General features: G+C 48.3%; 45 protein-coding genes, 1 pseudogene and 1 riboswitch (1 of these 47 running past the window's edge). Of the genes and pseudogenes, 34 read left to right on the top strand and 12 right to left on the bottom strand.

Features of this window, described 5'->3' with window-relative positions; all coding sequences use genetic code 11:
- The 18 genes from BN1360_RS03105 to BN1360_RS03020 form a co-directional block, all read left to right on the top strand.
- Window positions 1-9: the 3' portion of a histidine kinase gene (locus BN1360_RS03105; RefSeq protein WP_068778445.1), read on the top strand. It extends 1,734 nt beyond the left edge of the window; only the last 9 of its 1,743 coding nucleotides appear in the window; its start codon lies off the left edge, out of view; the stop codon is at window positions 7-9.
- 4 nt (window positions 10-13) lie between these two features.
- Entirely contained in the window at window positions 14-1,360 is a 1,347-nt protein-coding gene (locus tag BN1360_RS03100; protein WP_068778444.1) for a response regulator transcription factor, read from the top strand.
- A gap of 135 nt (window positions 1,361-1,495) precedes the next feature.
- Window positions 1,496-3,232 carry an extracellular solute-binding protein gene (locus tag BN1360_RS03095; RefSeq protein WP_068778443.1) on the top strand — a complete coding sequence of 579 codons (1,737 nt, stop codon included), beginning with the start codon at window positions 1,496-1,498 and terminating at the stop codon, window positions 3,230-3,232.
- Window positions 3,233-3,315: 83 nt separating this feature from the next.
- Window positions 3,316-4,206 (top strand): ABC transporter permease, encoded by an 891-nt coding sequence (locus BN1360_RS03090; protein WP_068778492.1) that lies wholly within the window; start codon window positions 3,316-3,318, stop codon window positions 4,204-4,206.
- A gap of 16 nt (window positions 4,207-4,222) precedes the next feature.
- The gene (locus BN1360_RS03085; RefSeq protein WP_068778442.1) at window positions 4,223-5,110 is read left to right on the top strand and encodes a carbohydrate ABC transporter permease; all 888 of its coding nucleotides are present in this window, start codon (window positions 4,223-4,225) and stop codon (window positions 5,108-5,110) included.
- Window positions 5,111-5,140: 30 nt separating this feature from the next.
- Entirely contained in the window at window positions 5,141-6,415 is a 1,275-nt protein-coding gene (locus BN1360_RS03080) for a Gfo/Idh/MocA family protein (RefSeq protein WP_068778441.1), read from the top strand.
- 462 nt (window positions 6,416-6,877) lie between these two features.
- Window positions 6,878-8,626 carry a glycoside hydrolase family 35 protein gene (locus BN1360_RS03075; RefSeq protein WP_068778440.1) on the top strand — a complete coding sequence of 583 codons (1,749 nt, stop codon included), beginning with the start codon at window positions 6,878-6,880 and terminating at the stop codon, window positions 8,624-8,626.
- Between the two features lie 222 nt (window positions 8,627-8,848).
- Window positions 8,849-9,562, top strand: a complete 714-nt coding sequence (locus BN1360_RS03070; RefSeq protein ID WP_068778439.1) for a response regulator transcription factor — start codon at window positions 8,849-8,851, stop codon at window positions 9,560-9,562.
- A gap of 25 nt (window positions 9,563-9,587) precedes the next feature.
- A complete protein-coding gene (locus BN1360_RS03065) occupies window positions 9,588-11,021 on the top strand; it encodes a HAMP domain-containing sensor histidine kinase (protein WP_068778438.1) in 1,434 nt (477 codons plus the stop codon).
- A gap of 60 nt (window positions 11,022-11,081) precedes the next feature.
- A complete protein-coding gene (locus BN1360_RS03060) occupies window positions 11,082-11,873 on the top strand; it encodes an ABC transporter ATP-binding protein (protein ID WP_068778491.1) in 792 nt (263 codons plus the stop codon).
- A gap of 5 nt (window positions 11,874-11,878) precedes the next feature.
- Window positions 11,879-14,308, top strand: a complete 2,430-nt coding sequence (locus BN1360_RS03055) for an ABC transporter permease (protein ID WP_068778437.1) — start codon at window positions 11,879-11,881, stop codon at window positions 14,306-14,308.
- A 566-nt stretch (window positions 14,309-14,874) separates the two neighbouring features.
- Window positions 14,875-16,620: a fibronectin type III domain-containing protein gene (locus BN1360_RS03050; protein ID WP_068778436.1), complete on the top strand. Its 1,746-nt coding sequence runs from the start codon at window positions 14,875-14,877 to the stop codon at window positions 16,618-16,620.
- A 242-nt stretch (window positions 16,621-16,862) separates the two neighbouring features.
- Window positions 16,863-17,870: a LacI family DNA-binding transcriptional regulator gene (locus BN1360_RS03045; protein ID WP_068778435.1), complete on the top strand. Its 1,008-nt coding sequence runs from the start codon at window positions 16,863-16,865 to the stop codon at window positions 17,868-17,870.
- Between the two features lie 229 nt (window positions 17,871-18,099).
- Window positions 18,100-19,356, top strand: a complete 1,257-nt coding sequence (locus BN1360_RS03040; protein WP_068778434.1) for an ABC transporter substrate-binding protein — start codon at window positions 18,100-18,102, stop codon at window positions 19,354-19,356.
- 82 nt (window positions 19,357-19,438) lie between these two features.
- Window positions 19,439-20,305, top strand: coding sequence for a carbohydrate ABC transporter permease (locus BN1360_RS03035; protein WP_068778433.1), 867 nt, complete (start codon window positions 19,439-19,441; stop codon window positions 20,303-20,305).
- The gene (locus tag BN1360_RS03030; protein ID WP_068778432.1) at window positions 20,305-21,132 is read left to right on the top strand and encodes a carbohydrate ABC transporter permease; all 828 of its coding nucleotides are present in this window, start codon (window positions 20,305-20,307) and stop codon (window positions 21,130-21,132) included. Before BN1360_RS03035 ends, BN1360_RS03030 begins: the two co-directional genes overlap by 1 nt.
- 43 nt (window positions 21,133-21,175) lie before the next feature.
- Window positions 21,176-22,858, top strand: a complete 1,683-nt coding sequence (locus tag BN1360_RS03025) for a glycoside hydrolase family 13 protein (protein WP_068778431.1) — start codon at window positions 21,176-21,178, stop codon at window positions 22,856-22,858.
- Between the two features lie 417 nt (window positions 22,859-23,275).
- Window positions 23,276-25,060 carry an ABC transporter ATP-binding protein gene (locus tag BN1360_RS03020; protein WP_069188276.1) on the top strand — a complete coding sequence of 595 codons (1,785 nt, stop codon included), beginning with the start codon at window positions 23,276-23,278 and terminating at the stop codon, window positions 25,058-25,060.
- A gap of 94 nt (window positions 25,061-25,154) precedes the next feature.
- Here BN1360_RS03020 and BN1360_RS03015 read toward each other — a convergent pair whose 3' ends face one another.
- Both BN1360_RS03015 and BN1360_RS03010 read right to left on the bottom strand, forming a co-directional pair.
- Window positions 25,155-26,447 (bottom strand): DUF4179 domain-containing protein, encoded by a 1,293-nt coding sequence (locus tag BN1360_RS03015; RefSeq protein ID WP_068778430.1) that lies wholly within the window; start codon window positions 26,445-26,447, stop codon window positions 25,155-25,157.
- Window positions 26,440-27,012 (bottom strand): sigma-70 family RNA polymerase sigma factor, encoded by a 573-nt coding sequence (locus BN1360_RS03010; RefSeq protein WP_068778429.1) that lies wholly within the window; start codon window positions 27,010-27,012, stop codon window positions 26,440-26,442. The genes BN1360_RS03015 and BN1360_RS03010 overlap by 8 nt, the downstream gene beginning before the upstream one ends.
- 181 nt (window positions 27,013-27,193) lie before the next feature.
- On the opposite strand from BN1360_RS03010, the gene BN1360_RS03005 reads away from it, so the two are divergent.
- Window positions 27,194-27,502, top strand: a complete 309-nt coding sequence (locus BN1360_RS03005) for a DUF3889 domain-containing protein (RefSeq protein ID WP_068778490.1) — start codon at window positions 27,194-27,196, stop codon at window positions 27,500-27,502.
- A gap of 1,580 nt (window positions 27,503-29,082) precedes the next feature.
- Window positions 29,083-30,852: pseudogene (gene thrS, locus BN1360_RS03000) on the top strand (threonine--tRNA ligase); the annotation flags it as partial.
- 367 nt (window positions 30,853-31,219) lie between these two features.
- Here the strand turns inward: thrS and BN1360_RS02995 are convergent.
- On the bottom strand, window positions 31,220-32,698 hold the full coding sequence (locus BN1360_RS02995) for an MFS transporter (RefSeq protein WP_068778426.1): 1,479 nt from the start codon (window positions 32,696-32,698) through the stop codon (window positions 31,220-31,222).
- A 151-nt stretch (window positions 32,699-32,849) separates the two neighbouring features.
- Between BN1360_RS02995 and BN1360_RS02990 the strand changes: the two genes are divergently transcribed.
- The 3 genes from BN1360_RS02990 (at window position 32,850) to BN1360_RS02980 (ending at window position 35,201) form a co-directional block, all read left to right on the top strand.
- Window positions 32,850-33,275: a MarR family winged helix-turn-helix transcriptional regulator gene (locus BN1360_RS02990; RefSeq protein WP_068778425.1), complete on the top strand. Its 426-nt coding sequence runs from the start codon at window positions 32,850-32,852 to the stop codon at window positions 33,273-33,275.
- A 127-nt stretch (window positions 33,276-33,402) separates the two neighbouring features.
- A complete protein-coding gene (gene panE, locus BN1360_RS02985) occupies window positions 33,403-34,332 on the top strand; it encodes a 2-dehydropantoate 2-reductase (RefSeq protein ID WP_068778424.1) in 930 nt (309 codons plus the stop codon).
- 35 nt (window positions 34,333-34,367) lie between these two features.
- Complete coding sequence (locus tag BN1360_RS02980; protein ID WP_068778423.1) at window positions 34,368-35,201, top strand: class I SAM-dependent methyltransferase; 834 nt, start codon at window positions 34,368-34,370, stop codon at window positions 35,199-35,201.
- Between the two features lie 122 nt (window positions 35,202-35,323).
- Here BN1360_RS02980 and BN1360_RS02975 read toward each other — a convergent pair whose 3' ends face one another.
- Together BN1360_RS02975 and BN1360_RS02970 are read right to left on the bottom strand one after the other, a co-directional pair.
- Window positions 35,324-36,838 (bottom strand): aminotransferase class V-fold PLP-dependent enzyme, encoded by a 1,515-nt coding sequence (locus tag BN1360_RS02975; protein ID WP_229520777.1) that lies wholly within the window; start codon window positions 36,836-36,838, stop codon window positions 35,324-35,326.
- A gap of 374 nt (window positions 36,839-37,212) precedes the next feature.
- Complete coding sequence (locus BN1360_RS02970) at window positions 37,213-37,689, bottom strand: DsrE/DsrF/DrsH-like family protein (protein ID WP_068778422.1); 477 nt, start codon at window positions 37,687-37,689, stop codon at window positions 37,213-37,215.
- Between the two features lie 141 nt (window positions 37,690-37,830).
- On the opposite strand from BN1360_RS02970, the gene BN1360_RS02965 reads away from it, so the two are divergent.
- Complete coding sequence (locus tag BN1360_RS02965; protein ID WP_068778421.1) at window positions 37,831-38,382, top strand: hypothetical protein; 552 nt, start codon at window positions 37,831-37,833, stop codon at window positions 38,380-38,382.
- Window positions 38,383-38,462: 80 nt separating this feature from the next.
- Window positions 38,463-38,636, top strand: coding sequence for a hypothetical protein (locus tag BN1360_RS02960; RefSeq protein ID WP_179015744.1), 174 nt, complete (start codon window positions 38,463-38,465; stop codon window positions 38,634-38,636).
- 117 nt (window positions 38,637-38,753) lie between these two features.
- On the opposite strand, the gene BN1360_RS02955 is transcribed toward BN1360_RS02960, so the two are convergent.
- Window positions 38,754-39,752 carry a ketoacyl-ACP synthase III gene (locus tag BN1360_RS02955; RefSeq protein ID WP_068778420.1) on the bottom strand — a complete coding sequence of 333 codons (999 nt, stop codon included), beginning with the start codon at window positions 39,750-39,752 and terminating at the stop codon, window positions 38,754-38,756.
- Window positions 39,753-39,983: 231 nt separating this feature from the next.
- Here BN1360_RS02955 and BN1360_RS02950 point away from each other — a divergent pair, with 231 nt between their 5' ends.
- From BN1360_RS02950 to BN1360_RS02930, 5 genes are all read left to right on the top strand, one after another.
- Complete coding sequence (locus tag BN1360_RS02950) at window positions 39,984-40,292, top strand: rhodanese-like domain-containing protein (protein ID WP_082789914.1); 309 nt, start codon at window positions 39,984-39,986, stop codon at window positions 40,290-40,292.
- Between the two features lie 21 nt (window positions 40,293-40,313).
- Window positions 40,314-40,730, top strand: a complete 417-nt coding sequence (locus BN1360_RS02945; RefSeq protein WP_068778419.1) for a rhodanese-like domain-containing protein — start codon at window positions 40,314-40,316, stop codon at window positions 40,728-40,730.
- Window positions 40,731-40,818: 88 nt separating this feature from the next.
- The gene (locus BN1360_RS02940; RefSeq protein WP_068778418.1) at window positions 40,819-41,079 is read left to right on the top strand and encodes a metal-sensitive transcriptional regulator; all 261 of its coding nucleotides are present in this window, start codon (window positions 40,819-40,821) and stop codon (window positions 41,077-41,079) included.
- Between the two features lie 249 nt (window positions 41,080-41,328).
- Window positions 41,329-42,213, top strand: coding sequence for a putative RNA methyltransferase (locus tag BN1360_RS02935; RefSeq protein ID WP_068778417.1), 885 nt, complete (start codon window positions 41,329-41,331; stop codon window positions 42,211-42,213).
- A gap of 18 nt (window positions 42,214-42,231) precedes the next feature.
- The gene (locus tag BN1360_RS02930; protein ID WP_068778416.1) at window positions 42,232-44,469 is read left to right on the top strand and encodes an ATP-dependent helicase; all 2,238 of its coding nucleotides are present in this window, start codon (window positions 42,232-42,234) and stop codon (window positions 44,467-44,469) included.
- A 129-nt stretch (window positions 44,470-44,598) separates the two neighbouring features.
- On the opposite strand, the gene mgtA is transcribed toward BN1360_RS02930, so the two are convergent.
- Window positions 44,599-47,241 (bottom strand): magnesium-translocating P-type ATPase, encoded by a 2,643-nt coding sequence (gene mgtA, locus BN1360_RS02925; protein ID WP_068778487.1) that lies wholly within the window; start codon window positions 47,239-47,241, stop codon window positions 44,599-44,601.
- A gap of 346 nt (window positions 47,242-47,587) precedes the next feature.
- A riboswitch (M-box (ykoK) riboswitch) is annotated at window positions 47,588-47,755 on the bottom strand.
- A gap of 197 nt (window positions 47,756-47,952) precedes the next feature.
- Here mgtA and BN1360_RS02920 point away from each other — a divergent pair.
- Window positions 47,953-48,711 (top strand): SDR family oxidoreductase, encoded by a 759-nt coding sequence (locus BN1360_RS02920; RefSeq protein WP_068778415.1) that lies wholly within the window; start codon window positions 47,953-47,955, stop codon window positions 48,709-48,711.
- A 184-nt stretch (window positions 48,712-48,895) separates the two neighbouring features.
- On the opposite strand, the gene BN1360_RS02915 is transcribed toward BN1360_RS02920, so the two are convergent.
- Window positions 48,896-49,327 carry a DUF2500 domain-containing protein gene (locus BN1360_RS02915; RefSeq protein ID WP_068778414.1) on the bottom strand — a complete coding sequence of 144 codons (432 nt, stop codon included), beginning with the start codon at window positions 49,325-49,327 and terminating at the stop codon, window positions 48,896-48,898.
- Between the two features lie 806 nt (window positions 49,328-50,133).
- Here BN1360_RS02915 and hflX point away from each other — a divergent pair.
- Window positions 50,134-51,420, top strand: coding sequence for a GTPase HflX (hflX, locus tag BN1360_RS02910; RefSeq protein ID WP_068778486.1), 1,287 nt, complete (start codon window positions 50,134-50,136; stop codon window positions 51,418-51,420).
- A 70-nt stretch (window positions 51,421-51,490) separates the two neighbouring features.
- Here hflX and BN1360_RS02905 read toward each other — a convergent pair whose 3' ends face one another.
- Together BN1360_RS02905 and BN1360_RS02900 are read right to left on the bottom strand one after the other, a co-directional pair.
- On the bottom strand, window positions 51,491-53,023 hold the full coding sequence (locus BN1360_RS02905) for a sensor histidine kinase (RefSeq protein WP_068778413.1): 1,533 nt from the start codon (window positions 53,021-53,023) through the stop codon (window positions 51,491-51,493).
- On the bottom strand, window positions 53,020-53,706 hold the full coding sequence (locus BN1360_RS02900) for a response regulator transcription factor (RefSeq protein ID WP_068778412.1): 687 nt from the start codon (window positions 53,704-53,706) through the stop codon (window positions 53,020-53,022). Before BN1360_RS02900 ends, BN1360_RS02905 begins: the two co-directional genes overlap by 4 nt.
- A 269-nt stretch (window positions 53,707-53,975) precedes the next feature.
- On the opposite strand from BN1360_RS02900, the gene BN1360_RS02895 reads away from it, so the two are divergent.
- Window positions 53,976-54,908: a manganese-dependent inorganic pyrophosphatase gene (locus BN1360_RS02895; protein WP_068778411.1), complete on the top strand. Its 933-nt coding sequence runs from the start codon at window positions 53,976-53,978 to the stop codon at window positions 54,906-54,908.
- A gap of 107 nt (window positions 54,909-55,015) precedes the next feature.
- Here the strand turns inward: BN1360_RS02895 and BN1360_RS02890 are convergent, their stop codons facing one another.
- Window positions 55,016-56,287 carry an MFS transporter gene (locus BN1360_RS02890; RefSeq protein ID WP_068778410.1) on the bottom strand — a complete coding sequence of 424 codons (1,272 nt, stop codon included), beginning with the start codon at window positions 56,285-56,287 and terminating at the stop codon, window positions 55,016-55,018.
- A 223-nt stretch (window positions 56,288-56,510) separates the two neighbouring features.
- Entirely contained in the window at window positions 56,511-56,813 is a 303-nt protein-coding gene (locus tag BN1360_RS02885) for a hypothetical protein (RefSeq protein ID WP_068778409.1), read from the bottom strand.
- A gap of 216 nt (window positions 56,814-57,029) precedes the next feature.
- Here BN1360_RS02885 and BN1360_RS02880 point away from each other — a divergent pair.
- Window positions 57,030-57,671 (top strand): MBL fold metallo-hydrolase (locus tag BN1360_RS02880; RefSeq protein ID WP_068778408.1); only part of this gene is annotated, 642 nt, incomplete at its 3' end.

The raw sequence follows: 57,671 nt of genomic DNA, 5'->3' as shown, positions 1-57,671 counted from the left end.
GAGGATTGAGATCATGTATAGATTGCTGATTGTTGATGATGAGCCTGTCATTGTGAACGGGCTGGTTCTACTGTTCCAGGACAATACCGAATTTGAACTCGAGGTGTGCAAAGCCTATTCCGCCAAAGAGGCGCTTGAAATGGCCCAAAAAATGAAGCTGGATATTCTGGTTAGCGACATCCGGATGCCGCAGATGAGCGGACTACAGCTCGTCGATGAAATCAACTACTATTGGCCGCATTGCCGTTCGATCCTGCTGACGGGATATAGTGAATTCGATTATGTCCATGAAGCGCTGCGCAAGAAAGTGGACAATTACATTCTGAAGACAGAGGGGATCGAGCTGATCTTCGAGGCTGTACAGCGGTCTATTGCCAAGCTGGATGAGGAGAATCGGCGCAGAGTTCAAGAGGAGAAAGCGAGGATGCATCTAGAGATTGCCGTACCGCTGTTGAAGCAGGAGCTGCTGCGAAAAATAGCTGGTGGGGAAGATCTGCTTCGACTACTGGTCCAGCCTCGTTACGAAGAAGTACATTTCCAGATCGTTCCGGAGCGGCCTGCCTTTTTTCTGATCGGAAGAATGACTTTAAATGAAGTGGATAGATCCAGCGAGCTGCGACAAGCCGTGCAGAGATCCTTCCTGAACTATTTGCCGGCCTCGTTCCAATGTGAATGCTCCGCTATGCAGGACGATGTCCTCTACTGGATGCTGCAGCCTGGAACAGAGCTGTTAGGGCGGTTCCGTGGCGAGAACGCTAGCAGCGGGGCCTCTTGGAACAGCATCACGATGTATATGAAAGGCATATTGGAACTGGTGCAGAATGAATGTGAAGAGCTGTTAGGCGTTGCCGTCTCCTTCGGCATATCGGACAATCTGGCGGGAAGCTGGGATACAGCCGGGCAGCAGTATGAGAAATTGCATTCTCTGCTTAAGGCGCGCGCCGCATTAGGCCAGACGATGGTGATCGTAGATCTGGGCAAGGTCAATCCGCATGAGGAGAACCTGTTCGAATATGGCCGGATGGAGCAGGATGAGATGAAGCTGTTTGTCATCGACCAGATTCAGCGATATGTGAACGAGCATTTATCCGGTGATGTATCCCTGACCGCGATCGCGGAGGAGGTTCACTTTAATCCGTCTTATCTATCGCGCTTCTATAAGCAGGCAGCAGGCCATAACTTGCTGGAATACATTCAGACGAAACGGCTTGAGGGAGCCATTCGGCTGATGCAGGATACGAATCTGAAATTGAACGAGATCGCTACCCGGGTGGGGTTTGATTCACCTTCCTATTTTACGACATTTTTCAAGAAGAAGATGGGGGTCTCCCCTCAGGAATACCGCAATACACAAGCATAATTCGGCACTATGGGAACAGGTAAATAAAGTGAAAGCGAAGTAAAAAACTCAAAATTGATAGCGCTTTCGTTCGGTTCCATAATGAAGATGTAAGCAACAGTTATATTGCAGCATACAAAGGGGGAAGGCAATTCAATGAAAAGCTTCAAACCATGGAAAATGCTCGTTCTGGTTATGTCGATGCTCCTGGTATTTACAGCGTGTGGTGATCAAGGGAACAAGGATGGGGCTGCTCCTGATTCACAGGGAGCCGGGAATAAGACGAATGCCAATGCCAACAGCAACACACCTCCTGATCCACTGGGCAAGTATCCGGAGACGGTCACCGTTACGGAAGTGCTTGGCTATAATCCTCCGGAGGACCCGAGAACTCCGCAGGGAATTACGCCGGAACAGAACGCTTATCTCAAGGATATGAAAGAAATGCTGAACATTGAAGTGAAATACAAATGGACGGTTCCGTCCAGCCAATTTGAACAGAAGTTCTCGTTAGCCATGGCTTCGGGCGATCTGCCGGATATTATGGAACTGGATATGAAGAACTTTGAGAAGCTGAAGAAGCAGGATATGTTGGGCGATCTGACTGCAGCCTACAATGATTATGCATCGCCAACGCTCAAGAAGTATATGGAGTCGGATGGCGGCTTCGCAATGAGCACCTTCACTTCCGATGGCAAGCTGCTAGCTATCCCAGCCTTCGAGGACCCGTACTTATCGACCCAGATCCTGTGGGTTCGTAAGGATTGGCTTGATAATCTCAAGCTGCAGGTTCCTACTACGATGGAAGAACTGGAAAAGGTAGCGTTGGCCTTTGTGAAGGACGATCCGGATCAAAATGGCAAGAACGATACGTACGGCATTGCTATGCAGAAGAACATCTTCTTCTGGGGATTTGATCTTCGTGGCTTCTTCAACGGATTTAATGCATATCCGTCGGTCGGAGATAATCAGACGGCGTGGATTAAAGGCAGCGATGACAAGCTGATCCCGGGCTTAATTCAGCCTGAGGTGAAGACAGCGCTGGGCAAACTCCAGGAGTGGTATAAGAACGGTGTGCTCGATAAAGAATTTGCCTTGAAGGACGAGAACAAGGCGGTTGAAGATCTTACCGCAGGGAAGGTCGGAATTTCATATGGCGAATGGTGGTATCCGAACTGGCCGCTCAATTTGAGCGTCGATAAGGAACCGAAGGCAGAGTGGATTGCTTTGCAAATCCCAGGGCTCGATGGGCCGGGCAATTCCTTAGTGCCGAAGCTGAGAAGCAACCGGATGTATGTGGTGAACAAGAACATGAAAAATCCGGAAGCTGCTATCAAAATGATCAATTACTATATTGAAATGGGCAATAAGAAGTACATGGAGGATAACAAGGCCGAGAAGGGTTATGTCTATAACTGGTTTAACCCTCGGATCTATAATCCTGCGGATATCGAGACGATCTACACGGAAGTCAATAAAGCACTCGATGCAAACCAAGAGGAAATCACACTTGATGATGAAAACTATAAGAGCGTAACGGACGTATTCAACGCAACGAAGGATTACCTTGCAGGGAATACGGAGAAGGCGAGCAAAGGCGTCAACTGGGGACAATACTTCAGCCGTGCGGCTAAGGATGGCGGTTGGGGAACAACTCGCATGATCAAGGAGAAAGGAGCTTATGTGAGCAACGAATTCTATACTCTGCCGACAGCGACGCAGGTAGAGAAGGGCCCGCAGCTCGATAAGCTGATGCAGGAATCATTCACAAAGATCATCATGGGGGCTCCACTGGATGAATTCGACAAGTTCGTTGACAGCTGGAAGACCCTTGGTGGAGACAAGATCACCCAAGAGGTGAATGACTGGTACAGCAAGGAAGCTGTGAAATAAATCGTGAGATGCTGGAACGGGAGGATCCGACTGAAGCAATCGGCAATTCCTCCCGTTTTACATTCAACATGGAGGTCACGCTTGTGAAAACGCTGAAGAAGGAATATGCACTTCATTTAATGCTACTGCCCGGCGTCATCATTACGCTGATATATGCATACGGCCCCATGGCTGGTCTGGTGATGGCCTTCCAGCAGTTTGAGCCATTGTCCGGATTTTTCAAATCCGAATTCGTCGGCTGGGATAATTTCAAATATGTGTTTGAGCTCCCCGATTTCATGCAGGTACTCTGGAATACCATTCTTATTGCAATTTGTAAAATGGTCCTGTTCCTGCTTGTGCCGTTGGTTTTGGCGCTGCTGCTGAACGAGGTCACCAAGAGATGGTTCTCGCGCGTAATCCAATCCGCTATCTTCCTGCCATTCTTCTTATCCTGGACCGTTCTTGGCGGTGTTGTCATCGAATTGTTCTCGCTGAACGGACCAGTCAATGGATTGCTTGAGGCATTGGGAATGGAGCCGATCATGTTCATGCTGAATAACGGCTGGTTCCGCGGCATCGTGATTGGGTCTGACGTTTGGAAAGGAATGGGCTACAACATGATTGTCATGCTGGCCGCGATTACCGGAATTAACGCAACGCTTTATGAAGCGGCTGAAGTGGATGGGGCTGGAAGATGGAAGCAGATGCTGAATATCACACTTCCGGGTATGATGCCAATTTTGATTCTGCTTGGCGTATTAAGTCTGGGCGGTATTCTTAATGCCGGCTTCGAGCAGATCCTGATTATGTACAATCCTACCGTTTACGAGGGCGGCGATATTATCGATACGTTCGTATATCGGCTCGGTATGTTCAGCCAACAGTTTGGGCCGGCTGCAGCCGTCGGACTGTTCAAATCCGTAGTCTCACTAATCATGGTGTCGACCACCTATTACGCAGCCTATAAATATAACAATTATCGGATCTTTTAGCCAGGAGGTAGGAGAGATGCACAAATCGACCATCAGCAGAAAAATATTTGTGATCGGCAATACCTTGCTGCTCAGCATGATTACCTTGCTTGGTGTGATTCCTTTTATCCATTTGCTATCGATTTCCCTCAGTTCGAATACAGCGGCGATGGCCGGCGAAGTGAAGCTGTGGCCAGTCGGGTTTAATCTCGATGCTTATCGGTATCTCGGCCAGAAGGTCGAATTCTTCAGATCGCTGGGCGTCTCTGTGGAACGGGTTGCATTGGGGACAGCGATTAATATGCTGCTTGTATTTATTACTGCTTTTCCATTATCGAAATCAAATGACCAGTTTAAATATAGAACGATGTATGCCTGGTTTTTCGCCATTACAATGTTTTTCGGCGGGGGCCTGATTCCAACTTATATTATCGTCAAGAACACAGGGTTGATCGATTCGATCTGGGCATTGATTTTGCCCGGCGCCCTTAATGTCTGGAATATGGTGCTGATGCTGAATTTCTTCCGGGGAATACCGCGGGAGCTGGATGAGGCGGCTACGATTGACGGCGCCGGACAATGGAGAGTTTTATGGCGTATTTATTTGCCGGTCTCGCTGCCATCGATTGCAACTATCGGGCTGTTCACGATCGTAGGCCATTGGAATGCCTGGTTTGATGGGATATTGTATCTGAATTCACCAGCAAAATATCCGTTGCAGACCTATCTGTCGACCCTGATTATGGCGATCAATTCTCAGATGACCTCGATCTCCATTGAACAAATTAAGGTGATGGAGAATCTAAGCGAGAAAACGCTGCGGACGGCGCAAATATTTATGGGGGCGCTGCCGATTATGGTGGTATATCCATTTTTACAAAAATATTTTGTTAAAGGAATGACCGTAGGAAGTGTCAAAGAATAGTTACATGGCAGAAAGGGAGACGAGGGTCATATGAAGAAGGTTAAAGTTGCATTGGTCGGAGCCGGGTTGCGCGGAGTTAACTATTTGGAATATGCCGTTCAGCATCCGCATGAGCTTGAGGTCGTGGCTGTGGCGGAGCCCGTACGGGAACGCAGAGAGGCTTTTCAGGCGAGACACGGAATTCAAAATGAGCTGTGTTTCGAACACTGGGATGAGTTGTTCGCGAAGCCCAAGCTGGCCGATGCGGTACTGATCTGCACCCAGGATAAGCAGCATTTTGAACCGACGATGAAGGCGCTGGAATTGGGCTATCATGTTCTGCTGGAGAAGCCGATGTCGCCCGATCCTGAAGAATGTTTGCGAATGGGGGAAATGGCGGCCAAGTCGGGACTTGTCTTCTCCATCTGCCATGTGCTGAGATATGCGCCATTTTTCTCGACGCTGAAGCAGCTGCTGAATCGTGGAGAGATTGGGCAATTGATGGCGATTCAGCATAATGAGAATGTCGGCTATTGGCATCAGGCGCATAGCTTCGTACGCGGCAATTGGCGCTGCAAGGAAGAGTCCAGTCCGATGATCCTGGCCAAGTCCTGCCATGACCTTGATATCCTGCTCTGGTTGGCCGGAGCCGATTGCACCCAGGTTGCTTCCTTCGGCTCGCTTAGCCACTTCAAGGCGTCGGAGGCACCGGAAGGCGCCCCGCTTCGTTGTCTGGACGGCTGTCCGGTAGCGGATCAATGCTTGTATTATGCGCCAAACCTGTATTTAACGGATAATACCGACTGGCCAACCTCGGCCATCAGCAATGATATGAGCTATGAGGCTCGTTATCAGGCGCTTCAGGAAGGGCCGTATGGCCGCTGTGTATATCATTGCGACAATGATGTGGTCGATCATCAGGTCGTCAACCTGGAATTTGCCAACCATGTTACTGCTGCTTTCACCATGAGTGCATTTACACGGGATATTAGCCGCACGATCAAGCTGATGGGAACGACCGGAGAAATTCGCGGTGCCATGGAGAAAAATGAGATCGAAGTGATCCATTTTAGCGGCAAGGTGGAGCGGATCAGCTTCGAGGAGATGGGCGGCCACGTTGGACATGGCGGCGGCGATATGAAGCTGGTGAAGGATTTTCTGAACCTGGTCAGGGCTGACGGCAAAAGCCAGGGGTTGACCTCAGCGAATCATTCCGTTCAGAGCCACCTGATGGCCTTTGCGGCCGAAGAGTCCCGCGTCCAGGGCAGAACAATTCGTATGCAGGAATTCGCCGATAGCTTTAGCGTACAGGAGCCTATGAATTAGTGCTCGGATGAGTGAATGGGGTGCCACTGGCTATTGGATCTGCCGTTAGAGCGTATACGGGTGGTGGGGAATCTGCCGTAGGAGTGCATGCGAGTTACCGCTGCGCCGACAGGTTAGCCGGATGCGGCGCCTCTGCGTTGGCAGGTCTATTGGATGTGCATACGTTGACCCCAGAGATGGCGAATCGTTCAGATGGTTGCAAGCGAGGGTCCACAGTGCCGGCGGAGAAACTATCAGTTCTAACGGAAATCAGGTGCGTTATTATGGCTAAAAAGCGACTTTTAAAAATTTAACGGAAATGAGCGCCCCTATTATGATGAATTGCAGCGAAATGGTGCGGTAAGCCAGCTAATAGCGGAACAGATTTCCGTTACATTTTCAACAGGGTTGAAATTTTTAAAATAGCGGCTGTGGTTTCCGTTAGGAGTCTTATGGGCCGAAAATCTTTCTTTGGAGGGAATTATGTCTACTTTTCATTACTCGGGCTCTTCGTTCTATTTCAATAATGAGCCGATTCAGATGATCTCCGGGGCGATTCATCACTTCCGAGTCGTGCCGGAATATTGGGAGGATCGGCTGCTTAAGCTGAAGGCCTGCGGCTTTAATACGGTGGAGACGTATGTGGCCTGGAATATCCATGAGCCGCAGAAAGGGCAATTCAACTTCGAGGGGCTCGCGGACATTGTACGCTTTATTGAGATAGCAGGGAAGATTGGCCTGCATGTCATCGTAAGGCCATCTCCTTATATATGTGCGGAATGGGAGTTCGGCGGTATGCCAGCCTGGCTGCTGGCGGAACCGGATATGCGGCTGCGCTGCTATCATAAGCCGTTCCTGGAGCATGTCGATGCTTATTATGATGTATTGCTGCCTATGCTCAGACCTCTGCTCTGCACGCAGGGCGGGCCTATTATCGCGATGCAGATCGAGAATGAATACGGAAGCTACGGCAATGATAAGCTTTATTTGAACTATCTGAAGGATGCAATGATCAAGCGCGGCATTGATGTGCTGCTGTTCACCTCGGATGGACCGGAGGATTATATGCTGCAGGGCGGCATGGTTGACGGTGTGCTGGCGACGGTGAATTTCGGGTCTCGCCCTGCTGAGGCTTTCGCCAAGCTGCGCAAGTACCAGCCGGATGCACCGGTCATGTGCATGGAGTTCTGGAATGGCTGGTTTGACCATTGGCGGGAAGGGCATCACACCCGTTCGGCCCAGGATGTGGCTGAGGTTCTGGATGAGATGCTAAGCATGGGCGCATCGGTCAATTTCTATATGTTCCATGGAGGTACGAACTTCGGCTTCTATAACGGGGCGAATGGACATACAGAGGACAGCTATGAGCCTACGATTACAAGCTATGACTATGATGTTCTACTGGATGAGAGTGGTGAGCCGACGAATAAGTATTATGCTGTCCGCGATGTGATTGCCAAGCATCGGAAGCTTGACGATATCGAGCTGCCGCGACCTGTGGCGAAGCAGGCTTACGGTGAAGTAGTGATGACGGGGCAGGCTCCACTATCGCTGAATATATCGCGAATTTCCCAGCCTATCCAATCCGCTTATCCTTTACCGATGGAGGAGCTGGGACAGGATTACGGCTTCATTCAATACAGTACATTCCTCTCGGGTCCTAGACCGAAGCAGCCGCTGTACATTCAGGATTTGCATGACCGGGCACTGGTGTTTCTGGACGGACAAATTCTGGGTACATTGGATCGCAGCCAGGCCGGAGCCATCATTGAGTTCGAAGTGCCGGAAGGCGGAGCACACCTTAGCATACTCGTGGAGAATATGGGGCGGGTAAATTATGGGCCCTATATTAAGGATCTCAAGGGAGTTACAGAGGGAGTGCGGCATGGCATGCAGTTCCTGTCGGATTGGACGATTCATCCGCTGCCGCTAAGCGAACTATCCGGTCTCTTGTTCGAATCGCTATCTGGTCATATGGAACCTTCCTTCTACCGCGGGGAATTTACGGTGAACGACGTTGCCGATACATTCCTCAATCTGGATGGCTGGATCAAGGGCGTCGTGTTCGTGAACGGCTTTAATCTGGGGCGTTATTGGAATGTCGGACCGCAGAGAACGCTGTACGTACCTGGGCCGCTGCTTCAAGAGGGAAGCAATGAGATTATTATTTTTGAATTGCATGGCGCTGCAGCACCGAGGATTCGTTTCGTCGATAAGTCGGATTTAGGGTAAAGATGAGGAAAAATACACATAGTTTGTTATAAGCTACATGAACCTGTTGAGTTTGCATACTCGGCAGGTTCTTTTTTACTTTAAACCAGGCCATGGTCATGACCATCCGTCGCTATTTCAAGTTCATAGATTAGTAGGAAGGCAGGATATAAATTCCTTTCCACGAATTAGGTTTAAGAAGGCATTATTTATTTTACTTTGTGAATGGTTTAGGAGATTAATATGACAGCATATAAAAGAATTCTAATAATTGAAGATGAACAGGATCTCGCACGAATTGTTAAGGACTACATCAGCAAGCAGGGCTATGAGACGGCGGTTGTTGATCATGCCCAGGATGCGTTACAGCGCATCGAATCCTGGCAGCCAGACTTCATCATTCTCGACATCATGCTGCCTGATATGGACGGAATCGAGCTCTGTCGGCAGATTCGTGAGCGGAATAATGTCCCTATCCTCATCCTGAGTGCCAGGGGCAGTGACACGGATAAGGTGCTGGGGCTTGGCTTTGGAGCGGATGATTATATGACCAAGCCGTTCTCGCTTATTGAATTGCTAGCCAGAATCAAATCCAACTTGCGAAGGGTCGAGAGCATGATAAATCCAGCTCATACGGCACCTAAGGGCGAGGGTATTCTCCAATTTGGAGCAATCCTGATCGACAGGAAGGCCTACCGGGTGACGAAAGAGGGACAGGAGGTCTCGCTCTCCGCCAAGGAATTGGAGCTGCTGTTCTACCTGTGCAAGCACCGTAATCAGGTATTCTCCAAGACCCAGTTGCTGGACGCCGTCTGGGGATACAGTACTTATGGGGACGAGAATACCATTACCGTGTACATACGCAGATTACGCGAGAAGCTGGAGGCTGACCCTTCCAATCCGGTATATATTAAAACAGTTTGGGGAGTCGGCTATAAATTCAGCTTTGATGAATAAGACCTGGTCGAGATAGGAGAGTTCTATGTATTTACAGGCTTGGATTAAAAGATGGCTGATCGTCGCTTGGATTGGACTGCTTATGATAGCCATCTGTAGCGGAGGATTTCTCTGGAATGATCATCTTCAAGGGCAGCGTGAGGATTCCGGATATGTCATCAATCGGGCACGCCTGCAGGTGAGCGAAATTATGCATTATCTGGAGCAGCATGGACAGGAGATCGCCAACTCAGTGGAAGTTCGGGATGCATTGTTGAACATGTCCAAGGAATCGCAAGTGAGCTTCGTATATACAGGGCTTGACGGGCGGGTGCTATTTAATGCTTCTTCAGATACCGAACTCCAGCAAATCGATGTAAAAACAGGACTTCATTATGATTTGTATCAAGCCAGAATGGACCAGGATCATTTTCGCATCGCTTTTCCGGTAGTTGCCGGAGCGGCACAAGCACAAACTCAAGTTGGTAACGCCATATTCATGCTTCCGGTGGAGGACGTATTTGTTCCCAAGACGAACGGAGCTTTGTATTTACTGTTAGCTACTATTGTTGTCATTGTCATGATCCTATGTATATCGCTGCTCCTGCTAACAAGGAAGATTAAACAGGATGTTCTTATTCCCGTTCATCAATTAAAAGACTATTCGGAAGCGATTCTTAAGGGCAACTATGAGCCAAAAGCGACCTATGATGAGATGAATGAATTCGGTGAGGTTCATACGATGTTCGAGCAGATGAGGATGGAGATCCAGCATCTGAGTCGGCGCAGAGAGGAACAGGAACAAGCACAGAAAGAACTGATCACGAATATTTCCCATGACCTGAAGACACCGTTGGCCACCTTGAAGGCCTATATCGAAGCGATGCGAGAAGGGGTATGCCCGGATATGGATACCGTTATGGAATATGCCCGAGTCATGTACAGCAATACGGAGAAGATGGCCAGGCTGACCGACGATCTGCTGCTGCACGCTCTGAAGGAGCTGGGACAAATATCGGTGACGCTGAAGGAGAGGTACAGCAAGGAACTGCTGGAATCCATCCTGCAGCCGATTGCTCACTATGTACGCACAACCGGAGTTCATTTTATTGAGCCAACGGACATCCCTAATGTATTGATTCATCTGGATGGACATCGACTGGAGCAGGTGGTATCCAATCTGATTACGAATGCCTTGAAGCATACAGAACCGGGGGATACGATCAGCGTCAATACTGAGCTGGAACAGGGAAAGCTCAAGATAACGATTGCAGATACAGGACGGGGGATTCTTCCCCAGGATATGCCGTTTGTGTTCGAGCGTTACTTCCAAGGCAAGACCGATAGAGGCTCTGGCACAGAGGGGAGTGGGCTTGGACTGTCGATCTGCAAATATATTATTGAAGCGCATCATGGCACGATTTTCTTCCGAAGTATAGAGGGACAAGGAACGACGTTCTATTGCCTGATCCCATTATAGGCGGGCATGTAATATTTCATTAATATTTTGATAAGGGTCTATCAATATGCGCCTCTTACAATGAGGGTATGTTTATACTTGAGGGGGCACTTTCTTGTGAAAAAGGTAATTATTGAAGCAAAGAATCTGTGCAAGACTTATTCCACGGGCAGTGAACAATTCCATGCCATACGAAATTTGAACCTTGACATTTATGAGGGCGATTTTACGGTGATCATGGGCAACTCGGGTTCGGGAAAATCAACTCTATTGTATCTTCTCAGTGGGCTTGATTCGGTCACGGTGGGGGAGGTTTACTATTGGGGCGAGAGGATCGACGATTATTCAGAGAAGGAGCTGGCGCGGTTTAGAACAAAGCGCATCGGATATATCTATCAGAGCATTAACCTTGTACCTGATCTGACTTTCTATGAGAATATCGCTTTGCCCGGGTATATCGAGGGTCAATCCAAACAACAGGTGGATGAAAAGGTACAAAATCTGATGAAAATGATGGAAATCGATGGGCAGCAGCACAGAGTTCCGGCTCAGACCTCAGGCGGACAGCAGCAGCGGGCGGCTATCGCCCGTGCTTTGATGAATGATCCGGACGTTATTTTTGCCGATGAGCCTACGGGCAGCTTGAATTACGAGCATGGGGTTGCCGTGCTGGATATTCTGACAGAGATGAATCGCAAGGGGCAATCCGTGGTCATGGTCACTCATGATATCAAAGCGGCATGCCGCGCTGACCGACTGATTCTGATCCACGACGGCAAGATCGCTGATGTTTTGCAGCTTGGGAAGTTCGGGGCCGATCAGCTCGAGGAGCGGGAGAAGATCCTATTTGCTTGTATATCCGGAAGGGGGTAAGTACGATGTATGCGGCTTACTCTCTTTGCAGAGCGAATTTAAGGAAGAAGAAGGTCCATAACGCTTTAATCGGTCTGCTTATTTTGCTATCGACAATTCTCCTTGTAACCTCAGTAACAGTAATCCTTAATACGACCAATTTATTTACGGGTATGCATGCCAAGACACATGGTTCCCATGAGCTGCTAATTCTGGATGGAGAAGTGCATGATCCCAAGCGTGTACATCAGTGGTGGACAGAGCAGGAAGCAGTGAATACTTCCCCACTAATCCCGTTTCGAACTTTATCAGGTATATCGAGATCAGGGCATGAGCCCACAGCCGGCCTCTCGAACCTGTACTTGTATATGATGGATACCACGGCCAGACCATATGAAGTAGATGAGCTTCTATTTGCACAGGGAAAAGAGAGCTTGGTACCTGAACCGGGAAACGTCTGGCTTCCTTCCTCGATTGCTTATTTATACGATATTTCCCCAGGAGATACGCTGGAATTCTCCACGGGTGACAGTAGACTTGCCATGAAAGTAGCGGCGGTTGTTGTTGATATGCCGTTTGGCGCTCCTTTTCCAACCTCTGCACGAATCTGGATGAATCATCAGGACTATGAAGCACAATTTCAGGATACTCCAGGCAATGATCAATATATGATGGGGCTTCGCTATGAGGATTATAGCCAAAGTTCCGTTTATTGGGAGCGATGGCAGCAAGAGATGGGCACGCCTTATTTGGGGTCGAAGACAAGCTTCCAGGAGATGTCCTCTTTCTACTTGATTATGAATAAAGCGATAGGGTTCATTATGGTGTCTCTCGGTGTAATGATGATGTTCGTGGCTCTATTTACGATTGGATTTACGATATCGGATGATATTTTGTCCAACTATAAGACGATCGGTGTTATAAAAGCGTTAGGCCTGACCTCCAGAAAGCTGGTTGGCGTGTATATGATGCAGTACATCATTATCGCGGGGGTATCGGTAATTCCCGGATTTATAGCCAGCCGTTTCTTATCCGGAGTGATTGTAGATAGTGCGCTCTCGTCTTTGAAGACGAAGACCGGCGCTGTCACTCCAGGAGGGGGATGGCCGACCGTGATAACAGCGCTGCTGGTACTGACTCTGATTTTATTATGTGTACTCTACTATGCTAATAAGGCGCGTCATGTACAGCCGATGCAGGCGATCCGTTATGGGATGTCGGAGACGCAGTACAGTATGAAGACAAGAAGACTTACAAGGCCAAAAGGTTTGAGTTCGACAGGCATGCTTGGAAGAGTTCCGCTGCTGGCTGTCATCGGATCTAGAAATCTGCTGAAGAATAGAAAGGCCACACTGCTGATGCTGCTTCTGTCTATGATGATGTCGGCTGTACTGGTTCTGGGCTTCGTGCTTCTATATAGTATCAGCCATATCAAGGAGACCTCGCCATTATGGGGTTATGATTCAACCGATGTTGTAGTGCAAGTAACAAATAAATCCATCTTCTCCCGGTCTGTATTCGACCAGCAGGCGGCATCCGACCCTCGGATCGAGAATACGAATTGGATCGGGGCTGTGAACGGCGTTATGACAGCGGATCGGCCTGCGGGTGTTGAAGCGCGTTATACCGAGCCAATGAACTTCTCAATTATAGTGATCGATGGCAGTTATGACGAGATTGGGTACCGTAATTTGAGCGGGAGGAACCCGCAGAACAAGGGCGAGATTTCGATCGGGATGAATGTAGCGAAGCGGCTGAACAAAGAGATCGGGGATGTAATAGAGGTTTATATCGAAGGGCATAAGCATCTGTTGACGATCTCGGGAATCTATCAGTCAATTGCTAATATGTCCTACTCAGCAAGAATTATGGTGGATACCGTCAGAGTGAATCATCCGGATTATGAGGATCTTGACTCTGGATTCATCAATTTGCGGAAGGATGCAGAGCCGGAACAGGTTGTTCAGGACTTGAGCGCAAGGTACGGCAATTCGGCGTCGGTAACCACGCAGCAAACTTTGCTCGATGCGGTCTATAAACAAGCGGTTGGTTCATTAATTTTGCCAATGTCTATCATGGGGCTGCTATTTACCGGGGTGACGGTGATTATCGTCTATAGCTTGAGCCGCATTAACATTCGCAAAGAGAGCAAGACCTACGGAATCTATAAGACCTTAGGTCTAACCTCGGGGAAAATAAGGTTTTCGATAATGCTGGGCGTCTTGGTACTCTCAATAATTGGCGCAGTTATCGGGGCTCTTGCAGGCGCGTATATCTTACCGATGGTTCTGGGGGGTGTTCTGTCCGATTATGGTATCGCCAAGCTTCCTCTTATCCTGAACTGGTGGGGGATTATAGCCTTTATTCTCGTTACCGCCTTGGCAGCCGGATTAGGTTCCTGGGCATCTTCAAGAATAGTAGCAAGAACCTCGCCGCAAATTCTCGTGGTAGAATAAAGGAAATTTAGCTCGTGTTAGTTGCAAAATAGAAAAGAGTCTCATCATCGTGCAGGTGATCAGACTCTTATTCTGGTTGCAAGCGGGTGTGAACAATTTTGACTAATATTAAATTTTGATATATTTTGGCAAATCAGATATAGACAATAGAATTACAGTTATTTACAATAGATACAGATTCATAAGTAAACCTCAGTTTTTCTGCAGTATTTTCCTCTTATCAAGCAAGTCCGATTCCGGTTCTACACGTCCAGTTGTTGCTGTGTTCCCTCTTTAGAAGCGTCGATTTTTCCTATCCAATGAATCCAATTTTTCGCTTTCTCAGTTGTAGTTATTTGTAATATGTTTTGATCTTATAGGTTCATGTCCATCTATTTTATGGGCCTCTTTTTTGACGTGTTTTCAGGTTGATGATCCGCTTAAATAATCTATGCTGTCATGACTGCTCTATCGAAGTACAACGCGCATAGTTTATTTTCATAGAGAAAGAAGAAAGGAGGCATTTCAAGGCTTCAAGGTTTTATGGGAGATGGAGGTAGCTAGCTGAAAGATAAGGAGGAGTTTCGATGAGAAAAATGCCGCAACAGACGAGCAAGGGGATCAGACGCGGAATACCTGTCTTACTGATCATCGCACTATTTGTGGCGCTGCTGCCATCGCTAGCATTTGCTGCGGATCGGGGCGCATGGGCGCCAAATGTGGCTTACCAGGCGAATGATACTGTAACCTATGGAGGCAGTACCTATAAAGCAATTCAGCCGCATACTTCGCTTGTCGGTTGGGAACCGCCTAACGTGCCGGCATTATGGCAACTGACGCAAGGTGGAACCAGTGATACTCAGGCCCCGACCGCGCCGGGCAATTTGAATGTCTCCAACGTCACAAGCTCCAGCATCACGCTGCAATGGTCGGCCTCTACCGATAATGTAGGCGTCACAGAATATGTGATCCATCAAGGTACAGCATCGGTTGGCAGTGTCTCCGGTTCTACATTGACATTCACCCATACCGGACTTACTCCGGATACAACTTATTCTTATACAGTACAGGCCAAGGATGCCGCCGGCAATGTATCTCCTTCCAGCAATACGATTAACGTGAAGACGAATGCTGTCAGCGGTCCGGATACTCAGGCCCCTTCGACGCCTGTCAACGTTACAGTTACGGGTGTAACCTCATCGTCAGTATCGCTATCCTGGACGGCTTCTACAGATAATGTCGGCGTTACCGGATATGATGTATATCAGGGCGCCAATCTGGCGTTGTCTGTCACGGGAACAAGCGCTACGGTCTCGGGCCTCTCTGCAGCTACGGCGTATACTTTCAAGGTAGCCGCCAAGGATGCCGCCGGGAATGTATCTCCGCAAAGCACAGCGGTCAGCGCAACGACGAGCGGAGGCGGTGGCGGCGGGCAGCTGCCGAAGCACACGCTGACAGGCTATTGGCATAATTTTATTAACGGCTCTTCCAATATTAAGCTCAGCGACGTTCCAAGCCAATATGATATTATTGCACTTTCCTTCGCGGAAATGGACCCGGCGAAGCCAGGCGGAGTAACCTTTAACGTGGACGGACCGCTATCCAATGCACTGGGTGGCTACACTAATGCCGATCTGATCAATGATATTCAGGCGAAGCGCGCCCAAGGCAAGAAGATTATTCTCTCCATCGGCGGAGAGAAGGGGAATGTTAATTTGAATAACGCATCCCCTAACGTTACCAATTTCGTGGACAGTATGTACGGGCTGATTACGCAGTATGGACTTGATGGCATCGATATTGACCTCGAAAATGGCATGAATGTAACAAACCTGACGAACGCGGTACGTCAATTGCAAGCCAAAGTCGGATCAGGCTTTATTCTGACCATGGCTCCGCAAACGATTGATATGCAAAGCTCGAATACAACGTATATGCAGTTATACAACAATCTTAAAGACATCACTACCGTCATCAATGTACAATACTACAATTCCGGGTGTATGCTGGGGCGTGACGGGAAATGCTACTCTCAGGGAACGATTGATTTCCTTACGGCGCTGTCCGATTTGACGCTGCAATGGGTAGAGCCTTCCCAATTAGGAATCGGAGTGCCTGCCACTTCGGGTGCGGCTGGGGGTGGGTATGTCTCTCCAACGGTCGTCAACAATGCGCTGAAATGCCTGACGAACGGCACGGATTGCGGGACGTATAAACCGGTAGCGAAATATCCGGATTTCCGCGGTGCGATGACATGGTCGATCAACTGGGACAAGACCACGAATTATTCTTTTGCCAATACGGTTAAACCTCTCTTATTGACATTACCATAATGGTTCACAGCAGTCGGCGGCCCGCTCTTCAGTCGATGGGGGGCGGGTGGCCAACAAAGCGGGAAAGGGCTTACTTTGATTTCGCAATCACTTCCCCTATAATTGTGAAAGCGATTCATAAAAGCGTTGACAAAGGTAAAACAGGAAAGTATACTGTAACCAAGTTAAACGTTTACTCAAAATTTTTAAGTAAATAATAAGCGTTATGAATATGTAAAGAAGGTTGCGATTGTGATGGGAATATGAACCCTCCAACAATTAAGGATGTTGCCAAGGCATCAGGGGTATCGGTGGCCACAGTCTCCAGGGTGCTTCACAATCTTTCAGGCTATTCTGACAAGACGAAGCAGAAGGTTTTGAAAGCGGTTGAAGAGCTCGGCTACCAGCCTAACGCGATTGCCAGAGGTCTGATCAATAAACGGACCCAGACGATTGGTGTCCTCGTTCCCGATGTATCCAGCAGTTTCTCGTCAGAGATTCTGCACGGGATAGAGCAGGTAGCCAATGATAAGGGCTTTAGTGTCATTATGTGCAATACGGATGAAGACGGAAAACGTACGCTGAAGTACCTCCAGGTGCTTGGAGAGAAGCAGGTGGACGGCGTGATATTTACAAGCGGATCCTTGGAGGATGAGTATTACAAACTGCTCAAGCAGATGAGGGTTCCGGTCGTACTGGTGAACACGTTATCCCATAAGCATGCTATTCCTTATGTGAAGGTAGATGACCGGCAGGCTTCCTATCATGCCACAGAATATCTCATCCGCAAAGGGCATCGCGATATCGCAATGATCTGCGGGACGATTACAGATGCCATTGCTGGCGTTCCCCGTCTGGATGGTTATCGTCAGGCGCTTGAAGATAACGGTCTGGAATATATGGAATCGAGAGTGGGCTACGGAAACTTCCGCCTGGATATGGGGCGTGAAGCGATGAAGAAGCTGCTGGATGAGGCGCCGCCGTTCACCGCTTTGTTTGCTGCCAGCGATGAGATGGCGATCGGCGCGATGGGGGTAGCCTTGGAACGGGGACTTAAAGTCCCGGAGGACCTCTCGATTATCGGTTATGATGATCTGGTCTTCTCGAGAATGGTCTTTCCTCCGTTAACGACGATACACCAGCCTTTGCCGATGATGGGGCGGATGGCCTCTGAGATGCTGATTCAATTAATCGAGGGTACCGATCAGGTATCCAGCAGCATTGTTACCCATCAATTAATAGAGAGACAGACGGTTCGCCAAATGCCTTGAACAACAAGGCAAGTTTTTTTCCCAAGAAAGTAAACGTTTACTCTTTTTCTAATCTATTTCTAGTGATTATTCATAGACAGGTTACAGAGAGAGTTTATAGAAAATCGACTTGAGGGAGGTGGTTGCCGGGAAAGAGAGAACAGGACGTTTCTTCAAACTAGAAGTATACGTTTACTCGCTATTGGTTATTCTACACAGCAAAAATAAAAAGTATGGAGGGTCAGTAAGTATGAAAAAGACAATATCCTTAGTTCTTGTGAGTGCATTATTTTTGATGGCATTAGCCGGCTGCGGCAGTTCAAAAAATTCAAATGAGTCCAGTGGCAATACGTCATCGGCCAAGAAGGTAGAATTGGAATTCTTCCAAAACAAGACGGAAGCCAAGGATTCATTTGATGCTCTTATTAAGAAATTTAATGAGGCGAACCCGAATATTCATGTTCAGCAGGTGAATCCACCGGATGCTGAGACTGTCCTTAAAACCCGTGTAGCGAAGAAAGACGTTCCTGATGTTATCGGCCTCGGCGCCACTGATACTTATGCTCAATTGGCAAAGAGCGGAATCTTCGCTGATCTTACCGGAGATGCTCTACTTAACAACATTCAGCCAGCTTATCTGAATATGTTGAACAAGCTGATCGGCTCTGAAAGCGCTTATGCGATTCCGTTTACAGCTAATGCAAGCGGTGTAATCTACAACAAAGCGATCTTCTCCGAGCTTGGACTTGAAGTTCCTAAGACTTGGGATGAATTTATGAACGTGGCTCAAAAAGCGAAGGATGCCGGAAAAACTTCAATTTATCAAACGCTGAAAGATTCCTGGACAACGCTTGTTCCGTTCAACTCTCTGTCCAGTGACATTGTCGGTATCGACTTCTATGGCAAACGTGCCGAGGGAACTATCAAATTCGACAGCCCTGAATTCCGTGAAGTGGCTGAGAAGCAGTTGAAATTGCTTGATTTTGGTCAGAAGGACCTGTTCGGCAAAGGCTACAACGATGGTAATGCTGCATTTGCCAGAGGAGAAGCAGCTATGTACATTCAAGGCGTGTGGGCTATTCCTGAAATTCTCAAGGCCAATCCAAATGTAGAACTGGGCGTATTCCCATTCCCTGCAACGAACGATGAAGCGAAGAACAAAGTGATTTCCGGGGTCGATACTCTGCTGGCGATCTCCAAGAATACGAAGCATTCGGAGGAAGCCAAGAAATTCATCGACTTTATGCTGCAACCGGACAATATTCAATTCTTCATCGATCAACAAAAAGCATTCTCTGCGGTTAAGGGCGTAACCCAATCCGATCCAAGCGTAGAAGGTTTCAATGCGGCATTCGAGAGCGGTGCGATCGAGGATTTCTCCGACCACTACATTCCAAGTGCTGTGAAAGCCGATACGATTATCCAAGGCTTCCTGCAAAAGAAAGATATAGACGCTTATGTGAAGCAGTTTGATACAGAGTGGGACAAGGTGGCAAACCGTAAATAATAAGCTTGAACCTGAACCCTTAGTGAGAGGAGGAGAGTGCGCTGACCGTGCGCTCTTCTCCATTTAAAGAAGGAGGATTACGATGGCCAAAAGGAAAGCCGCGTTCTACACAATGACCATACCGGCCTTGCTCCTGTTTTTCCTATTTCATACCTTTCCAACGCTGCAAGGGATATTTTATTCATTTACGAACTATGACGGCTATAGCGACAGCTATGATTTTGTAGGCTTCAAGAACTTTGCTTCCCTGTTCACAGATAGTAATGTTCTGAACGCTTATCTATTTACTTTCAAATACGCGATCGTCGTTACTATATTTATTAATGTTATCAGCTTGCTTATTGCTCTGGGGCTGAACTCGCGCATCAAATTCCGCAATTTCTTTCGGGGCATTTACTTCCTGCCTAACGTTCTCGGCGTGTTGATTGTTGGCTATATCTTTAACTATATTTTTGCCAATGCTATCCCGATGATTGGTGAAAAACTGGGCAGTGAGTTTCTAACAACGAACATTCTCGGCAGTGAGAAGTGGGCCTGGATTGGTATCGTAATCGTTGCAGTATGGCAAGGGATTGCCTTCAATACGATTCTGTACCTGGCTGGTCTGCAGACCATTCCGCGTGATATTTACGAAGCGGCGGATATCGATGGCGCTGGGGCATGGAACAGATTCTGGTCGATGACATTCCCGATGCTGGCTTCGTTCTTTACGATCAATATGGTGCTGGCAATGAAGAACTCGCTTATGGTATTTGACCAGATCGTAGCCCTGACCGGCGGGGGTCCGGGACGCTCGACGCAATCGATCGCCATGCTGATCTATCAAGGCGGCTTCCAGGGCGGAGAATTCGCTTATCAATCGGCGAACGCAGTTATTTATTTCATTGTGATTGTAATGATTTCTGTCGTGCAGCTTAACTTTTTACAGAAGAGGGAGTTGGATGCCTAATGAAAACCAGAAACTCCACCAATTGGCTCATAACAGCCCTGATTACCCTCGGTTCGCTCGTTATTCTATTTCCGCTGTATATGACCGTATCCATTGCGCTAAAAAATCCGGAAGAGATGGCTCAATCCATCTTCGCTTTGCCGACAGGACTGCACTTCGACAACTTCACCCGGGCGATCGAAGCGACGGATTTCTTCTCGGCGTTTAAGAACAGCTTCGTCATTACGTTCTTCTCGGTGGGCTTCGTGCTCTTGACGAACTCGCTAGTGTCATATGCCGTAGCGCGTAATATGAACCATAAGTTCTTTAAGGGCTTATATTTCTACTTCATCAGCGCGATGTTCATTCCGTTCCAGATCATTATGCTGCCGGTTGTGAAGCTGACGACCGATCTGAAAATGAACAACATCCCTGGCCTAATCATTTTGTATATCGTCTATGGACTGGCCTTTAACATTTTCGTCTATGTTGGTTATATCCGTTCCATCCCGTTGGAGCTGGAGGAAGCAGCAACGGTCGATGGTGCAACAACGTACGGAACCTTCTGGCGGATTATTTTCCCGCTGCTTGCGCCGATTAATGCGACAGTCGCTATTCTGAGCTGTCTGTCCACCTGGAACGACTTCATGCTGCCGCTCATTATTTTGAGCAAACCGAAATCGTATACGCTTCCTCTGGTGCAGTATGTATTCCAAGGGCAATTCAGCACGGATTACAACCTGGCCTTTGCCTCTTACCTGCTGGCGCTGGCACCGATGGTGATCGTATATATTTTCGCACAGAAGTGGATTATTAACGGAATCACACAAGGCGCTGTAAAGTCATAAGCATCATGAATATAGATAAATAAATGGATAGGAGTTTTCATTCATGAAGAAGACATGGTGGAAGGAAAGCGTTGTATATCAGATATATCCGCGCAGTTTCCAGGACAGCAACGGGGATGGGATCGGCGATATTCCGGGGATTATTTCAAGACTGGATTATTTACAGAAGCTGGGAGTCGATGTAATCTGGTTATGTCCGGTCTATGAGTCGCCGAACGACGATAATGGCTATGATATTAGCAATTATCGGGGAATTATGGATGAGTTCGGTACGATCGAGGATTGGGAGCGACTGCTCGACGGCTTGCATAGCCGCGGAATGAAGCTGATTATGGATTTGGTAGTGAACCATACCTCGGATGAGCATGCCTGGTTTGTTGAATCTCGCAAGTCCAAGGATAATCCTTACCGCGATTATTATATTTGGCGTGACGGCAAGGACAGTAAGGAAGCCAAGGAACCGAATAACTGGTCCTCTATCTTCAGCGGTTCAGCCTGGAAGTATGATGAGGCGACAGAGCAGTATTATCTGCACCTCTTCTCCAAGAAGCAGCCGGATTTGAACTGGGAAAATGAGAAGGTACGCCGTGAAGTGTATGATTTGATGACCTGGTGGCTGGATAAAGGCATCGATGGCTTCCGGATGGATGTCATCAATATGATCAGCAAAGTCGAAGGCCTGCCGGATGGAGAAGGAGAAGGGAAGTATAAGGACGGCAGCAAATACTTCATGAACGGTCCGCGTATCCATGAATTCCTGCAGGAGATGAACAGGGAAGTACTGTCCAAATATGATGTGATGACCGTTGGCGAGACGCCGGGAGTATCGCCGGAGGAAGCGGCGCTTTATGTAGGTGAGGATCGGGGCGAGCTGAGCATGGTGTTCCAGTTCGAATCGATGGACATCGACTCGGGCCCGGGCGGCAAATGGTTTGTAACGCCGTGGAAGCTGCTCGACTTCAAGCGTATTATGAGCAAGTGGCAGACCGAACTTGAAGGGAAGGGCTGGAACAGCCTGTTCCTGAACAATCATGACCAGCCGCGAATGGTATCCCGCTTCGGCGATGACGGCAAATACCGCAAGCAATCCGCTAAAATGCTTGGTACCTTGCTTCACACGATGCAGGGCACACCGTTCATTTATCAGGGTGAAGAGCTGGGCATGACCAATGTGAAGTTCGCGACGATTGAAGAGTATCAGGATATCGAGACGCATAATATGTTCAATGAACATCGCGAAGCAGGCCGCGCGGTTGAAGAGATAATGGCCTCCATCTATAGCAAAGGCCGCGATAATGCCCGTACGCCGATGCAATGGGATGCAACAGCACATGGTGGCTTTACAACCGGGACACCTTGGCTTGTCGTTAATCCCAATTATCAAGAGATCAATGCCGGAGAGGCCATGGCTGATCCGGATTCTATTTTCCATTACTATCGTCGCCTGATTGAGCTGCGCAAGCAGCATGAAGTGATTGTCTATGGCAAATATCAGCTCCTGCTGGAGGATCATGAGCATATTTATGCATATACTCGCACTTGGGGCGATGAACGTTTGCTGGTGATCCTTAACTTCTTCGCTGATCCCGTAACCTTTGAGCTGCCTGCGTCTGTAGGTTACCAGTCTTATGAGCGGCTGATTGGCAATTATGAATGGTCTGAAGGCACACGGCTTGAACAAATGGAGCTTCGCCCATACGAGGCTCAGGTATTGAGATTAAGCTAACTCGTAAGGATCGGTTAGATTAGAGGAACGGCTTCGGCCGTTCTTTTTATTTTGCTCGAAAGGCAGGAGGCATGAATCGCATTGTTGTAGCGATTAACAGGAACGGATATAATGAGATTATTCTACAATGATGAGGTGAAGAGGATGGCAATCCATAACGTTCGAAGTAATTAGTTCTCGGGCTGGGTAATACGCGTAACAGCTATCAAGGGGGTTCTATGCCCTTTTGGTCACAACGGGACTGGAGCTTTGAACGGTGTCGGCAAATGCCATTTCTCTAGAATTAAGCCAAGGGCACCATGCTATATATGTTTGTTGGAAGAATTGTCTTGATATCGATATCAGACAGTTATTTTCCGTCTGCATATAGGAGTAGGGGGTCCTTGGCTTTTTTGATCTTATCGGAGGTAGAAGAATATGTTGAAGAAATGCCTTGCTCTTTTCAAGTGGATGATCTTGTTGTATATCGTTATGGGCTTCATGATTCAATTTCTTAACGCTTATGGCATCAGGATATTTCAAGAGCTGATCGACCAGGTAGCTGGGGTCCGTCAGCTTAACGATATATTGGGGTTCATTGTGTTGTACGGTTGCATTTTGATGGCAGTGACTCTTTTGAATTACTTCACAGAATATCCGCAGACGTATTTGTCGCACGGAATTTTTGAGAAGCTGAAGATTATGGCGTTGGAGAAGGTGTCCAGAATGGATTATGGCGCCTACCAGAATGCTGGAACCGGTCGGATGATCAAGGTGATCGAGAATGGGGCGTCTGCGGGAAAAAGCATCATTTACTCTTTTTACTTAGAGATATTCAGCAACCTGCTGCCAACCATGTTATTCAGCTTGTTATTTATCGGTCTGTATAACACACAAATTATGTTAGTTATTGCGGTGGGGTATATCGTTATATTTCTGCTGACCAACCTGCTGCTGCGCATGCTCTACAGAATCAAAGCCTCGCTGCTGGACAGTCAGGAGAAGCTGGCCAAATACTCGGTGCGCGGATTTATGGAGCTGGTCGTCTTCCGGCTCAACAAGCGCTACGACAAGGAAATCAAACGTCTTACAGCTACAGCAGGAGATATCGTCGCCAAGAACTGCCGAATCCGCATGATTCACGAAGCGTTTTTTACGATATTTGCTGTAATTGTATGTCTGCTGAAGGTTGCGATACTTGTGTATGGAGTTAAGCAGATTTTGGCCGGCAGAACGTCGATCGGCATCGTGGTCGCTTTGATCATGTTCATTGATCAGGTATACACACCGGTCGCCATCTTCAACGTCATTTATGTCGATTACAAGCTGAACCGGGTCGCTTATGAACGTCTTGAGCAATTCGTTAATGCGCCTGAGGATGCCAATTTGCTGCAGGGGATGGAAGTAGGGCCTTTGTCCGGGCGGATTGAGTTTAGAGATGTATCCTTCTCGTACGGGGATGCACGACTTCTGGATCGGGTTTCTTTTGCGATGCCGCAGGGGACATCACTGGCAATCGTCGGGCTTAGCGGCAGCGGCAAGTCAACGATCGTGAAGTTATTGCTTGGACTCCTGAAAAAGGAATCGGGCAGCATCCTCCTCGACGGAGTGGATATCGATCAGATCAAGCTGAACAGCCTGTATGATCATATATCTTACATCTCGCAGGATGCGCCGATCTTTGATGCGACGATTCGCAGCAATATCGTATTTGATCAGGAGATGTCCGACGAGCAGATATATGAATTGCTGGATACGGTGCTGCTGAAGGAAAAGGTGATGAGTCTCCCGAAGGGATTGGATACGATGGTGGGAGAACGGGGGATTAAGCTATCCGGCGGGGAACGGCAGCGTCTGGCCTTTGCCAGAATTATGGCCCAGCAGAGGGAACTGGTTATCCTCGATGAGCCTGTATCGGCCCTCGACAATATTACCGAGCAGAGGGTGATGGAATCCCTACTGAGCAGGTTCAGCCAGCATACGCTTCTTGTGATTGCTCACAGACTGGATTTTGTAAAGCATGTGGATCGAATTTTGTTAGTGAGGGATGGAGCAATTGCGGGTATGGGTACCTTTGAAGAGCTTCTTCACAGCAGCCCCTACTTTCAGGAGCTTTGGGATCAGGAGAAGAGAGCGGAGAAGGAGAGATTACAGGAAGCAGCAGCGAATCGTACTTCGATGACCAATGTTTCTGAGACGTTGACGGGGTCAGAGATGTTATAGATTAGGGTATATAAAAAGGAGCGGGCCGAGTGTTTCGGCTCGCTCTTTCTTTTTTGAATTCAGGACATTTGGCCCGGCAGTCATCCCCGTATAATCATTTTATAGGAATCGCGATTGTCTCATTGTAAGCTTTCATAAAGTGCATTCCCTTAATCAGCAAATATTCCGGCTTGTTTTTTGCATTAAATAGCAGCGTGCGTTGCTTCAGCAATGTTCCGTCGGCCTGCTTAACGAGATCCTGTCTGACCGTCGTTTGCAATGGCGTATTTTCACCCTGAGTCTCCAAGGAGACACCATCCAGCATGACATCGTCTGCTGTGGCGATGGTAACCTCAACATGGTCGGTGGTGACGGATACATCCTTAACCCATAAATTTTCTTCACCCAATTTAAATGGATCGGCACCTGCATTTTCCAGCGACAGCTTTTGATTCAAGGACTGATACCCGACAAAATGGTCCATGACGAGCTCCAAGCTTTGAAGCTGTTGCGGAAGAGCATCGTAAAGGATTTCGAAGCGGATTCTGCTGCCAAATGAAGATTGGCTTCCGCTGCCTTTGAGTGGAATTTCAATTCCGTCTGCTCTTAGCTTAATCCCATCCAGAGCGTTATGAACACGGTAGTAATTGTCCACCCGCATGGTTCCTCTGACAACCGTTTGTGTTGGCGTAGCCGTGATGGATTGGAATGTCAATGAGCCGTGGTCCACCTTGAACGTCTTATTGATCGATTGCCTTAGCTGTGTCTGCAGCGCTTGATTTGGATTGTATGCAAAAGTAATGGCTCCCGCCGACATTTGCTCGGCGGAATAAGGCATTTGCATATAATGCAGTGTTAATTTCTTGGCGAAGGGGCTTACGCTGTCGAAAGTCATCATACCCTTCATTTCGGTTTGCTGCTCATTCATAACCGATGTACCGCTTGCCGGATGGGATTTCGTCCAGAAACCGCTGATAGATTCCAGGCGGATTGGCTCATGGCTCTGATCCAGCCCCTGTGGATTAAACAAGGTATAATACATTACCAGCTGATTTGCATCCGCAATAATCCCGTTGATGGTGAAATCCGTTCCGTCCTTCAGCGTGACCTTCTCCTCTATGCTCTGTCCCATGCCTTTATCATTAAGCTGCTTCAAAGTATCTTCCATCAGCTCATCGAATCCAAATAGCTGTTTGCCGTAATAGGCAAATGCATTATAGTTCGATCCGAAGATCGCAGCGATAAGAATAAGGACAGCTGCGGCCTTCCAGACGGGGGCGATGCGCTTCGACTTTCTGGAGGGAGCTGTGGCTAAGACGGATCTTAATCGGGTATTCAGCTCCTTGGGGGGGCTCTCATTTTCAAGTCGCTGTTTCTCCTCGGCTAATTGCTCCTCGATGTTATTCATTCTGCTCACCTCCACGATATTCTCTTAGTCTTTTCAAGCCTTGGAAGATTCTTGATTTGACAGTTCCGATCGGTACCTGAGTTATATCTGCAATGGTCTGGTAATCGAGGTCATGCAAATATTTCAACTGGATTGCTTCCTTTTGCTGCTCATTGATCTGAAGCAATAAGGTTTGGATGTCTATTTGCCGTTCACTATTCAAATATGGATCGTTGGCTTCAGCGAAGTTTGTCCCGTGGGGAGATGCCCCCGGTTCTGAATGATTGCCATACTCAGACTCCCACTCATCGACCAGTACCAGCTTGTTTCGTTGGCGGAGCAGCCCTTTGCAGCTATTGACAAGAATCGTCTTGCTCCAGCTATAGAAGGCTTCTTCGTTCTTAAGCTGCTCGATCTTCTCGTACAGGATGAGAATCATATCCTCCATGGCATCCATCGCATCATGGGCATTCCCCATATAGGTTAAGGCAAGCTGATAGTATTTATTTTCCTCAGCCATGATGAGCTGTAGTAATGCTTCTTTGTTTCCCTTTTTGGCTTTCTTCACCAAACGTACTGTCTTCATGCCTTCACCTCTCTTAATATAAGAGTTATAAGGAGCGCAAAAAGTTCATTTATCTATAAATTTTGCATGCTGCCGCCCTCGAAGGGAAGGGTTATAGAATATTTGCAGCTCATCGAAGAGATATTAGTAGTATCCATAGATTACACTAAGGAGATGCGCTAAATTGAAGTTGCCGACAGGAATGTTACGGATTATAGTCAGCTTAGTTATAACGTGGACACTATGCATCGGAACGGTGGGCGCGGCTGTTGCTCCGGAATATGCCAAATGGGGCCAAATTGCGGTCAAAGAAACCCAGCAACGTTATCAAGCGGATATTATAGATTATTTGCACATAGGCCGGACCTATCTGTCCGCCGATAAGGCCGAGGAGAAATTTAAGCTGTGGATCAGAACGAAGGATGGCAGCGAGTTTGGGGTTTATGTGTACCTTCAGTTCAACCCTGCTCATGATACGGAGTATACAATCCGTTATGAAAAGGCGGGATAAATGGCAGTTGACATTTCTAGCCGTGTTGCTTAGTATTGGTGTATCGCAAAAGCTTGAATCAAGGACAAGAAGACTTATGAATGCCATATCAGAGAACGGGGTCTTAGGCTGGAAGCCCCTATGGAGGGAGTAAGAATTTACCGCCTTGTAGCTGCAATTTTGAAATCATGTTTGTAACGACGGAGTGCCGTAACGCAAGTTCTGAATGGGAGCGACGTGCGGTGCGAAAGGCTGCAGCATGAGTGTAAGGATTGCCGGGAATTCCCGTTACAGAAGTTATAAGGATTCGCTTCACAGTGCGAGTTCAAAAAGGGCCGGTTTTCAGCACGGAGAACATATTTTGTTCTACATCTGAATGTTCTGGCGGACTTTTTGAATCATCTCTAAATTAGCGAATTGAACTTGGGTGGAACCACGAGCGCGCTCGTCCCTATGCGGACAGTGCGCTTTTTTGAATTTTTTTAAGATGGGTTTCAGCAGCACTGAAGCTTATGCCTCGATAGGCGCTTTTTTCAAAACGTTTCAGTCGAATGAAGCCAGGGCATGAGGAGTGCAGTTTACTCGAAGTATACTGTGAGATACAGCATTTATGGATGATCAGCATGGGCTGAAGAAATGCTATATCGCAAGAAAGCCAACTTTTGGATCGCGGTCGCTGTTCTTTAAATGACTTCGACGGTTTTCTTATCAACAGCAGACTTTATGAACAACCTCAAAAAGCGAGGATCAAGGACAAAAGTGTTTATGGATACCATGCCAGAGAACGGGGCCTTAGGCTGGAAGCCCCTATGGAGGAAGTAAGGATTTACCGCCTTGTAGCTGCAATTTTGAAATCAGGTTTGCAACGATGGAGCGCCATAACGCGAGTTCCCAATGGGGGCGAGGGGTGCGAAGGGTTGCAGCATGAGTGTAAGGATTGCCGGGAATTCCCGTTACAGAAGACATAAGAATTCGCTTCACAGCGCGAGTTCAAAAAAGCCGGTTTTCAGCACGGAGAAACCTTCCGTTTTACATCTGAAATCCCAAGCGGACTTTTTGAACGATCTCTAATTAGCGAGTTGAATATGGGTGGAACCACGAGCGTGCTCGTCCCTATGCGGACAGCGCGCTTTTTTAGTTTTGCAAATGATCAAAAAGCGAGGATCAAGGATAAAAATGCTTATGGATACCATACCAGAGAACGGGGTCTTAGGCTGGAAGCCCCTATGGAGGAAGTAAGGATTTACCGCCTTGTAGCTGCAATTTTGAAATCATGTGTGTAACGATGAAGTGCCATAATGCAAGTTCCCAATGGGGGCGATGTACGGTGCGAAAGGTTGCAGCATGTGAGTGTAAGGATTGCCGGGAATTCCCGTTATAGAAAACATAAGGATTCGCTTTACAGTGCGAGTTCAAAAAGACCGGTTTTCAGTACGAAGGACGCATTCCGTCCTACATCTGGAATCCAAGGTGAACTTTTTGAACGGTCTCTAATTAGCGAGTTGAATATGGGTGGAACCACGAGCGCGCTCGTCCCTATGCGGACAGCGCGCTCTTTTGTTCATATAATCATAAAATTTAGGAGTGATATTACAATGTGTAGTCCAATTTCAAAGCAAGTACTGGGAAGAAGATATGCTGCCATGCTGATGGCAAGAGCCGTACAGAACAAGATTCAAGGCATCAGACTGGGGATGTTCGCGGATACTCCACAGGGCTTCTACTATGATTTTGACGCTGCCAATCCAGTGACTGAGGAGGAGGTTGCAGAGATTGAGCAGGCCATGAAACAGCTTGCCGTTCAGGATGAGCCTGCGAATTGCCGTTACTACTCCCGAATGGAGGCGATTCAGCTTTTTGAGGCGAAGGGGGAGCATTGGAAGGTAGAATGGCTCAAAGAAGGGGCGATGGAGGAGCCGATTGTTATTTTTGAACAGGGGGACTATGCGGATATTCTTCCAGGGGGTTGTGCGGCGGAGTCTGGTCATCATAATGAGGAATTAGACCCGAGTGCTGCACGGGATTTGCTTCGTTCCAAGCCGTTCTTCAAGCTCTTAAATGTATCCGGGGCCTATTGGCAAGGGGATAGCCAGAAGCCGATGCTGCAGCGCATTTATGGGGTAGCATTTGCAAGCAAGCGGGAGCTTGATGAATATTTGAAGTGGCAGGAAGAAGCTCAGAAGCGCGATCACCGCAAGCTCGGCAAGCAGCTTCAATTGTTTATGTTTGCGGATGAGGCCCCCGGGATGCCGTTTTATTTACCTAAAGGCACAGTGCTCCGCAATGAGCTGGAGGGTTTGTCACGGGAATATTTACTGAAGTACGAATATGAGGAGGTTCGTACCCCGTTTATGATGGATCGCCATATGTGGGAGCAGTCCGGGCACTGGGATCATTATCGCGACAATATGTATTTCTCCGAGCTTGATCATCATCATTTTGCCGTTAAGCCGATGAACTGCCCAGGGCATATGTTGATGTACCGGAACAGCCTGCATTCTTATAAAGATCTGCCCATTCGTTATGCCGAATTCGGTCAGGTACATCGCCATGAATTCAGCGGGGCGCTAAATGGCCTGTTTCGGGTCAGAACTTTTTGCCAGGACGATGCTCATATTTTTGCAGCGCCGGAACAGATTGAAGCGGAGATTATGCATACGATCGATCTGATTAAAGAGATCTACGGAATCTTTGGCTTCGAATATTCACTCGAGCTGTCGACTAGGCCGCTGGATTCAATGGGCAGCGATGAACAGTGGGAAGCGGCGGAAGGTGCGCTTCTGAAAGTGCTCGAAGCATCGGGGCTGAAGTACAGTTTAAATCCCGAGGATGGCGCCTTCTACGGACCGAAGATTGATTTTCATATTAAGGATGCCTTGCATCGCAGTCACCAATGCGGAACCATTCAGCTGGATTTTCAAATGCCGGAGAAATTCGGGCTATCCTATGTGGATGAGCAGAACAATAAGCAAATTCCAGTCGTTATACACCGGGCAATTTACGGATCAATCGACCGTTTCCTCGGTATATTGATTGAGCATTATGCAGGGGCTTTTCCGATTTGGCTAGCACCGGTGCAGGCGGTGGTTGTTCCCGTTGCCGAGGCTCATGCCGCATACGCCAATGAGCTGCGTGAACGCCTGATCGATGCAGGGATTCGGGCCGATGTAGACTCGCGGGAGGAGAAGCTTGGTTATAGGATCCGGGAGGCGCAAATGCAAAAAGTCCCATACATGCTGATCGTTGGTGATGCCGAGCTCGCCGCAGGAAATGTGCAGGTTCGGGCTTACGGCCAGAAGGAGCAGGAGTTATATGAGCCTTATGCCTTCATCTCCATGATGAAAGGGAAAATAAATGAGCGGGCGCAGTAACTTACCTTTCTATCCTGGCAGATCATCTGAGCGCGGTGGAGGATGAAGCCTTCCGTGTGATAAAAATCGATAATGGGGAAGTTGGCGATAGGGGGAGAGGTTGCTTAACGGGATTAGGCTTAACCCTAATAGCAACCTGAAGTAGAGGCAGAGTTGGAGGGTTAGAACCCGAAAACTGCAATCATGCAGGTTTTCAAGCCCTAAAATACAGAACAAAGAAACAACCTGCAAAAATGCAGGTTGTTTCTCGCTCATTAGAAGTATGACACGTAAATACGAGCCAAAGTTTCCACGTAAATCTTGAATCTCACGTCCTGCTCGCCATATCAGTTCACTGGCTGGAGGCCATAATTGCATAATCGTACTCTTAGTTCGAATGGACAGCTTCATTTTGCGGCGAACGTCTGGACGACCAAAGACGCCAGCCGGTTAGCAAAGCGGCTGCAAGGCAAATTATCGCTGACGTCTGGAAGACGACATGCATTCCGGTCAGAAAGATATCGGGGCGATCCGGAATCAACCCGGTGACACGATAGCCTGCTTTGTGGCTCATCACGCTGAACAGGGTTGTGGTTGCGACTGTAATCCCTACTACCATCCCGATATTGCGGATCAAGCCGTTGATGCTGCCGGCAATCCCAAGCTGTGTCCGCGGTACCTTGGACATGACAAGCGAGTTGTTCGGAGATTGGAAGATCCCGCTGCCAAGCCCAAGCATAGCAATCCATAGCGATACGAAGGCAATATGGCTGCCGTTGTGCAATGAAGCAAGGCCAAACTGGGCGATAACCATCACGATCAGACCGATGAAGGTTAACAGTTCGGAGCCAATCTTATCCGATAGGGTGCCGCTAATCGGGGCGATGATGACCATGACAATCGGGAAGATCATCAGCAGGAACCCGGCTTGAGACGGTGACAGATTAAGAATGCTCTGTGCATAGAAAGGTGCGATAATGTTGTAGCAGAAGTTCGCAACGAAGACGAGAAATCCGCATAAAATGCTCAGTGTGAACAGCGGATTCTTAAAGAGCGATAGCTGAAGCAGCGGCTCCTGCTTACGCATCTGCACCCAGATAAAGGCGATAAATACAACTACAGAAACGATCAATGAGGTAATGATGCGGTAATCTCCATAACCAACCTGTTGTCCAAGTAGCAATCCGGAGAATAGGGCAAGGATAAATAGCGTAAATAACAGGTTGCCTGCCTTGTCGATTTTTACCTGCAGCTTCGTAAGATCCTGTGGCAGCGTCTTAATGCCAATGATAAAGGCGATGATCCCGATCGGAACATTCACCCAGAATATATACTCCCAACCAAGGCCGGAAATGATAATGCCGCCGAGACTTGGACCGGCAATACTGCCCAGCGATACGAAGGTTCCAATGAACCCGAGCGCCTTACCGCGTTCACTTGGCGGGAAGATGTCAGTAACAATCCCTTGATTGTTCGCCATCGTCATCGAGGCGCCAAGGGCCTGTATAAGCCGCGAAGCAATCAAGGTGGTCAAGCTGTGGCTAAATCCGCAGAACAGGGACCCGATCGTAAAAATGATCATGCCCAGCTTGAATATTTTTATTTTACCAACGATATCCCCGAGCTTGCCGAAGAAGAGAATCGCCGCACAGATCATCATAAGGTAGCTGGTCACAACCCATTGCGTCTGGGCTACCGGTAAATCGAGCTGCTTCGAAATGACGGGGAGGGCGATGTTGACGATGCTTCCGTCCAGTGTGGACATGAAAGTGAATAAATTAATGACGATCAGTATCAGCCAGCGTCTCTTCTGGACAGCGGGATCATCCTGATATGTTTTTCTTACTATTCCTGGATTTGAACTCATGCTGATGACCTCACTTTATAATTACGTTATAAATTTGTTGCACGTACAACTAAATCGCACATTCAAAGTGTACTCCAATTTAGTTGCGCCTGCAACAAAAATACGATAAAATTTTAGACATGTATATAAATTCCGTTATAGAAGGGCAAGGATGGACATGAACTCGATCGGCAAGTTGATATCTTTTATCAACCGAATCAATCAGAAGGAATTGGCCAATAAACTGAGAGATTATAATATAGGTGGTGGCGGACACCACAGCTATCTGAAGACGATCCTTATGAATCCCGGCTTGAATCAGGATCAGCTTACCTGTGAAGTAAAGTTCGATAAAGCTACTACGACCCGGTGTATCAAGCAATTGGAGGAGGAGGGCTATGTCGAGAGGATCGTCGACGATCATGATCGAAGATCCTACCGGTTATATCCGACCGCCAAGGCCAAGGAGTTCGAGCCCGTGTTGATCTCGATTCTGGATGAGTCCAACAGGAGCCTGGACGGGTGCTTGTCCGAGGAAGAGAAGGAACAACTGAGAGCATTGCTGCAAAAGGTGTATGACAACTACAATTCTCGCTAAGTAATATACGCAAAATGGTTGCAGTCATACATTGAAGCGAATTCGTCAATATAGAGATGGATTCGCTTTTTTCTTTTATCTAGTATAATTGGATTAATAGGATACAGGTCAGGAGATGAAGCGATCGATGCGGATATTAGTGCTTGGTGCCGGAGGAGTTGGCGGTTATTTTGGCGGGAGATTGGTTGAACAAGGAGCAGATGTTACCTTTTTCGTAAGGGAGCACCGCAAGCAGCAGCTTGAACAAGAGGGGCTTGTGATTCGCAGTGTGCATGGGGATATGACTCTGGAGCCGCGTGTTATCACTTCGCAGGATGAAGCGAGGCCTTTTGATTTGATTTTGTTCTCGACGAAGGCCTACCACCTGAATGGTGCTATGCAGGATGTCAAGCCGTTCGTAGGGGAAAATACGGTGATTCTGCCGTTACTGAACGGTGTGGCCCATATCCCGGAATTGCAGCGGGAGTTCGGTAAGGACAAGGTCATCGGCGGACTATGCTTCATCGAGACTACTTTAAATGAGCAGGGGCATATTATTCAGACGAGCCAGGGACACTATGTTCGATATGGAGAGTTCGGGAATAGAGCTACAGAGAGAATACGGGCAATTGAAGAAGCGCTGGGCGGAACGAAGGCTTCATTCGTGCGGAGTGCTCATATCGAGCAAGATATTTGGCATAAATATTTGTATATTACTACCATTGCAGGCGTTACTACTCTGATGCGGGCCCCGTTGGGTCCGATTCGGGACAGCGATAACGGATATGAGTACATACGCGGCGTGTTCCAGGAGGGGGCGGCGATCATGATGGCGCACGGTGCGCCGCTGGATCCGGAGATTGTTGTCAAGCATATGATCACGATGGAGAAGACGGGCTATATGATGAAAGCCTCTATGCTGCGTGACATGGAGAAGGGACTGGCTATTGAAGGCCGTCATCTACATGGTTATTTACTCGATTTGGCTAAGCAGCATAAGATGGAGGCTCCATTGCTTGAGGTCATTTATCGCAACCTGCAGGTTTATGAGATAACGCAAAAACAGCAAGAGCAGTAGTACCTAGCGAAAATATAGAAATTGGAGGAGATCATATGGTACCGGAGATTCCAAAGGGGAATTTACAGAGCAATGTCGCGAGGTTCTCAGGGTTCGCAGATGTATACGATAATTATCGTCCTGAAGCTCCTGAGCTGGTTACCGAGATTTTGACCCAATACTTGCAGAGAGAACCCGAACTGGTCATGGATCTGGGCTGTGGCACAGGGCTTTCGACACTGATCTGGAAGGGGCGTGCGACACGAATTATCGGGGTAGAGCCTAATGAAGATATGCGAAGTGTAGCCACTGCCAAGCTCCGGCACTTCCCGGAGGGATCGTCTGCGATCAGCTTCGTTCCCGGGTATTCCAATCAACTTGAGGTGGAGTCGGAATCGGCCGATATTATTACCTGCTCACAATCATTTCATTGGATGGAACCTGTAAGTACATTACGTGAGGTACACCGGGTTCTAAGGCCGGGAGGCGTATTTGCTGCTTACGACTGCGATTGGCCGCCGATGATCAGTTGGGAGCTGGAGAAGCAGTATATGGAGTTGTATGATAAAAGCGATGAGATTCTGGAGCGCGAAGCGACCGCGGAATCAAAGGCCATGAAGCGCGACAAGAATGAGCATCTGCATAATCTACAGGCCAGCGGAGCTTTCAGATATGCGAGGGAAATCGTATTTCACCATCGGGAGCTGTGCAATGCCGAGCGTTATATCGGACTGGCGCTAAGTCAAGGCGGCTTGCAGAGCGTAATGAAGCTCGGCAGCACAGAGCTTGATGGCGAGATAGCTTCTTTCCGCGAACGGACGGAGAAGTATTTTAACGGTCATACGAAGGAAATTATGTTCAGCTACCGGATGCGTCTTGGCATCAAATAAATCTTCAAGATTCACTTGCTGTGTTTCCTCAAAATTACTTCAAGAGTATTTCAAAAAAACCTGGTGCTGAATCGCGGTCATTCTTGCATTAAGCTTGATTGCCTTTCTTAGCAGTAGCGGCCTTAATTAAGTTCGAACATGGCTGCGACGTCTGGCACAAATTGCCCGTGAATATGAGACCAGTCATTGGTGAGCGGATTATAAATATAATCATGCCGCCAGGTCTCGATATGACGGGTTATTTCTGTTACGGCTTGAATAATATCGTCTACCTCCTGTAGGGTCATGACCGGATGCAATGATGTGCGTACCCAGCCGGGCTTAAAGGAGTAATCCCCGCTAATGACGCTCTGCTCAATCAGGTGAGACAGCTCAGCGGTAATGCCAAGCAAGTAATGTCCATACGGACCCGCACAGGAACAGCCGCCGCGTGCCTGAATGCCGAAGCGATCGCTCAGCAGCTTCACAACAAGATTGTAATGGTAACCGGGAAGCATCCATGAGACGATCCCCAGTCGATCTTCGGATTTCGAATCCAATACGGAGACCCCGGGAATCCGTCTCAGTCCCTGGAGCAGGCGGATAGTCATTTGATGCTCGCGCGCCAGAATCAGCTCCGTTCTCATTTGATCTTTGAGCTTCACGCATAATGCGGTCTTGATTGCCTGGATGATTGGAGGGGTGCCGCCATCCTCACGTCTCTCTACATCATGGACATAATGCTTCGTTCCCCAAGGATTCACCCAATCGACGGTACCCCCGCCGACCTGGTCGGGAATTCGCTGGTTGCATAGAGACTTATGCATGATCAATACCCCACAGGTGCCAGGACCGCCAAGGAATTTATGCGGGGAGAAAAGGATGCCATCCAGTTGCTCCAGCGGCTGCTCGGGATGCATATCGATCGGGACATAAGGAGCGGATGCGGCAAAATCGACAATACCTATTCCCCCATGGAGATGCATCACTTTCGCTAACTGATGATACGGCGTCATTCTTCCGGTGACATTGGAACAGGCGGTGAATGCGCCAATCTTAAAATGGCGATGCCGATAAAGGCTGAGCGACCGCTCCAATTGAGCGGGGCTCACTTCTCCGTCTTTTCCGGGCTCAAGCACGACAACATCCCCAATGGTCTCCGCCCAAGAGATATGGTTGGAATGATGCTCCATATGGCTGACGAAGATGACCGGGCGATCTGCCGCAGCAAGCCCATATGAAGCAGCTTGCCACTCAGGCACCTTCAGACCAAGCAGACGCTGCAATTTATTAATGCCCGAGGTCATTCCGGATCCCGTCAGCATCAAGATGTCGTCAGGGCCGGCATTCACATGCTGCTTGATCATTTGACGGGCCATTCTGTAGGCTTGGGATATCGTCTGGCCAGTCAGGCTGGACTCGCTATGTGTATTAGCTACATAAGGGCCAAACTGTTTGGCAATCACCGATTCAATCGGTTCATACAGCCGTCCGCTTGCCGTCCAATCGGCATAGATCATCTTTTGCTTGCCATAAGGCGTGGAATAAGGCTGCTGAATGCCGACCGTTTTATCGCGGAAAGAGAGAAAATGCGCTTCAAGGGCCTCCGGATTTTTGATGTTAGTCGCATCAATCGCGTGCATTGCATTTTTCAACATAACATTTATTCCTCGCTCATTTTCATTGATGACTCAGTATATGCCGGAGACAGTGGGGAAGGCGAATGCCTAGACCCGATTTTTTTGTATTTTCCAAGAAAAAAGCGATACTCCCGGCCTGCGGGAATATCGCTTGCTGGATTACTTCCTCTATCTGTAACGGACATCAGCAACGTTTATAAGCTAAATACTATCGTTTTTTAAGTTTTCTTGGACCCCAGGGACACCTAGATGCCGCAAACCGCTAAAATGAACGTTTTTACTGAATAGCCGGCAGACATGTCCGTTAGATATCATAGTGCAAAATGTTTGGAATTAGCTTGCTAAGCAGCCGTGGTGTCCGTTAAATGGGGAGGGCGGCGATCGTCTACCCTCTAAATGAATAGCTGAATGTCAGCTTCCAGGGCGTCCCTTAAGTAGCTTTGGGCATCAACGATGTCTACGCCAGGCAAAAATTCTTCGGGTTTCAGGCCCATAATTTCTACAGATAGCTTGCAGGCGGAGAATTTAATATTTTTCTTGCGCGCCCCTTTTAAGAAATGAATTAGCTTCGGAGCCTCTTGATCCTCTATCATTTCTTCAAGCATCCATTTGCCCAATCCGCTGAAATTCATTTTTGATAATGGCAGCTGCTCAGGACCTTTAGGCGTTGCCAGACTCATAATTTTTTCGTAAAGCGATTTATCCTCCAGAGTCATCTTATCGGGATCTCTGATAAGGAACAGACCCCAAAAGCTGAAGAACATCGTCACTTCCATATCCATATCATGCGCCGAGTTGGCCAGTATCAATCCGGCCATCGCTTTATCGTACTCTCCGCTGAACATGAGCAGACTCAGCTTCTTGCTCATTAGGAAACACCTTCTTCAATTGGAATGTTCATAGTATGAGACTACGGAAAGGGTTCTATGCTTTGTTCACATATGGGTAACGTACGACTGCAACCTTTCCGCAGATGTACCACGTCATTTTATATAAAAGGGAGGGTCGTGATGAAGAGAATAGGGTTAATTCTGTTTATACTACTGCTGCTGAATCCTTTATATGCGCGGCAGACATCGGCCTTATCATGCGCCGAGCTGCCCAGTATCTCCGAAGCGTATCAGAGGTACGACGGCGTAGTCACCGGACGGGTGGAGAGCATCCGGGAGAGGCGGGAGAACAATCAGATCGGGCTGACGATCACGAGAAGCTTCAAGGGGATTACAGACCAGAAGCTGGTCATTTTCGAGGATAAAACCTGGGGAGCTGTTTCAGGACCAAGCATTCTTCACGGGGAGTATCTATTCTTCCTTAGTTATAAGGAGGGGACAGGCTGGGAAAATCCGCTCTGTTCACCATCCAAGATGGCTGTCAATATAACTAGTGAGGAATCTGCATTTCTCGATGCCAGGGAATTAAAGCTTGCAGACGAAGATAGGGGAGCGGTGGCAGGTTCGCTGTTTCATACCAAGGGATCTTATGTCCTGTGGGGCTCTGTCTTTACTGTAGTTATTGTGGGGATATCTGGGTATTATTTATGGATCAACAGGCGCAGATCCTAGGCAAATCCCTACCAAGTTGAATATTTCCTCTTATTGTTGTGGAAAATAGAGGAAACGGCTTCTTGGAAAGGAGGATGAGGATGGATATTTCAATGGGCGCCGATGAGGTCATTCACCGCATCAAGCAGCTGCAGAGTAATGGAGAGCCTATCAGCAAGAAGCAGGTGAAGCAGCAGAATCCCGAGTTAATGAGAAGCGCATTGTACTATTTTCCAAGCTGGGAACATGCCTTGAAGAATGCGAATATTTCGTAGGTTACGTACATCGATGCTAATGCAGAAAGGTGAACCATGTGCAGATAAATAACGAGATAAATAATTAAACCGGTGAAATTGTGCAATAGCCCAACTCACCGGTTTTTTGTCGTTGGATTATACGCGGGGCACGCCCCATTTGATGATCTGGCCGCTATGAGTAAGTCCGCCTCCAAATCCATAGAGCAGCATCGTATCCCCGTAATTTAGACGTCCTTCCCATACCCCGAGGTCGAGCGCTAATGGGATGGAAGCAGCGGAGGTATTGCCGAAGTATTCCATGCTATATAAGGTCCGCTCCAACGGAATGCCGGATTTCTCGCAGATCGAATCAATCATGCGCAGATTTGCGCTATGCGGAACAAACCAATCAATGTCATCCACACTCATATTTGCTTGCTCCAGAAGCTGCTTAATGCCTGCAGATACGGTTTGGACTGCCCATTTATATACTTCCCGCCCGTTCTGTACCATCTTTCCATCCCCGGCAAGCTCCGCTCCTTTGAAAGTATGAGACAAGCCTGAACGATATACATGGATACCGCCTTCGCCATTCGTACCTTGTACGGAGGAGATGAACCCAGGATGGGAATCGTCGTATTCAACGAGTACCGCGCCGGCCCCGTCCCCAAACAAAATGCAGGTGGAGCGGTCAGTATAGTCCGTGACCTTGGATAGGGTCTCGCCGGCAACGACAAGAATCTTTTTGTGTAGTCCGGACGTAACCAACCCGTTAGCCAGATGCAGGCCATATACGAATCCAGCGCAGGTCGCATTCAAGTCGAAGGCGCCAGTGCGGCTTATCCCGAAATAATCCTGAATCTTACAGGCTACACTGGGAAACGGGTAATCCGGGGTTGTCGTTGCCACAATAATCATATCGACATCGTCCAGGCTTTTGTTATAACGCTCTGCGAGATTCTGCACCGCCTTAATGCACAGATCCGAGGTGAATTCGTGCTCCGCGGCGATCCGGCGTTCCTTCATGCCGGTTCTTTGTACGATCCATTCATCATTGGTGTCGACTAGCTTAGATAAATCATCATTCGTCAGCCGCTGTTCGGGAACATGGGTACCAATAGCTGTTATGCGTGCTTGCGAGAACTGAGCTTTCATGAAAATCACCTCTTTTTTTCTTTATTATAACACCAAGTATTAGTATCTGGTACTAAAATATGCGAATGCTTTGTTTTTCATTCATCCGGAGTCATCTGACTTGGTTATATAACGATATTCCTGTTGACGCAGAAAGCAAAACAATATAACTTAGTATCATACCCCCATGGGTATGTGATAATTGTAATATTAGTGCTAGAAAAGTTGAACTACACTTAGGAGGCAACAGAGATGAGCAGTCCTTATCCAGAAATGTATCCATTTGAAGTAAATGAACGTCTGCAGCGGAAAGATCAATTGGCGATAGTGGATGTTCGCGAACCGGATGAGTTTGCCGCGGGGCATATACCAGGTGCGAAGAACATTCCGCTGGGGAGCATTCCCGGTGCACTGAATCTCATCGATCCGCAGCAGGAGACGATTGTTGTCTGCCAGGCAGGCGGGCGCAGCACAAGGGCTTGCGAGTATTTGTCTTCACTCGGCTATCATGTATTAAATATGGTCGGCGGCATGTCCTCCTGGTCAGGAGAGATTGACTAAACCAAATGGGAGGCCGTTATCTTGGCGATCTACTATTTTATTGTATGCCTGTTTATCGCAGCTATCGCTTGGCGAAGCAGACCGGTTCGCGGATTGAGATATATTAACGAAGACCAGTTCTGCGAGTTGTTAAAGGGAGAGCCGCAGAGCTTCAAGCTGCTTGATGTCCGGGATCAGGTGGATTACTATGAGGCCCATGTTCCGGGAGCGCTCAACATTTCGGTAGGCAGATTACGGTATGTACGGAAAAATGACTTATTTTTTGAAGATGATATTATCATTATTTCCGCTACGAAGGCTCAAGGCAAAAAGGCGGCAAGAATTATGAGACAAAGCGGATACAGCCATCTGACCTTAGTCAGCGACGAATTTATGTCGATCCCTTGCTTCCAGGAGCTGATCTCCCGCAAGTGTAAATGCAATAGCCCATGCGCATGATCGATCCGCCGGTACTGATGGGCACATTGTTTTTAGGCAGAAGATCGGAAATAATAGATATAACATGTTTCGCAGAGGAGATATTGTTATGCAGTACGATGAGGATATTAAGAAAAGACTGAAGCGGGCTGAAGGCCAGGTCCGTGGCGTACTTAAAATGATGGAGGAAGGTCAGGACTGTCAGAATGTCGTCTGTCAGTTATCCGCGATCCGCAGTGCGATCGATAAGGCGATGGCCTACGTGGTAGCCTCCAATTTGGAGCATTGCATCCTGGCTGAGAAGGAAGCTGGCAGGGACAGCAGCAAGGTAGTTCATCAGGCCGTGGAATTGCTGGTGAAGAGCCGTTAACGGCGGTTCGTGAACCACGGAGCGGCAGCCCGGTAGTGAGCTTATCTGATTCCGTGGGATATGCTATAATGATGAAGGTTCGTTGTTAATGTGAGGAGAGCTGCAGGATGATCATCCAATTCATTCGGTTTCGCTAATGAGAGGTACAGACATTAAGCTTGGTTATTTTCTCAAAAATGGGAAGTTGACTAGGTTTATTTGACTGTGCCTTTTTCATTCAGCAAAAACGAATGAACGGGGTGTTTTTTTGTGTCCAAAAATAATTATGCCGTGAATTTACTTTCACAGCATATTGCTATTTTTAGCTGTCCGGTTTGTCATTTTGAATTGTTCATTAATGAAAGAAGTCTAGTATGTCGCCATGGGCATCGTTATGACCTGTCCAAGCATGGATACATTCACTTATGCTTGCAGGCGGCGAGAACTAAATACGATAAATCCCTGTTTACAGCCAGACGGATGCTCAGCCGGGCAGGCTTGTTTGAACCATTGGCCGAAGCGGTGGCCACCAGAATTGGGAAAAGGCTGGAAGCTGTGGAGGAGCATGACAGATTTAAAATTCTGGATGCAGGCTGCGGCGAAGGCTCGCATTTAGAGCGGGTGCATTCGTTGCTCCAGCAAAATGCAGTCCTGCCGACACCAACGCTTGGGGTTGGAATCGACCTGGCCAAAGATGGCGTTGCCTCCGCGGCAAAGAGCTATAAGGAGCTTCTATGGTGTGTAGGCGATTTGGCCAATCCACCACTGGCAAGCCAACAGTTCAATGTCATTCTCAACATCCTGTCACCTGCGAATTATGATGCTTTTCATAGATTACTGTGCAAAGACGGTATCGTCATTAAAGTCATTCCCAACCGCGATTATTTGCGTGAACTGCGCGAGGCACTATGGGAAGGGCGTGGGCAAAGCTTCAGTAATGACAGGACGATGCAGCTGTTCAGGGAGCATTTTGAACCTGTCGAGGTTCAGCGGGTGAGGTATACTTATCCTCTGGAGCCGGAGCAGGTACTACCTTTGCTTGCTATGACCCCTTTGGCATGGCGGGCTGAGGAATGCAAGCTAAACCATTTTACCACTCATCCTCCAACCGGGATTACAGTCGATCTTACCGTTATGACCGGCAGCAAAAGATAAAAACAGTAAAGGTGCTTTATGTATAATCGCTCAATAAATCAAGCAACACCTACCCAATTTATAGATCGCAAGCAAGCAGAGCTTGGGATTCAATTGAATGAGGTGCAGCGGAAGGCGGTTCTTCTTACCGAAGGACCGCTGCTGTTGTTAGCCTCGCCCGGATCAGGCAAGACAACGACGATGATTATGCGCATCGGCTATTTGATTGCCGAGAAGGGGGTACACCCCGCACGTATTAAGGCGGTGACCTTCAGCAGGGCTGCTGCTCAGGATATGAAGTCGCGCTTCAACGCCTTTTTTCCGGAACTTGCTCCCGTATCATTTTCTACGATTCACAGCTTGGCCTTTGAAGTGGTCAGAGCCTATTTGCGGAAGTGCCAGATCGACTTTCAGATTATTGAAGGGCATATCGATCCGGAGGAGGAAGAGGGGACCGGGGCGGAGCAGCTGCCGCTGCACAAGAGAATTATTTTGCGGCAAATCTATCACTCCATTCACTCGGATAATATTACGGACGATCAGATGGATGAATTAACGACCTATATTAGCTATATTAAAAATAAAAAGCTGCCTGCCGGGCAATGGTCAGAGATTAAAGTGGATGTTCCCAAGGCGGAGCAGATTTTTCGCGCATATGAGGAATTCAAGCAAAGGGATAGAGCAAGGCTGCTGCTTGACTTCGACGATATGCTGACGCTCGCCAATAGAGCCTTGGATGAGGATGCTTCACTGCTGCGAAAGTATCAGACGAGATACGATTATGTGCTGACTGATGAGAGCCAGGATACCTCGCTGGTGCAGCACGCTATTATCGAGAAGCTGGTGCAGCGTCATCACAATCTGTGTGTGGTTGCTGACGATGATCAGTCCATCTATAGCTGGCGAGGGGCTGAGCCGTCTTATTTGCTGGCGTTCAAACAGGTATATTCCAAGGCGGAGATCTTGTATATGGAGCAGAATTATCGTTCCTCCAGAGATGTTGTACACGCGGCTAACCGCTTCATTAAACGCAACAAGCATCGGTATAACAAAAACATGTATACCCATAATCCTCCGCAGGAGCCGATCCGCTTTACCTGTCTGGCCGATGATATTTCCCAGGGCGACTATTTGGTACGGGAGATTGCTGGGCAGGACAACCTGGCGGAGATTGCGATTCTGTACCGCAACAATTCGTCTTCCGTCGGCCTTATGAATGCACTTGACCTGGCCGGGATTCCTTTTTATTTAAAGGATTCTGACCTGCGTTTCTTCTCCCATTGGGTCGTAGAGGATGTGCTGAACTTTATGCGGCTAACGTTCACCGATAAGCGGGTGGATGTCTTTGAGAAGATTCATATGAAATTCAACGGCTATATCAGCAAAAAGCAGATGCAGGAAGTCAGGTTGATTCATAATCAGGAATCGGTGTTCGATAATCTGCTGAACCATGTGCCGCTTCAGGAATATCAAGTGAAGCTGCTGGAGGAGAGCAAGCAGACATTCCAGGAGATGCGCGGAATGCCGCCGCAGCCGGCGATCCAGGTTATTCGCAGCCGCCTCGGTTATGAGAAAGCGCTGGAGAAGATGTGTGAACGCCTCGGCTTCCGTCAAGATACGCTAATTGGCATTCTGAATGCATTGGAGCAGATCGCGGCTCCTTTATCGACGATGGAGGAGTTTGCCGCCCGGCTCAAATATTTGGAGTCGCTTCAGAAGACGGCGAAGCGGAGGAGAGGGCAAAATGTTGTAACCTTGTCTACACTGCATAGCGCCAAAGGCCTGGAGTTCGATCGTGTCTACATGATCGATCTGGTTGACGGCATTTTGCCTTCCTATGAGGATCTGAAGGATTCGTCTGAGGATCTCGCCCAGCTGGAGGAAGCGACCCGTCTATTCTATGTAGGTATGACGCGGGCAAAGCGCATGCTCCATTTGGTAACCTACCGGGAGCGCGAGGGCAAGAAGGCTGTAGAATCCCGCTTTGTAAATGATATCCGGAGGATTGTGAACCCGTCTGCCCCGCGGATTGTGCAGGGAGAGAACTCTACAGTGAAGCTGAAGAAGCCGGAGGTCGTCTATCGTCCGAACGCGATTCGAAATGCAAATGACTTCGTTGTTGGCAGGAGGGTCAAGCATGCTCGGTTTGACGAGGGAGTGATCACAAAACTCTACGAGGATAGACTTGAGATCCGGTTCGAAGCGGGGGATAAGGTGCTGTCCGTTAAGGCCTGTCTCGAAATGGGGTTGCTTGAGCGAATAGTGGAGGACCTATAGAGGAGAAAACAAAAAAACCTTCAAATACTTTCCCTGCGTTCTGGGAGGTATATTGAAGGTTCTTTTTGTTCAGTATCGCAGATTGGATTCAGGCGTAACGACGGATCTGCATCTAGGTTTTCCATGTTTTTAGAGCCATTCGCCAAAGCGGCGGATGTACCAGCCCTTGATGATCTGGGTGAGCAGGCAATATCCGAGCAGGATGGCGGCAAGCCAGCCAAAATAGACAAGCGGCAGGGCCTGTAGTCCAAGACTGTTTCCAAATGGGCTGAATGGCAGATAAATACCGGCGAGCATGACCGCTCCGGTTAACAGCAGCACGGGTCTGCTGGCCCGACTTTGAATGAACGGTATTTTGTGCGTACGAATCATATGGACGATCAGCGTCTGTGACAGCAAGCCGACGACGAACCAGCCGGATTGGAACAAGGATTGGCTGGCCGGTGTATTGGCCTGGAACACATAGAACATGACAAAGAAAGTAATATAGTCGAAAATCGAGCTGATCGGTCCTATGAAGATCATGAACCGGCCGATGGAGCTAGCGTCCCATTTACGCGGTTTAGCCAGGAATTCATCATCTACGTTGTCCCATGGAATTGACAATTGCGAGATGCTGTAGAACAGATTCTGGATCAAGAGCTGCAGCGGCAGCATCGGCAAAAAAGGCAGAAAGGCGCTCGCGCCGAGTACGCTGAATACGTTGCCGAAGTTGGAGCTGGCTGTCATTTTGATGTATTTGATGATGTTTCCGAAGGTCTTGCGTCCTTCAATAACCCCATCCTCAAGCACCATCAGATCCTTCTCCAGCAAAATAATATCCGCCGATTCCTTGGCGATGTCAACGGCTGTGTCCACGGAAATACCTACGTCAGCCTGACGCAGCGATGCGGCATCATTGATGCCGTCGCCCATGAAGCCTACGGTATGTCCTTTACTCTGCAGCGCAAGGACGATTCTTGATTTCTGCAGCGGATTGAGCTTGGCGAAGATCGTCGTCCGTTCAGCCAGCTCTGCCAGCTTCTCATCGGATAGATCGTCAATATCCTGCCCGAGCAGAATACTGTCCGTACTCAGTCCGATATCATTGCACACCTTGCGGGTAACGGCTTCGTTATCTCCGGTCAACACCTTGACGGCAACACCGCTGCTTCGCAATGCTTCAATCGCTGGCGCAGCACTGCTCTTGGCCGGATCGAGGAAGCAGATGTAACCAATCAGGACCAAATCCTGTTCGTCCTGTACAGAATACTGTTCAGAGTGCTGCCGAGGTTCTTTAATAGCAACAGCTACGACCCGGTAACCGTCGGTATTCAGGTTGCGGACGATGGCTTGAATGCGGACCCGCATTTCATCAGTCAGCAGCACTGTTTTTCCGTCATCCAGAGCATGGCTGGAGATGCTGATGATTTCTTCCATTGCCCCTTTGCAGATTAACAAATGCTGTCCGCTTTGCTGCTTCAGCACAACGGACATACGGCGGCGATGGAAGTCGAAGGGGATCTCATCGATCTTCTGATATGCATGCTCGGCATTTAGGCCCTTCTGTAACTCTGCATGTTCGAGCACGGCGATGTCGAGCAGATTTTTTAGTCCTGTCTGATAGTAGCTGTTCAGATAGGCATGCTTCAATACTTCATCATTGTCATGGCCATGGATATCAAGATGCCTCTTGAGGACGATTTTGTCCTGGGTTAATGTGCCGGTCTTGTCGGTACAGAGAATGTCCATTGCTCCGAAATTTTGAATGGAATTCAGCTGCTTTACGACCACTTTGTTCCGAGCCATCGTACTGGCTCCCTTGACGAGATTGGAAGTAACGATTACAGGCAGCATTTCCGGGGTTAATCCGACGGCTACGGACATGCCGAACAGCAGCGCGTCCATCCAGTCACCTTTGGTAAATCCGGTGATGAAAAAAATGATAGGGACCATGATCAGCATAAAACGGATAAGGAGGAAGCTAACCTTATTCACGCCTCTATCGAAGCTGGTCATCGGTCTTGCTCCGCTTAGGGTTCGGGCCATCGCCCCAAAGCAAGTTTCGCCCCCGGTGGCGATAACGATTCCGGTTGCCGAGCCGCTGATCACATTGGTTCCCATATAACAAATGTTGCTAAGTTCAAGCGGGTTAAGCTTCCTGGACTGTTTTCTCTGTTGCTTCAGCTTGGGATCCGTCGTTAATTGTATATCTTCCTTCTCAACAGGCAGGGCTTCTCCGGTAAGAGCCGATTCACTGATGAACAGATCCTTGGAAGCGATCAGGCGGATGTCTGCGGGTACCAAATCTCCGGCTGATAGATGAACCAGGTCACCGGGAACGATTTGCTCCACCGCGATCTCACGGGCTGGCGATTGCCGGATCACAGAAGTCGTTGTCTTGACGAGATTTTTGAGACTCTCGGCGGTTTTCTGCGAGCGGTATTCCTGGGTGAAGGAGATAGCCACGCTAATCGTGACCATGGTGCTGATAATGATAGCCGCATCGAAATCCTTCGTGATTAGGGAGAACAGACAGAGTCCCAATAAAATCAGGATAAACGGATTTTTGAAGCAGCCGAGGAGCTGAACATACCAAGCGCTTCTCCGATCCTGGGCGATTTCGTTGCTGCCGTGCTGTTCTAGTCTCAGTTCGGCTTCTTGCTCGCTGATGCCTTCAGGCAGGGCTCCAAGTATTTCCATCACGTCATCGATATGCCATAGTGAAGCCTGAATCAGACGTTCGTTCATTTGTTCTGTACGGATAGGCTCCGTAATCTTCTTCTTAAACATGGTCTTCGCCTCCATTTTTGCAGCGGAGGACATAAAAAAACTCTCCAATTTGGAGAGTTTCATACAGCTAACTCATATTCCGAAGATTGCAGGGCAGATTCAAATACACCTGATCAAATCGTGCATGATAGGCATGGATCCGCTGGGACAATCCTTGGAGCTGAGCGCAGTATCTCTCCGCTGTAATTTTTGGTTGTTGAGTTCGCTCATAATGAGCTTTGCGGGGTCTGGTTGGCTGCTTAACTGACTACTGTCTTCCACGGATTGTCCCTCCCTTCAAATATAAAAGGCCTCCCAGTCAGGAGGCCTTGGAAATTAATTACATTCCAATATAAAGCTTTAACAAGCTTAGCCCCTTACCGAGTTTTGGCACTATACAACGTAAAGACGGTTTGTCTTAGCCACATTATGAAAAGCCTTAGTCCGGCAATTCCTGTTCTACCCATAGGCATCTTTCGATATTTCTGGGCAGTGGCATGTGTTTGTATAGGAGCCTCACCTAACGAGGTCTTGCCTTTTAATCATAGAGGGGGTGCTCACGAATGTCAACGGAATTTAGCGGATTTATTTTGCTCAGGGCGGGGAAATTCTTCGTTCTGTCACTTTTCTAGCAATCGATAAAGTATAAAATTGCGATATTTATATAATATAAATGGTGGTAATAGTATAATTAAAAAATGTAATAAATAATTTTAGAAGGAGGCATCATCAATGAAACTTCAAGGTAAAGTAGCGGTCGTTACAGGTGCAGCATCAGGTATGGGCAAGGCGATTGCCAAGCTGTATGCAGCCGAAGGCGCGAAGGTTATTGTATCGGACTTGAATCTGGAGGCGGCGAACGCAACGGTTGAAGACATCCAAGCAAGCGGTGGTGAAGCGATCGCGGTTGTGGCCAATGTGGCCCAGGAAGCGGATATTCAGAATTTAATGGATACAGCAGTGAGCACCTACGGTACTTTGGACATTCTGGTCAACAATGCCGGGATTATGGATAACTTTGTACCTGCTGCCGATCTGACGGACGAATTGTGGAACAAAGTGTTTGCTGTAAATGCAACGGGCCCAATGCGTGCGATCAGAAAGGCTTTGCCGATTTTTCTTGAGAAGGGGAATGGGGTTATCATTAATGTTGCCTCGATCGGCGGCCTGATGGGTTCGCGCGCGGGTGCCGCTTATACAGCTGCGAAGCACGCAGTGGTGGGGTTGACGAAGAACGTGGGGTTTCAATATGCCCTTAAAGGGATTCGTTGCAATGCTATTGCTCCTGGTGGCGTAAATACGAATATCGGCACCACGATCAATCAGCCTGATGAATTCGGAATGGCAAGAGCGACAGCCGGAGCCAGCTCGAACCCGAGATCCGGAGAGCCGGAAGAAATCGCCAGGGTGGCGCTTTTCCTGGCTTCGGACGATTCCAGCTTCGTTAATGGCGAAGTGATAACAGCCGATGGCGGTTGGACGGCGTACTAAGGATAAGCGCCAATGCAGAAAAGCGAATAAAGCAAGCTAAGCCGCGAGAATGGGTTCATGCCTGAACTGTGATTCTCACGGCTTTTTTGTTGTTTATACTAAAAAAGTATTGCAATCGTTTTTCCAATTAGCCAAGGGACAAAAACACTTATACTAATACAAGCAGATATTGTGAGCGCGCTGATCAATATCGGGTGGAACGCTCATCCTGACGCGGAATACTCCGCTCGAAGGCCACGATCCAATCGCCTTGAATAGCGGCATAGCCTTCATCCCCCTCGGCGACGAGGCCGTACAGATTTTTTACATCCAGATACTCTTTACGCTCTCCGTTCTCAAATTCCAGGGTAATGTAATAATAAGTGTGAGAAGAGGAGAAGTTATTATGATCGTTCATATTGGAGTGGTGCCGCACGTCCATCCGTTTGGATACAATTCTGACAAAGGTGGACTCGCGGGTTGAGGTGGCGTTCTTCACATATTTTACTCCGTTGACGATAAGCATGATGATGACGACGACAAAGATGATCCCGATCAAGACGGGAACTACGCTGAACATAAAACCGCCTATTCCCCCAAACGGCGAGGGCCCAAAGCCATCGAAACCGGATACCATGTAGCGTTCCTCCTATCTCTTGTAAAGCTTTTCAATGCTTTGAACTGTATTTAGAATACTTAAAATAAAAACCCAGTTACAGTAAATTTTTTACATTCCGTGTACTTGATTATAACTGTCTTTATCGGCGAGTGTCGTTGTATAGAGGTTTAAAGTATGGTAATATGTATATAATTTACATGAACGGAGGGTTCCTGGTGTTGTACATTAAATTCCGTCTTACTACTTTGCGCGGCTAATTGAATACTGCTCAAAGGCTCTGTTCTGTGCAGGGCGAACGGGATAGGTGTGCTATCATAAAGGGGACCTTTATAATAGAATATGCCGCTTTGAGAATCACTTGCAGGAGTATGTCTGCAGGTGTCTTCTTGTTTGCTGCACCGTTTGTACCATAGCACAGCCAGAGGACTGTGTTTTTTTATTTTTTAGAGGTCGTTTAAAAAGTCCGCTTCTGAAGAAAATCAATCGAAGTCATTATCAAGATGGTGACCGCGATCATCTAACACGATGTGAATTAAGAAGTAATTCGGCATTGAAGTTTTTTGGATTTTACAGGGTCTAATGCGGCAGGCTTCGGAAGTGATGTTTCCTGCGGGACATCTCAGGTGCTTACGTGCAAATTACAAGCAGAGGTTTCCAAAGTTTCTCTATGGTTTGCTCAAACACCTCTGACACTCGCTTCATCCAATGAAGCATTTTGAAAAACGCACATCGGAAGCATAAGCTTTAGCTTTAGTGCTGGAACGGGCCTTTTTGAACTAGTCATTTTTGATCTGAGAAAAGGAGGAATACGATATATGGAACAATTGGTGGAATTGGAACAAAAGGCAATTTTGGTGGGTGTTAATCTGAATGACCAGGAAGACTTTGCCTATTCGATGGAGGAGCTGGCCAATTTGGCGGACGCTTGCGAGGTAGAGGTCGTAGGGACATTATCGCAAAATCTGCCCAAGGTGAATCCATCCCATTATATCGGGACAGGGAAGATTCAAGAAGTGACCGCCCTGCTTGAAGGGAATGGAGGCAATCTCGTTATTTTTAATGATGAGCTGTCTCCGTCACAGATTCGCAATCTTGAATCCGAACTGAAATGTAAAGTTATTGATCGGACCATACTCATTCTGGATATTTTTGCAAGGAGGGCCAAGACGAGAGAAGCTCAGCTTCAGGTCGAGGTGGCGCAACTGAAATATATGCTGCCGCGTCTGGTTGGCCTGCGCGAATCGCTGGGACGTCAGGGCGGCGGGGTGGGTACAAAGAACCGCGGCGTAGGGGAGACGAAGCTCGAGCTGGACCGCAGACGTATTGAAGAGAAGATTACGATGCTGAGCAAGGAACTGGAAGCCTTGGTTGCTCATCGTCAGATTCAGCGCAAGCAGCGCAAGAAGAACGATATTCCGGTCGTCTCGCTCGTTGGATATACAAATGCAGGCAAATCAACGATTATGAATGCCATGCTGGATACCTACAATCCGTCGTCGCAAGAGAAGCAGGTGTTTGAGAAGGATATGCTGTTCGCTACGCTGGAGACTTCGGTGCGCAGCATTCCCTTGCAGGATAACAAATCGTTTTTGCTCACCGATACAGTTGGCTTCGTCAGCAAGCTGCCCCATCATTTGGTGAAGGCATTCCGCTCCACCTTGGAAGAAGTAGCCGAGGCGGATTTGCTCATTCATGTAGTGGATTATGCTAATCCGGAATTTGAACGGCTGATCCAGATAACGAACGAAACATTGAAGGAGATCGGAGTAACAGATATTCCGACCATCTATGCCTATAACAAATCGGACTTGACGGAGCATCACATCCCTGAGGTGCAAGGGGATAAGGTATATATGGCGGCCAAGAGCAGGATCGGGATCTCCGAGCTGGTAGAGCAAATCCGGCGCCAGATTTTCAAGGATTATATCCGCTGCACTATGCTGGTACCCTATGATCAAGGCACGGTTGTATCGTATTTAAACGAGCATGCCAACATTATCGAGACCTCTTATGAGGAAGAAGGAACGAAGCTGTACATGGAATGCCGGTTGAGTGATTATGGCAAGTATAAGCAGTTCGTCATTGGGGGAGCGGGGAAACAATCGGAGTAACCGTCCTTAATTCAAAGGCCGGGAACGTTAGCATCGTCATGATATGCTTAACGTTCCCGGCCTTTATTGCTTACAGGGAGGGAAGGGAGACCTCAAAGGTTGAGCCTTGTCCGCGCCGGCTTTTTACACGGATCTCACCGCCATGAGCGGATATAATCGATTGCGTAATCGATAGTCCCAGTCCGAATCCGCCATGCTTGCGTGCGCGGGAAGTGTCACTGCGGTAGAAACGCTCGAAGATATGAGGCAGATGTTCACCGGCAATACCGGCTCCGTTATCCTCGACAGCGATGACGGCGTGCTTGTTCTGCCTGGATAGGGTGACATGGACCGTCCCACTAGCCGGGTCTGTATGCTGGACAGCATTATGAAACAGGTTAAGAACCACCTGCTTGATCTTGTCGCTGTCGCACATGACATGGAGCTGTGGTTCGAGCTGGAAGCTGACGGCCCGTTCCCCGGCGAGAATACGCAGATGAGGCTCCATCTCGGAGATTAGCGCATCTAATAGCACATCGCTCCGTTGAACCACCGGGGTTCGATCCAGCTTGGCCAGCATCAGCAGATCCTCGACCAGCTTCTTCATTCGCTTCGATTCGCCCAGCATACTGTTCAGGGCTGGATACAGCTGATCGGGGCGTTCAGCAGCGCCGCGCAGCAGCACCTCCAGGAAGCCATGAATCGAAGTCAGCGGAGTTCTAAGCTCGTGGGAGGCGTCGGCGATAAAGCGCCTCATCTGTTCCTTGGCTTCTCGCTCCGACTTGAAGGAGCATTCAAGTCGCTCCAGCATGCCGTTGAAGGAAGCGGCCAAGCGGTCGACCTCCGTCTGTCCCAGCGAGGCTGGAAACCGGTGGTCGAGGTTGCCTGCATTGATCTCTTCTACGGTCTTTACCATCTGATCGAGCGGCTTTAAGGTGCGTTTGAGCACAGGCAGATAGAGCATGAGTCCGCCCAGCAGAGCCAATATCGCCAGGCAAATAAATATAAATAACTGCCGCAGCGCCACGGATTTGAGAGGAGCTGCCAATACTCCTAACTGGACGATGTCATTCCAACCACCGGGTCCTGAGAGCGGGCGGAATATGACCAGTTGTTCATTTCCGTTATCATCCTTAATGATCCGGTATTGGTCAGGCCGCTCCTTCCTAAGGTCATCGCGAATAGCCCCATATTGCTCGGAGGATAACTGCGGAGCGGGCAGGCCTGATTGCTCGGAGCGGTTAAGGAATCCGCCGTCCTCCTTAATGATGGCCAGCGAGGTATCGGGAAGGAACAGGAAGGGTACGCGCTTGCCTTTGCCGGAATCCGCACCGCCCGGATTAACCGGGCTGGTCGCATTTCCTTGGTCGTTCGGATTCGCAGCACCTGCAGGGTGATAGGGATAGAGTTCCATTTGCTCAATCATCTCTCTGGGAAAACGAAGAATTTGCGAGCCCATGGATTCAGCCTGATTCTTATATAGAAAATTGATCATCAGTACATATTGCAATCCGCCGATGAGAATCAGCAGTGCGGCCAGAATAAATAACGAACGCGATAAGAGCTGTGAACGCAAGGAACGGGGGGACAACACGGTCCTTAATCGACGGATTAAACGTTTCATGGCAGATCAACGCGATAGCCGGCGCCGCGGAGCGTGCGGATTAGACGATGCTCTTTATCATTCAGCTTCTCTCGCAGGGAACGGATATAGACCTCAACGATATTTTCCTCCCCGCCGAAATCATATCCCCATACCTGATCCAGTATCGTTGTCTTGCTCAGCACAATTCCATGATTGATAAGCAAATACTTAAGCAGTTCATGTTCAGTGGGCGACAGGTCCAGCACCTGACCCTGATAGCTGATCTCCTTCCGACGGTCATCGATACAGAATGGCCCGTAGGACACTTCTCCGAACAGGGCCGGGAACTGATTGCGCAGCCGCGCTCCAATCCGGGCCAACAGCTCCTCGAAGCTGAACGGCTTCACGACATAGTCGTCGGCTCCGATCGTCAGACCTTTGACGCGGTCTTCGACCTCATCTTTTGCGGTCAACATAATGATGGATACATTGCTGAGTTCTTTCTTCAGTAAACGGCACACTTCCCAGCCATCCATACCCGGCATCATAACGTCAAGCACGACGATATGGGGGCGGAAGGTACTTGCCTGATTGACGGCCGTCATTCCATCCTGGGCCGTACGAATCTCAAAGCCTTCATTGCTAAGCCCCAACTCGAGGAATTGAATAATATGCGGTTCGTCATCGACCAGTAATATTTTTACGCCTTTAAGATTTCTCATGTCGCTCCCCCTGTAACAAGCAAGACTACTAATATTATTATCTATTATCTATGATTAGGCTGAATATTCGCTGAAATTCGACTTAAATAATTCTTAATTCAATTAAAATATGAAAATGTACGGTTCTGATAAGGAAACCGGGTCGTAGCCAGCATCAAGGAAGAGCGATCGCGAAGCCAAGGCGGTTTTCCTTGAAACCTCGCTCTTGATTGATGATCAGTTTCTGGGATATACTTTTCTAAGCGAATGACGAAAAGGGGAGTTAACAAATGGAAAAAGTATTGATTTTCGGACATAAGAATCCGGATACGGATACGATCTGCTCGGCGATTGCTTATGCAGACCTGAAATCGAAGCTTGGCTGGAATGTTGAAGCGGTTGCTCTCGGCGCTCCTAATGGGGAGACGCAATATGCATTGGATCGTTTTGGCTTCAAGGCGCCTCGCGTTGTCGAGACGGTAGCGAGCGAAGTGAAGGACGTAATTCTGGTTGACCACAATGAACGTCAGCAGAGTGCTCCCGATATTACAGAGGTTCGTGTGGCTGAGGTTATCGATCATCACCGCATCGCTAATTTTGAGACAAGCGGCCCCCTATACTACCGCGCTGAGCCTGTAGGCTGCACAGCGACGATTCTGAACAAAATGTATAAGGAAAATGGAATTGCTGTTCCTGCGAACATCGCCGGACTGATGCTGTCAGCGATTATTTCCGACTCGCTTCTGTTTAAATCTCCTACTTGCACGGAGCAGGACGTAGCTGCAGCACGTGAGCTGGCGGGCATTGCTGGAGTGAACGCCGAGGAATATGGCCTAGAGATGCTTAAAGCTGGCGCAGACCTGAGCGACAAGAGCATCCAGCAATTGATTACGCTTGATGCCAAGGAATTCGATATGGGCGGAGCTAAAGTGGAAATCGCCCAGGTTAATGCCGTGGATGTGCAGGATGTGCTGTCCCGTCAAGCGGAAGTGGAAGCTGAGCTTGGCGCGATTGTTGAACGCAAAGGTCTTGATTTGTTCCTGTTCATCGTAACGGACATTTTGAATAATGATTCCGTTGGTCTTGCTATTGGTAAAGCAGCGGATGCAGTGGAACAAGCTTACAATGTGAAGCTGGAGAACAATACGGCCTTGCTCAAGGGTGTCGTATCCCGCAAATCGCAAATCGTTCCTGTACTCACGGATATTTTCAACAAACGTTAATCAAGATTAGGCAAGCTGACTACCTTAAATATGAAAAGAGCCCTGATGGCCGACCGGATTACCGGCTGCATCAGGGCTTTTTTAATAGTAATTGTACGAGTCCGTTTTTACGGGGTCTCCGGTGCAACCGGAGCTGCAGCTACATTGTCTTCCTTCGGCTTGTACTTGAAGATAGGCACGAGAATGACAGCGCCGAGCAGCATCACAATCGCCGAGATCGAGTAGATTCCTGTGAGTGGGAACAGCTTCTTAAGCACGCCTGCTGCGGACATCATTACGACCATCATCCCGGTGAACAAGGGGCTAAGTACTCCATTCACCCGTCCTACGTAGGATTGCTCTGTCCATTTCAGGATCATCGTATTGATACCAATCTGAATGCATGGCAGGGTCAGGCCGTTAATGAATTGTAAAGCCAAAGTCAATGGAATGCTGGTTGACCAGCCGATACCCAAAATACATAATGCGCTGACGAGCATTCCGAAGGCGAGCAGGATTTGCGGCGCTATTTTCTTGGCAATGATCATAACGATCACGCCGCCTATAAGCATGGCAACCCCGTTCACCATGAGCAGAAACTGTAGGAATTCCTTCGGCTTGCCCAAGCGTTCAGTAACAACGAACAAACCAAGCGTCTGGATGATGCCTACGGAGAAACCGGCGATAGCAAAAGTAATGCCGAGCACGCGCAAAGTGGTGCTCTTCCATACATAGCGGAACCCGTCCGCCAGCTCTTGCATAATTTTTGTCTCGCGTTTCTCCTTCTTTTCCTCTTCCACATCCGGTGGCAAGCGGAACAGAACAACGGCCGAGATCAGGAAGGCCACGCCCATTACTCCGATGGAGATGTAGATGCCGAAATGCTGATAGGCGAAAATCCCGAGCGATGGGCCAAGAACCATAAAGATGGCCATTAAGGACTGGAACAAGGCCATTCCTTGCTGCAGCTTGTCAGGATGAATATGCTGCTTGAACATTTTCATAACCGAAGGTTGCGAGAATTGCGATAGAATCGCGGACACGAAGGTCGCCAAATATACGGTCTCCCAGGATTCGAACATCAACGTAATTAAGACGGCGAAGACGGACACAGCGGACAAGAAGTCGCACCAGATCATCGTTCGCTTCGGCTTCCAGCGGTCGGCAAAGGCACCGCCGATAAATCCGAACACAAAGATAGGGGCGAACTCGACAACCGAGATCAGGGAGATAGCCAAAGGGTCGCTATTGGTTTTCTCCGTGACGAACATCAGGATAGCGAAGTTTCTGACCCAGATCCCGATTTGCAGGAAGATGTTCGAGATGAGCACAGTCTGGTAGAACCGGTTCCTGAATAAGCTCTCGGAAACGGCAGGCGAAGCATGGGCTTCATTTGACATATGGTTATTCCTCCAATATGGTTTTCTCTTCTTTCTCTACTTCTATAGATGCTGTTCGAAAAGTCCACCTTTGCGGCTTTTTTAAACATACATTTTAAATAGATAAATATACAGCTACAAGAATAAGGCATTTACAATCATATGGGAAGGGAAAAAATAAATAAAAATTAAAAGTATTTTTTACATAAATAGTAGAGCTTTGGAATCCGACTAGGAATCCCTGCTAAATGAGGCGGAAACGCTGAAGCTGATCCCACAGCTCCTCTTCAATCAGCACCTCCCGCTGCTTAGGGCCAATCAGGTCAAAATGCGGAAATGGAGATCGATTGTGGATATACTGAGGGTCGAGTCCATGCTCCAGACACCAGGTCACAAGCTTGTCATGGTCGCTGCATCCCACCTTTGTAACCGTGGTAATGCCCGGAAATCTGGCATCCAGCCAATAATGGGTGAGATAGGCGATTTCTCCTTGGGAGACGGTCTTCTTCCAAGCCTCCAATTCTTCTCTGTGTACTCCAAAAGCCATTCAATATCACCTGACTTTCATGTCATCTATATATGAAGCTTAGCTGTTTGTATATTAAGAGAGCAGACTGCCGAATTATTATACCATACGAACAAAAGGGGAACAAATCATCCAGTTACTGGTACATGCGGCCTAATCAAAAAAAGTTCTTGCATAAACTAATGTCATTAGTTTATATTATTGCTAATGGTATTAGTTTATTGAGGAGGTAACAGGATGAAGACGACTCGAATAGATCATTTGATACAGCTATCGTTCATGCCGCGAATATTTCCGGTGAATTGTTATTTGGTTGAGGAAGAGGATGGCCTCACACTGATCGATGCCGCATTGCCGTACAGTGTGAAGGAGATCAGCCGGGTGGTTCGCGAGCTTGGTCGGCCGTTGACCAACATCGTCTTAACCCATGCGCATGGAGACCATATCGGTGCGCTGGACGGGTTAAAAGAGCTCTATCCGGATGCAAAAGTATGCATTTCCAAGCGCGATGCCAAGCTGCTGCGCGGGGATGCCACGCTGGAGCCGGAGGAGCCGCAATTCAAGATTCGTGGCAGCGTGCCGAAAGGAATCAAGACGGCTCCGGATGTGCTGCTCGGAGAAGGCGACCGCATCGGTTCGCTGCAGGTCGTCTTGACTCCCGGGCACACACCGGGCTCGATCTCGCTGCTCGACACGCGCAGCGGAGCCCTGATCGCCGGCGACGCTTTTCAAGCGCGAGGCGGCTTTGCGGTCAGCGGTACCCTTGTACCGCTGTTCCCTTTCCCGGCCATGGCGACCTGGCATAAGGAGCGAGCGCTCGCCAGCGCGCGCAAGGTGGCCAGCTTGAAGCCAGCGCTGCTGGCGGTCGGACATGGCCGG

It is taken from the genome of Paenibacillus sp. GM2, assembly GCF_900069005.2.
Classification (GTDB): domain Bacteria; phylum Bacillota; class Bacilli; order Paenibacillales; family Paenibacillaceae; genus Fontibacillus.
This window is presented reverse-complemented; position numbering and strand designations above follow the sequence as displayed.

Bases quoted from the DNA above. Each gene is read 5' to 3' on its own strand.
- BN1360_RS03100 (WP_068778444.1), top strand. From the start codon at position 14: ATGTATAGATTGCTGATTGTTGATGATGAGCCTGTCATTGTGAACGGG.
- BN1360_RS03095 (WP_068778443.1), top strand. From the start codon at position 1,496: ATGAAAAGCTTCAAACCATGGAAAATGCTCGTTCTGGTTATGTCGATG.
- BN1360_RS03085 (WP_068778442.1), top strand. From the start codon at position 4,223: ATGCACAAATCGACCATCAGCAGAAAAATATTTGTGATCGGCAATACC.
- BN1360_RS03080 (WP_068778441.1), top strand. From the start codon at position 5,141: ATGAAGAAGGTTAAAGTTGCATTGGTCGGAGCCGGGTTGCGCGGAGTT.
- BN1360_RS03075 (WP_068778440.1), top strand. From the start codon at position 6,878: ATGTCTACTTTTCATTACTCGGGCTCTTCGTTCTATTTCAATAATGAG.
- BN1360_RS03070 (WP_068778439.1), top strand. From the start codon at position 8,849: ATGACAGCATATAAAAGAATTCTAATAATTGAAGATGAACAGGATCTC.
- BN1360_RS03065 (WP_068778438.1), top strand. From the start codon at position 9,588: ATGTATTTACAGGCTTGGATTAAAAGATGGCTGATCGTCGCTTGGATT.
- BN1360_RS03060 (WP_068778491.1), top strand. From the start codon at position 11,082: ATGAGGGTATGTTTATACTTGAGGGGGCACTTTCTTGTGAAAAAGGTA.
- BN1360_RS03055 (WP_068778437.1), top strand. From the start codon at position 11,879: ATGTATGCGGCTTACTCTCTTTGCAGAGCGAATTTAAGGAAGAAGAAG.
- BN1360_RS03050 (WP_068778436.1), top strand. From the start codon at position 14,875: ATGAGAAAAATGCCGCAACAGACGAGCAAGGGGATCAGACGCGGAATA.
- BN1360_RS03045 (WP_068778435.1), top strand. From the start codon at position 16,863: ATGAACCCTCCAACAATTAAGGATGTTGCCAAGGCATCAGGGGTATCG.
- BN1360_RS03040 (WP_068778434.1), top strand. From the start codon at position 18,100: ATGAAAAAGACAATATCCTTAGTTCTTGTGAGTGCATTATTTTTGATG.
- BN1360_RS03035 (WP_068778433.1), top strand. From the start codon at position 19,439: ATGGCCAAAAGGAAAGCCGCGTTCTACACAATGACCATACCGGCCTTG.
- BN1360_RS03030 (WP_068778432.1), top strand. From the start codon at position 20,305: ATGAAAACCAGAAACTCCACCAATTGGCTCATAACAGCCCTGATTACC.
- BN1360_RS03025 (WP_068778431.1), top strand. From the start codon at position 21,176: ATGAAGAAGACATGGTGGAAGGAAAGCGTTGTATATCAGATATATCCG.
- BN1360_RS03020 (WP_069188276.1), top strand. From the start codon at position 23,276: ATGTTGAAGAAATGCCTTGCTCTTTTCAAGTGGATGATCTTGTTGTAT.
- BN1360_RS03015 (WP_068778430.1), bottom strand. From the start codon at position 26,447: ATGAATAACATCGAGGAGCAATTAGCCGAGGAGAAACAGCGACTTGAA.
- BN1360_RS03010 (WP_068778429.1), bottom strand. From the start codon at position 27,012: ATGAAGACAGTACGTTTGGTGAAGAAAGCCAAAAAGGGAAACAAAGAA.
- BN1360_RS03005 (WP_068778490.1), top strand. From the start codon at position 27,194: ATGTTACGGATTATAGTCAGCTTAGTTATAACGTGGACACTATGCATC.
- BN1360_RS02995 (WP_068778426.1), bottom strand. From the start codon at position 32,698: ATGAGTTCAAATCCAGGAATAGTAAGAAAAACATATCAGGATGATCCC.
- BN1360_RS02990 (WP_068778425.1), top strand. From the start codon at position 32,850: ATGGACATGAACTCGATCGGCAAGTTGATATCTTTTATCAACCGAATC.
- panE (WP_068778424.1), top strand. From the start codon at position 33,403: ATGCGGATATTAGTGCTTGGTGCCGGAGGAGTTGGCGGTTATTTTGGC.
- BN1360_RS02980 (WP_068778423.1), top strand. From the start codon at position 34,368: ATGGTACCGGAGATTCCAAAGGGGAATTTACAGAGCAATGTCGCGAGG.
- BN1360_RS02975 (WP_229520777.1), bottom strand. From the start codon at position 36,838: ATGTTGAAAAATGCAATGCACGCGATTGATGCGACTAACATCAAAAAT.
- BN1360_RS02970 (WP_068778422.1), bottom strand. From the start codon at position 37,689: ATGAGCAAGAAGCTGAGTCTGCTCATGTTCAGCGGAGAGTACGATAAA.
- BN1360_RS02965 (WP_068778421.1), top strand. From the start codon at position 37,831: ATGAAGAGAATAGGGTTAATTCTGTTTATACTACTGCTGCTGAATCCT.
- BN1360_RS02960 (WP_179015744.1), top strand. From the start codon at position 38,463: ATGGATATTTCAATGGGCGCCGATGAGGTCATTCACCGCATCAAGCAG.
- BN1360_RS02955 (WP_068778420.1), bottom strand. From the start codon at position 39,752: ATGAAAGCTCAGTTCTCGCAAGCACGCATAACAGCTATTGGTACCCAT.
- BN1360_RS02950 (WP_082789914.1), top strand. From the start codon at position 39,984: ATGAGCAGTCCTTATCCAGAAATGTATCCATTTGAAGTAAATGAACGT.
- BN1360_RS02940 (WP_068778418.1), top strand. From the start codon at position 40,819: ATGCAGTACGATGAGGATATTAAGAAAAGACTGAAGCGGGCTGAAGGC.
- BN1360_RS02930 (WP_068778416.1), top strand. From the start codon at position 42,232: ATGTATAATCGCTCAATAAATCAAGCAACACCTACCCAATTTATAGAT.
- mgtA (WP_068778487.1), bottom strand. From the start codon at position 47,241: ATGTTTAAGAAGAAGATTACGGAGCCTATCCGTACAGAACAAATGAAC.
- BN1360_RS02920 (WP_068778415.1), top strand. From the start codon at position 47,953: ATGAAACTTCAAGGTAAAGTAGCGGTCGTTACAGGTGCAGCATCAGGT.
- BN1360_RS02915 (WP_068778414.1), bottom strand. From the start codon at position 49,327: ATGGTATCCGGTTTCGATGGCTTTGGGCCCTCGCCGTTTGGGGGAATA.
- BN1360_RS02905 (WP_068778413.1), bottom strand. From the start codon at position 53,023: ATGAAACGTTTAATCCGTCGATTAAGGACCGTGTTGTCCCCCCGTTCC.
- BN1360_RS02900 (WP_068778412.1), bottom strand. From the start codon at position 53,706: ATGAGAAATCTTAAAGGCGTAAAAATATTACTGGTCGATGACGAACCG.
- BN1360_RS02895 (WP_068778411.1), top strand. From the start codon at position 53,976: ATGGAAAAAGTATTGATTTTCGGACATAAGAATCCGGATACGGATACG.
- BN1360_RS02890 (WP_068778410.1), bottom strand. From the start codon at position 56,287: ATGTCAAATGAAGCCCATGCTTCGCCTGCCGTTTCCGAGAGCTTATTC.
- BN1360_RS02885 (WP_068778409.1), bottom strand. From the start codon at position 56,813: ATGGCTTTTGGAGTACACAGAGAAGAATTGGAGGCTTGGAAGAAGACC.